Origin of the sequence: Micromonospora sp. NPDC057141 (assembly GCF_042670805.1) — a bacterium.
Lineage (GTDB): Bacteria > Actinomycetota > Actinomycetes > Mycobacteriales > Micromonosporaceae > Micromonospora.
In genome coordinates, this window is the sequence record NZ_JBHUVA010000008.1 from 1 (window position 1) to 55,994 (window position 55,994).

51 protein-coding genes, 3 tRNA genes and 2 pseudogenes (1 of these 56 running past the window's edge) are annotated in these 55,994 nt (G+C 73.3%); 25 read left to right on the top strand and 31 right to left on the bottom strand.

Features of this window, described 5'->3' with window-relative positions; all coding sequences use genetic code 11:
* Positions 1-63 precede the first annotated feature (63 nt).
* The gene (locus tag ACFT41_RS07670) at positions 64-2,223 is read right to left on the bottom strand and encodes a chromosome partitioning protein (protein ID WP_377613762.1); all 2,160 of its coding nucleotides are present in this window, start codon (positions 2,221-2,223) and stop codon (positions 64-66) included.
* A 120-nt stretch (positions 2,224-2,343) separates the two neighbouring features.
* Positions 2,344-3,363, bottom strand: coding sequence for a hypothetical protein (locus ACFT41_RS07675; RefSeq protein ID WP_377583234.1), 1,020 nt, complete (start codon positions 3,361-3,363; stop codon positions 2,344-2,346).
* A gap of 121 nt (positions 3,364-3,484) precedes the next feature.
* Between ACFT41_RS07675 and ACFT41_RS07680 the strand changes: the two genes are divergently transcribed.
* The 3 genes from ACFT41_RS07680 (at position 3,485) to purD (ending at position 7,376) form a co-directional block, all read left to right on the top strand.
* On the top strand, positions 3,485-4,774 hold the full coding sequence (locus ACFT41_RS07680; protein WP_377583236.1) for an adenylosuccinate synthase: 1,290 nt from the start codon (positions 3,485-3,487) through the stop codon (positions 4,772-4,774).
* Positions 4,775-4,981: 207 nt separating this feature from the next.
* Positions 4,982-5,920 (top strand): type IV toxin-antitoxin system AbiEi family antitoxin domain-containing protein, encoded by a 939-nt coding sequence (locus tag ACFT41_RS07685; RefSeq protein ID WP_377583238.1) that lies wholly within the window; start codon positions 4,982-4,984, stop codon positions 5,918-5,920.
* A 196-nt stretch (positions 5,921-6,116) separates the two neighbouring features.
* Complete coding sequence (gene purD, locus ACFT41_RS07690) at positions 6,117-7,376, top strand: phosphoribosylamine--glycine ligase (protein WP_377583240.1); 1,260 nt, start codon at positions 6,117-6,119, stop codon at positions 7,374-7,376.
* Here purD and ACFT41_RS07695 read toward each other — a convergent pair.
* From ACFT41_RS07695 to ACFT41_RS07705, 3 genes are all read right to left on the bottom strand, one after another.
* Positions 7,364-8,926: an AMP-binding protein gene (locus ACFT41_RS07695; protein WP_377583242.1), complete on the bottom strand. Its 1,563-nt coding sequence runs from the start codon at positions 8,924-8,926 to the stop codon at positions 7,364-7,366. The two genes, purD and ACFT41_RS07695, sit on opposite strands and share 13 nt — an antisense overlap.
* Positions 8,927-8,990: 64 nt before the next feature.
* Positions 8,991-10,205 (bottom strand): acyl-CoA dehydrogenase family protein, encoded by a 1,215-nt coding sequence (locus tag ACFT41_RS07700; protein WP_377583244.1) that lies wholly within the window; start codon positions 10,203-10,205, stop codon positions 8,991-8,993.
* 2 nt (positions 10,206-10,207) lie between these two features.
* Positions 10,208-10,660 carry an SCP2 sterol-binding domain-containing protein gene (locus ACFT41_RS07705; protein WP_377583246.1) on the bottom strand — a complete coding sequence of 151 codons (453 nt, stop codon included), beginning with the start codon at positions 10,658-10,660 and terminating at the stop codon, positions 10,208-10,210.
* Between the two features lie 74 nt (positions 10,661-10,734).
* Between ACFT41_RS07705 and ACFT41_RS07710 the strand changes: the two genes are divergently transcribed.
* Positions 10,735-11,370, top strand: a complete 636-nt coding sequence (locus tag ACFT41_RS07710) for a TetR/AcrR family transcriptional regulator (protein WP_377583248.1) — start codon at positions 10,735-10,737, stop codon at positions 11,368-11,370.
* A 352-nt stretch (positions 11,371-11,722) separates the two neighbouring features.
* Here ACFT41_RS07710 and ACFT41_RS07715 read toward each other — a convergent pair whose 3' ends face one another.
* The 8 genes from ACFT41_RS07715 to ACFT41_RS07750 all read right to left on the bottom strand — a co-directional run bounded on the left by ACFT41_RS07715 (position 11,723) and on the right by ACFT41_RS07750 (position 21,336).
* Positions 11,723-12,340 carry a DedA family protein gene (locus ACFT41_RS07715; protein WP_377583250.1) on the bottom strand — a complete coding sequence of 206 codons (618 nt, stop codon included), beginning with the start codon at positions 12,338-12,340 and terminating at the stop codon, positions 11,723-11,725.
* A 42-nt stretch (positions 12,341-12,382) separates the two neighbouring features.
* A complete protein-coding gene (locus tag ACFT41_RS07720; protein ID WP_377583252.1) occupies positions 12,383-13,666 on the bottom strand; it encodes an adenylosuccinate synthetase in 1,284 nt (427 codons plus the stop codon).
* Entirely contained in the window at positions 13,663-14,676 is a 1,014-nt protein-coding gene (locus tag ACFT41_RS07725) for a hypothetical protein (RefSeq protein WP_377583254.1), read from the bottom strand. The genes ACFT41_RS07720 and ACFT41_RS07725 overlap by 4 nt, the downstream gene beginning before the upstream one ends.
* A 10-nt stretch (positions 14,677-14,686) precedes the next feature.
* Positions 14,687-15,688 carry a serine/threonine protein kinase gene (locus ACFT41_RS07730; protein ID WP_377583256.1) on the bottom strand — a complete coding sequence of 334 codons (1,002 nt, stop codon included), beginning with the start codon at positions 15,686-15,688 and terminating at the stop codon, positions 14,687-14,689.
* Positions 15,685-16,437 (bottom strand): NUDIX domain-containing protein, encoded by a 753-nt coding sequence (locus tag ACFT41_RS07735; RefSeq protein WP_377583258.1) that lies wholly within the window; start codon positions 16,435-16,437, stop codon positions 15,685-15,687. Before ACFT41_RS07735 ends, ACFT41_RS07730 begins: the two co-directional genes overlap by 4 nt.
* Positions 16,438-16,540: 103 nt before the next feature.
* Positions 16,541-18,865 carry a beta-L-arabinofuranosidase domain-containing protein gene (locus tag ACFT41_RS07740; RefSeq protein ID WP_377583260.1) on the bottom strand — a complete coding sequence of 775 codons (2,325 nt, stop codon included), beginning with the start codon at positions 18,863-18,865 and terminating at the stop codon, positions 16,541-16,543.
* 198 nt (positions 18,866-19,063) lie between these two features.
* A complete protein-coding gene (locus ACFT41_RS07745) occupies positions 19,064-19,981 on the bottom strand; it encodes a MaoC/PaaZ C-terminal domain-containing protein (RefSeq protein WP_377583262.1) in 918 nt (305 codons plus the stop codon).
* Positions 19,981-21,336 (bottom strand): 3-oxoacyl-ACP reductase, encoded by a 1,356-nt coding sequence (locus ACFT41_RS07750; protein ID WP_377583264.1) that lies wholly within the window; start codon positions 21,334-21,336, stop codon positions 19,981-19,983. The genes ACFT41_RS07745 and ACFT41_RS07750 overlap by 1 nt, the downstream gene beginning before the upstream one ends.
* Before the next feature lie 56 nt (positions 21,337-21,392).
* Between ACFT41_RS07750 and ACFT41_RS07755 the strand changes: the two genes are divergently transcribed.
* The 5 genes from ACFT41_RS07755 (at position 21,393) to purB (ending at position 28,954) form a co-directional block, all read left to right on the top strand.
* Positions 21,393-22,685, top strand: coding sequence for an acetyl-CoA C-acetyltransferase (locus ACFT41_RS07755; protein WP_377583266.1), 1,293 nt, complete (start codon positions 21,393-21,395; stop codon positions 22,683-22,685).
* Positions 22,686-22,794: 109 nt separating this feature from the next.
* Positions 22,795-23,832 (top strand): glycosyltransferase family 2 protein, encoded by a 1,038-nt coding sequence (locus ACFT41_RS07760; protein ID WP_377583268.1) that lies wholly within the window; start codon positions 22,795-22,797, stop codon positions 23,830-23,832.
* The gene (locus tag ACFT41_RS07765; protein WP_377583270.1) at positions 23,825-26,257 is read left to right on the top strand and encodes a hypothetical protein; all 2,433 of its coding nucleotides are present in this window, start codon (positions 23,825-23,827) and stop codon (positions 26,255-26,257) included. Before ACFT41_RS07760 ends, ACFT41_RS07765 begins: the two co-directional genes overlap by 8 nt.
* Positions 26,258-26,356: 99 nt before the next feature.
* On the top strand, positions 26,357-27,205 hold the full coding sequence (locus ACFT41_RS07770; protein WP_377583272.1) for a TNT domain-containing protein: 849 nt from the start codon (positions 26,357-26,359) through the stop codon (positions 27,203-27,205).
* A gap of 324 nt (positions 27,206-27,529) precedes the next feature.
* Entirely contained in the window at positions 27,530-28,954 is a 1,425-nt protein-coding gene (gene purB, locus ACFT41_RS07775; protein WP_377583384.1) for an adenylosuccinate lyase, read from the top strand.
* A gap of 4 nt (positions 28,955-28,958) precedes the next feature.
* Here purB and ACFT41_RS07780 read toward each other — a convergent pair.
* Positions 28,959-29,524: pseudogene (locus ACFT41_RS07780) on the bottom strand (YbjQ family protein).
* 24 nt (positions 29,525-29,548) lie between these two features.
* Positions 29,549-30,232: a S1 family peptidase gene (locus ACFT41_RS07785; protein WP_377583274.1), complete on the bottom strand. Its 684-nt coding sequence runs from the start codon at positions 30,230-30,232 to the stop codon at positions 29,549-29,551.
* Positions 30,233-30,598: 366 nt separating this feature from the next.
* Here ACFT41_RS07785 and purS point away from each other — a divergent pair, with 366 nt between their 5' ends.
* From purS to ACFT41_RS07805, 4 genes are all read left to right on the top strand, one after another.
* Complete coding sequence (gene purS, locus ACFT41_RS07790; RefSeq protein WP_043961200.1) at positions 30,599-30,862, top strand: phosphoribosylformylglycinamidine synthase subunit PurS; 264 nt, start codon at positions 30,599-30,601, stop codon at positions 30,860-30,862.
* On the top strand, positions 30,859-31,542 hold the full coding sequence (purQ, locus tag ACFT41_RS07795) for a phosphoribosylformylglycinamidine synthase subunit PurQ (protein ID WP_377583276.1): 684 nt from the start codon (positions 30,859-30,861) through the stop codon (positions 31,540-31,542). Before purS ends, purQ begins: the two co-directional genes overlap by 4 nt.
* Positions 31,543-31,606: 64 nt before the next feature.
* Positions 31,607-34,519 carry a phosphoribosylformylglycinamidine synthase subunit PurL gene (gene purL / locus ACFT41_RS07800; protein WP_377583278.1) on the top strand — a complete coding sequence of 971 codons (2,913 nt, stop codon included), beginning with the start codon at positions 31,607-31,609 and terminating at the stop codon, positions 34,517-34,519.
* A gap of 4 nt (positions 34,520-34,523) precedes the next feature.
* The gene (locus ACFT41_RS07805) at positions 34,524-35,285 is read left to right on the top strand and encodes a 2-phosphosulfolactate phosphatase (RefSeq protein WP_377583280.1); all 762 of its coding nucleotides are present in this window, start codon (positions 34,524-34,526) and stop codon (positions 35,283-35,285) included.
* A gap of 128 nt (positions 35,286-35,413) precedes the next feature.
* Here ACFT41_RS07805 and ACFT41_RS07810 read toward each other — a convergent pair whose 3' ends face one another.
* The gene (locus ACFT41_RS07810) at positions 35,414-37,561 is read right to left on the bottom strand and encodes a carboxypeptidase-like regulatory domain-containing protein (RefSeq protein ID WP_377583282.1); all 2,148 of its coding nucleotides are present in this window, start codon (positions 37,559-37,561) and stop codon (positions 35,414-35,416) included.
* A 158-nt stretch (positions 37,562-37,719) separates the two neighbouring features.
* On the opposite strand from ACFT41_RS07810, the gene ACFT41_RS07815 reads away from it, so the two are divergent.
* The 5 genes from ACFT41_RS07815 to amcA all read left to right on the top strand — a co-directional run bounded on the left by ACFT41_RS07815 (position 37,720) and on the right by amcA (position 42,443).
* Positions 37,720-38,085, top strand: coding sequence for a sterol carrier family protein (locus ACFT41_RS07815; protein WP_377583284.1), 366 nt, complete (start codon positions 37,720-37,722; stop codon positions 38,083-38,085).
* A 158-nt stretch (positions 38,086-38,243) separates the two neighbouring features.
* Entirely contained in the window at positions 38,244-39,782 is a 1,539-nt protein-coding gene (purF, locus tag ACFT41_RS07820) for an amidophosphoribosyltransferase (RefSeq protein WP_377583286.1), read from the top strand.
* 64 nt (positions 39,783-39,846) lie between these two features.
* Positions 39,847-41,001, top strand: a complete 1,155-nt coding sequence (gene purM / locus ACFT41_RS07825) for a phosphoribosylformylglycinamidine cyclo-ligase (RefSeq protein ID WP_377583288.1) — start codon at positions 39,847-39,849, stop codon at positions 40,999-41,001.
* A gap of 130 nt (positions 41,002-41,131) precedes the next feature.
* The gene (gene amcB, locus ACFT41_RS07830) at positions 41,132-42,238 is read left to right on the top strand and encodes a cyclophane-forming radical SAM peptide maturase AmcB (RefSeq protein WP_377583290.1); all 1,107 of its coding nucleotides are present in this window, start codon (positions 41,132-41,134) and stop codon (positions 42,236-42,238) included.
* The gene (gene amcA / locus ACFT41_RS07835; RefSeq protein WP_377583292.1) at positions 42,207-42,443 is read left to right on the top strand and encodes a multiple cyclophane-containing RiPP AmcA; all 237 of its coding nucleotides are present in this window, start codon (positions 42,207-42,209) and stop codon (positions 42,441-42,443) included. The genes amcB and amcA overlap by 32 nt, the downstream gene beginning before the upstream one ends.
* 145 nt (positions 42,444-42,588) lie before the next feature.
* Here amcA and ACFT41_RS07840 read toward each other — a convergent pair whose 3' ends face one another.
* Complete coding sequence (locus tag ACFT41_RS07840; protein ID WP_036373645.1) at positions 42,589-42,804, bottom strand: DUF3073 domain-containing protein; 216 nt, start codon at positions 42,802-42,804, stop codon at positions 42,589-42,591.
* A gap of 353 nt (positions 42,805-43,157) precedes the next feature.
* A complete protein-coding gene (locus tag ACFT41_RS07845) occupies positions 43,158-44,240 on the bottom strand; it encodes a Glu/Leu/Phe/Val dehydrogenase (RefSeq protein ID WP_377583294.1) in 1,083 nt (360 codons plus the stop codon).
* A 204-nt stretch (positions 44,241-44,444) separates the two neighbouring features.
* Between ACFT41_RS07845 and ACFT41_RS07850 the strand changes: the two genes are divergently transcribed.
* Together ACFT41_RS07850 and ACFT41_RS07855 are read left to right on the top strand one after the other, a co-directional pair.
* Positions 44,445-45,284: a hypothetical protein gene (locus ACFT41_RS07850; protein ID WP_377583296.1), complete on the top strand. Its 840-nt coding sequence runs from the start codon at positions 44,445-44,447 to the stop codon at positions 45,282-45,284.
* Positions 45,285-45,569: 285 nt separating this feature from the next.
* The gene (locus ACFT41_RS07855; protein ID WP_007073996.1) at positions 45,570-45,779 is read left to right on the top strand and encodes a BldC family transcriptional regulator; all 210 of its coding nucleotides are present in this window, start codon (positions 45,570-45,572) and stop codon (positions 45,777-45,779) included.
* 180 nt (positions 45,780-45,959) lie between these two features.
* On the opposite strand, the pseudogene ACFT41_RS07860 reads toward ACFT41_RS07855, so the two are convergent.
* A pseudogene (locus tag ACFT41_RS07860) lies at positions 45,960-46,337 on the bottom strand (PPOX class F420-dependent oxidoreductase); the annotation flags it as partial.
* Between the two features lie 53 nt (positions 46,338-46,390).
* Between ACFT41_RS07860 and ACFT41_RS07865 the strand changes: the two are divergent.
* Positions 46,391-47,179, top strand: coding sequence for a class I SAM-dependent methyltransferase (locus ACFT41_RS07865; RefSeq protein WP_377583300.1), 789 nt, complete (start codon positions 46,391-46,393; stop codon positions 47,177-47,179).
* Between the two features lie 52 nt (positions 47,180-47,231).
* On the opposite strand, the gene ACFT41_RS07870 is transcribed toward ACFT41_RS07865, so the two are convergent.
* On the bottom strand, positions 47,232-47,519 hold the full coding sequence (locus ACFT41_RS07870; RefSeq protein ID WP_377583302.1) for a hypothetical protein: 288 nt from the start codon (positions 47,517-47,519) through the stop codon (positions 47,232-47,234).
* Between the two features lie 160 nt (positions 47,520-47,679).
* On the opposite strand from ACFT41_RS07870, the gene ACFT41_RS07875 reads away from it, so the two are divergent.
* The gene (locus ACFT41_RS07875; RefSeq protein ID WP_377583304.1) at positions 47,680-48,537 is read left to right on the top strand and encodes a 3-hydroxyacyl-CoA dehydrogenase family protein; all 858 of its coding nucleotides are present in this window, start codon (positions 47,680-47,682) and stop codon (positions 48,535-48,537) included.
* Positions 48,534-49,277 (top strand): enoyl-CoA hydratase/isomerase family protein, encoded by a 744-nt coding sequence (locus ACFT41_RS07880; protein WP_377583306.1) that lies wholly within the window; start codon positions 48,534-48,536, stop codon positions 49,275-49,277. The genes ACFT41_RS07875 and ACFT41_RS07880 overlap by 4 nt, the downstream gene beginning before the upstream one ends.
* Before the next feature lie 80 nt (positions 49,278-49,357).
* On the opposite strand, the gene ACFT41_RS07885 is transcribed toward ACFT41_RS07880, so the two are convergent.
* Positions 49,358-50,701: an ABC transporter substrate-binding protein gene (locus ACFT41_RS07885; RefSeq protein WP_377583308.1), complete on the bottom strand. Its 1,344-nt coding sequence runs from the start codon at positions 50,699-50,701 to the stop codon at positions 49,358-49,360.
* 169 nt (positions 50,702-50,870) lie between these two features.
* Between ACFT41_RS07885 and ACFT41_RS07890 the strand changes: the two genes are divergently transcribed.
* Positions 50,871-51,260 carry a hypothetical protein gene (locus ACFT41_RS07890; RefSeq protein WP_043961233.1) on the top strand — a complete coding sequence of 130 codons (390 nt, stop codon included), beginning with the start codon at positions 50,871-50,873 and terminating at the stop codon, positions 51,258-51,260.
* Between the two features lie 43 nt (positions 51,261-51,303).
* Here ACFT41_RS07890 and ACFT41_RS07895 read toward each other — a convergent pair whose 3' ends face one another.
* Positions 51,304-51,738, bottom strand: coding sequence for a hypothetical protein (locus ACFT41_RS07895; RefSeq protein ID WP_377583310.1), 435 nt, complete (start codon positions 51,736-51,738; stop codon positions 51,304-51,306).
* A gap of 125 nt (positions 51,739-51,863) precedes the next feature.
* Here ACFT41_RS07895 and ACFT41_RS07900 point away from each other — a divergent pair, with 125 nt between their 5' ends.
* Entirely contained in the window at positions 51,864-52,571 is a 708-nt protein-coding gene (locus ACFT41_RS07900; RefSeq protein WP_377583312.1) for a DUF2786 domain-containing protein, read from the top strand.
* Positions 52,572-52,574: 3 nt separating this feature from the next.
* On the opposite strand, the gene ACFT41_RS07905 is transcribed toward ACFT41_RS07900, so the two are convergent.
* From ACFT41_RS07905 to ACFT41_RS07945, 9 genes are all read right to left on the bottom strand, one after another.
* On the bottom strand, positions 52,575-53,093 hold the full coding sequence (locus ACFT41_RS07905) for an SRPBCC family protein (RefSeq protein WP_377583314.1): 519 nt from the start codon (positions 53,091-53,093) through the stop codon (positions 52,575-52,577).
* Positions 53,094-53,229: 136 nt separating this feature from the next.
* A complete protein-coding gene (locus ACFT41_RS07910) occupies positions 53,230-53,424 on the bottom strand; it encodes a hypothetical protein (RefSeq protein WP_377583316.1) in 195 nt (64 codons plus the stop codon).
* Positions 53,425-53,466: 42 nt separating this feature from the next.
* Positions 53,467-53,925, bottom strand: coding sequence for a hypothetical protein (locus ACFT41_RS07915; RefSeq protein WP_377583318.1), 459 nt, complete (start codon positions 53,923-53,925; stop codon positions 53,467-53,469).
* A gap of 6 nt (positions 53,926-53,931) precedes the next feature.
* Positions 53,932-54,537: a hypothetical protein gene (locus tag ACFT41_RS07920; protein WP_377583320.1), complete on the bottom strand. Its 606-nt coding sequence runs from the start codon at positions 54,535-54,537 to the stop codon at positions 53,932-53,934.
* A gap of 111 nt (positions 54,538-54,648) precedes the next feature.
* Positions 54,649-54,885, bottom strand: coding sequence for a hypothetical protein (locus ACFT41_RS07925; protein WP_377583322.1), 237 nt, complete (start codon positions 54,883-54,885; stop codon positions 54,649-54,651).
* Positions 54,886-55,185: 300 nt separating this feature from the next.
* Positions 55,186-55,259 (bottom strand) — tRNA-Phe (locus tag ACFT41_RS07930).
* Positions 55,260-55,362: 103 nt separating this feature from the next.
* A tRNA-Asp gene (locus ACFT41_RS07935) sits at positions 55,363-55,436 on the bottom strand.
* Positions 55,437-55,478: 42 nt separating this feature from the next.
* A tRNA-Glu gene (locus tag ACFT41_RS07940) sits at positions 55,479-55,551 on the bottom strand.
* 154 nt (positions 55,552-55,705) lie between these two features.
* Positions 55,706-55,994, bottom strand: partial view of a polysaccharide deacetylase family protein gene (locus ACFT41_RS07945; protein ID WP_377583324.1) — the 3' portion only. The gene runs 509 nt beyond the window's last position; only the last 289 of its 798 coding nucleotides appear in the window; its start codon lies beyond the right edge, outside the window — the gene reads right to left on this strand; it ends in the stop codon at positions 55,706-55,708.

A 55,994-nucleotide genomic window follows, 5' to 3' on the forward strand; every position in this document is an offset into this window, starting at 1 on the left:
GGACATCCGTCGGACCGGCCGCCGCGCTCATCAGGGCCCCGCGCGGTCAGAGCCGGGCGCCGGTCAGAGCCCCTCGGCCACCGATGCGGCGATCTTCAGCCAGGCGTCGCGGGTGGCCGAGGAGAGCTGCCCGTACCGGATCGGCTCGCCGGTGTCGATCAACCGCTCGTACGGGGCGAGCAGCACCGCCCGCGTCCGGGCCGCGAAGTGCTCCTGGATGGCCGGCAGGTCGATCTCCTTGCGCGACGGCGGCATGGACACCACCGTCACCGCCTGCCGGACGAGCCGGTGCCGCCCGCTCTGCTCCAGGTGGTCGAGCATCCGGGCGGCCGTCTCCGCCGAGTCGTTACGGGCCGACATGGTCACCACGAGTTGGTCGGTGGCGTCCATCGCGGCCTGCCAGTTCTGCGCCCGGACGTTGTTGCCGGTGTCCACGAAGATCAACTTGTAGAACCGGCTGACCACCTCCCGGATCTCGGCGAACGCCGAAGCGGTGAGCATCTCACCGCCGGTGGCCGACTCGTCCGAGGCGAGCACGTCGAACATCCCCTCGCCCTGCGAGCGGACGTACTGCGACAGGTCGCCGACCCGCCCGTGCGCGCCCTGGAACTGGCCGAGGTCGCGCAGCATGTCGCGCACCGTACGGGAGTGGAAGTCCTGCTGGGCGCGCATCCCGAGGGTGCCCTGGGTCTCGTTGTTGTCCCAGGCCAGCACGTACCCGCCGCGCTTCTGGCCGAAGGTCATGGCGAGCAGCAGGATGGCCACGGTCTTGCCCGCGCCACCCTTGGGGTTGACCACGGTCACCTGGCGTAGCCCGCCGAAGTTGCGACGCACCATCTCGATGTCGTGGCGCAGCTCCTGCTCGTGCCGCCCCGGCGGGAGCTTGATCAGCCCCGTCTTGTTCACCACGGCCCGTACGCCCATCGTGGCCACCGGGTCGGCCGGGCGCACCTGCCGGCGGCGGGCGAAGTCCTCGGCGGTCGGCGCGACCCCGGTGTCCGGCGTCCACGCGGGTTCCGGGTATCCCGGCACCCGGGTCACCCCGTCGGCCTCCCGGTAGGGCGGCTGCGGGACCGGTGCCACCGGCTGCTGCTGTGCCACCGGCTGCGGGGGCTGCGGCGGCCAGCCCGGGGGGTACCACCCCGGCGTGGCCGGCTGCTGCGGTGCGGGCGGCTGCTGCGGTCCGGGCGGCTGCTGCGGTCCGGGACCCCACCCCACCGGGGACCCGCCCGTCGTTGCCGGATAGCTCCCCGCGTGCGGGTCGACCGCCCCGGGGGCGTGCCCGGTGACGGCCGGCGGGTACGGGGTGGGGGCCAGCGGCCCGGGCGGGTTCATCACCGGCGGGAACGGCCCGGGCGGCTGTGGCGGCGCGGCGTCGACCGGGCGCGGCGCGGCGTCGACCGGCTGCGGCGGCACGGGTCGTGGCACCCGGTCGGCGGGTTCCGGCGCCGCCTCGGCCGGCTGCGGCGGTGCGGGTCGTGCCGCCTCGGCCGGCCGAGGCGGCGCGGGTCGCTGCGGCGGCAGCGCCCACGGCGACTCGGCCGCCCGCCCCTCGCCGTTCGACGCGTTCGACGCGCCGTTCGACGCCGTGACGGCCGTCCCGCCTGCGGCACCCGCCCCGTCGGTCGCGCCCGGCACCTCCGTGCCGCCAGCCGTACCGTTGCCGCTCGTGCCGGTGTTCCCGACCGTCGTCACGCCCGGTGCCACCGGGACCGGCCCGGCGGCCGTCGTCTCCTCGGTGGCCCGAAGCGGCCCGGCAGCCGTCGCTGCCCCGTTCGTGCGGGCAGCTCCACAGGCATCGTCCTGGTCGACCGGGAGCGGGTCGGGTGACGCCTGCGGGTCCAGGGTGAAGGGCAGGTCCAGGTCGACCGGACCGGGCACCGGCTGCCCAGCTCGGGGAGCCGGCACCCCGCTCACCGCGGGCGGCGCCCAGGCGGTCTCCGACGGCACCGGGGCGGGCCCGCCGTCCTGCGGCCCGGCCACCTGGTACGGGGCGTAGGTGCTCGGCGTGGCCCCCAGCGACGGGTAGGTGTCGGAGGCGACGAACGGCGGCGCGGGATCCTCCAGGTACGGCGCGGAACCCGCCGCAGCTGTCGCGGCCCACGCCGGAGCCGAGCCGCCCCGCCCTGGATCGGTCGGTTCCGGCGGCCAGAGCGGCTCGATGTCCCGCTCCGGCGCCGGCTGCTGGCCGGGCACGTGGATCCGGTCGGCGTTGTCGTCCACGCGGTTCCTCCCAATTCCTCCTGCCGAGGATAGGCCCCGGAGCCGAGCCGCCGGGATCGACGCCGGTCTCCGCCGGCGCTCCCGCCGTGCTGCCGACGGCCGACCCGGAGGTGCGCCGGGTCAGGCCGCGTAGACCGCCCAGGCCGCAGGCTCGATCCACCAGGACCGCTTCCGGGTCAGCTCGCCCTCGACCCCGTCGTCGAGGTACGGCACCCGCTCGTCGCGCGGCACGACGGCCACCGCGCGCCCCCGCGCGCGGCGTACCTCGAACCGCACCCGTTTCCTACCCAACGTCGCGCGGGTCACCACGGGAACGGCCACCGCCACCTCGACCAGCCCGTCCGTCGGGTCGCCGGCGGTGAGCAGCGGCAGCCCGTCGAGCCGGGCGTAGCCGGCCGCGTTGCCGATCGCGCAGGCCAGCAGCGGGTCGTCGCCGGCCGAGAGCACGGCGTCGTCCACCTCGATCCGCCCCCGCCAGTGCAGCGGCCGGCCGGCGTCGTCGGCGGCGCCGATCAGCGCGCCGTCCAGGGTCACCGACCCGCCGTCGTTGCGCAGCAGGTCCAGCCGCCGGACAGCGCCGTCCAGCACCGCGGCGGCCACTGCCACCGGGTCGCGCGGCAGGCCGAGCTGCGCGGCCAGGTCGCGCTGCCCGCCGGCACGGGCCGGATCGAGCGGGAGTACGCCCAGCGGCGGCAGATCCGGCACCGTACGGTCGCCGGGCAGGTCGGCCGGGCGGCGGCTGGGCGGCGGAGCGTACCGCCGGACGAGCCGGCGCACGACGGCGCGCAGCTGACCGTCGCTGGCCGTGGCGACGACCAGCCGGGTCTTCGAATCCGGGTCGGGCCAGGCGAGCCCGTCGGGGCGGGGCGGGGCGTCGAACCGGGCCAGCACCTCGTCGATCTCCGCGTCCGAGCGGGCGGTGACCGTCTCCACCCGGGCGCCCCGGGCGGTCAGCGCGTCCGCGCAGGCCAGTACCGGCACCCGGGGAGTCTCGCACCGCTGTTCGGCCGGGGCGTGACCGTCGTCACCGGTCGCGCCGCCGCCGGCCGCACCGTCGCCGCAGCAGGCGCCGCCGCTGCCGCAGCCCCCGCCGGGGGCGTCCCGTCCCGAGCCGAGGGTGAGCAGCACCACGTCGTACACGAAGGAGCCTCCTGACTTCGACGAACCCCTGCCGGTCCCACCGTGACCTCTTGTTAGCCTGACACCCCGGGCTCGCTTACCGGTCGCCACCTGGCACCCGAGCCTTCTGGAGGCGGAGAAGATGCCAGCGATCGTGCTCATCGGCGCTCAGTGGGGCGACGAGGGCAAGGGCAAGGTTACCGACCTGCTGGGTGAGCGGGTCGACTACGTCGTGCGCTACTCCGGCGGCAACAACGCCGGCCACACGGTGATCACCCCGGACGGGCAGAAGTACGCGCTGCACCTGATGCCGTCGGGCGCGCTCTCGCCGAGCGCGATGATCATCATCGGCAACGGTGTGGTGGTCGACCCGAAGGTGCTGCTGACCGAGATCGACGGCCTCGCCGAGCGCGGCGTGGACGTCTCCCGGCTGCGCATCTCCGGCGACGCGCACCTGATCATGCCGCACCACCGGGCCCTGGACCGGGTCGTCGAGCGCTACCTGGGCAGCGCCCGGATCGGCACCACCGGCCGGGGCATCGGCCCGGCGTACGGTGACAAGGTCGCCCGGATGGGCATCCGGCTCCAGGACCTGCTCGACCCGGGCATCCTGCGCAAGAAGCTGGAACTCGCCCTGCGCGAGAAGAACCAGATCCTGTTCAAGGTCTACAACCGCAAGGCGATGGACGTCGACGCGACCGTCGAGGAATACCTGGCCTACGCCGAGCGGCTCAAGCCGTACATCGCCGAGACCCGGGTGATGCTCTGGGACGCCCTGGACCGGGGCGAGACGGTGCTGCTGGAGGGTGCCCAGGCCACCATGCTCGACATGGACCACGGCACGTACCCCTTCGTGACCTCGTCGAACCCGACGGCGGGCGGGGCGTGCGTGGGCGCGGGCATCCCGCCGACCGCGATCAACAAGGTCATCGCGGTGAGCAAGGCGTACACCACGCGGGTCGGCTCCGGCCCGTTCCCGACGGAGCTGTTCGACGACAACGGCCAGCACCTGCGCAAGGTCGGCCACGAGTACGGCACGACCACCGGCCGGGAGCGCCGCTGCGGCTGGTTCGACGCCGTCGTCGCCCGGTACGCGTGCCGCCTCAACGGCGTCACCGACCTGGTGATCACCAAGCTGGACGTGCTCACCGGCCTGCCGAAGGTCCCGCTCTGCGTCGGGTACGAGATCAACGGCGAGCGCTTCGACGACATGCCGATGACGCAGACCGACTTCCACCATGCCACGCCGATCTACGAGGAGCACGACGGCTGGTGGGAGGACATCACCAAGGCGAGGACCGAGGACGAGTTGCCGGAGAACGCGCGACGCTACATCGCACGGATCGAGGAACTCTGCGCCACCCGTGTCAGCATCGTGGGGGTAGGCCCAGGCCGCGAGGAGAACGTGACCCGCCACCCCCTCCTCCCCTGACCCCCGGCCTCCCACCCCGGCCTCCCGCCCCCGCTCCCGCTCCCCCCTCCCCGCCCCCGCCGGTTGCCGTCGGTGATCAAGAGGTTTGCGTCGCGAGAGTGCTCGCCGCTGACGCAAACCTCTTGATCACCTATCGTCCTGCCTCGATATCCACAGGGTTATCCACAGGGGTCGAGGTCTGTGGGGTGGGCGGGGCAGGGTGGGGTGGTGACGCCGTTGGAACTCGTCCACCAGATCGCCGCCGGGCAGGACGGAATGGTCACCATCGCCCAGGCGCAGGCGGCCGGGCTGAGCCGCGACCAGATCCGGCACCTCTGGCGTTCAGGCCGGTGGGTGCGGCTGGCGCGCGGCTGCTTCGCCCCCGCCAGCGAGCTGGGCGGCCCGGCGACCGTCCGGGCCCGGGTCCGTGCTGCGGTGGCCAGTCTCGGGCCGGGGGCCTTCGCGGTGCTCGACACGGCACTGGAGCTGCACGGCATCGCCGGCCTGCGTCGCAGCTCGACCATCCACGTCTCCGTGCCGGTGAGCCGTCCCCGGCCGCAGCGGAACAGCGACCCCGCGCTTACGGTCCACCAGCTCACCACCGTGGCCGGGGACATCGTCCGGGTGGCCGGCATTCCCGTGACGTCTCCGCTGCGCACCATCACCGATGTGATCCTCCGGCAGGAGAGATACCCGGCGGTGTCCGTGCTCGACTCGGCGCTGAGCGGCGGATTCGTCACCCCGGACGACCTGGCCACGGCGGGGGCGCTCATCCGGGGACGGAGGGGTGCCGTTGCCGCTCGGGGATATCTGGGAGAGGCGGACGGCCGGGCGCAGTCACCGTTGGAAACCCGGTCCCGGCTGAGATGCGTCGACGGCGGTGTCCCCCCGGACACGCTGCAACTTCAGGTACGTGACGAGGACGGGCACCTCCTCGGCGTCGGTGACCTGGGCTGGCGTGCGGCTCGACTGATCGCCGAAGCCGACGGGGCCGGCCCGCACAGCTCACCGGAGGCACTCCTGGCCGACCGGCGGCGGCAGAACCGCCTGGTCAACGCGGGCTGGCGAGTGCTCCGATTCACCTGGTCCGACACGCTGAACCCGGACTACATCCCCTGGACGATCCGCCAGGCCCTATCCACCCCCCACCCCCCACTGACCCACTGACCCCCACCCCCACCCCCACCCCACCTCTTCCCTCCCTCACCTCGCCCACCCCGCCCCGGTGATCAAGAGGATTCGGTCAGATTGAAGATCGAACTTGACGCAAATCTCTTGATCACCGGGGTGGGGGTGGGGCAGGGGGCGGGGCTGGGCGGGGGTTGGGCGGGGCGGGCAGCGGGGGTGGGTAGAGTTCGTGGGCGTGCGCGTACTTCTTCTGGGTGGTGGCGGGCGGGAGCATGCGCTCGCCCTGGGGCTCGCAACCGATCCGGCCGTCGAGGGGCTGATCGCGGCGCCCGGTAATCCGGGGATCGCCGAGGTGGCCGAGCTGCGGGCGGTGGACGCCGTCGACCCCGCAGCCGTCGCCGCGCTGGCCGTGGAGACCGTCGCCGACCTGGTGGTGATCGGCCCCGAGGCGCCGCTGGTGGCCGGGGTCGCCGACGCCGTACGCGCCAAGGGCATCGCCGCGTTCGGGCCGTCCGCCGAGGCCGCCCGGCTGGAGGGTTCGAAGACGTTCGCCAAGGACGTGATGACCGCCGCCGGGGTGCCCACCGCGCGGGCGTACACCTGCACGGATCCCGAGAGCACGGCCCAGGCGCTGGACGAGTTCGGCCCGCCGTACGTGGTGAAGAACGACGGGCTGGCCGCCGGCAAGGGCGTCGTCGTCACCGACGACCGGGCCGCTGCGCTGGCGCACGCCGCCGAGTGCGGCCGGGTCGTCGTGGAGGAATACCTGGCCGGTCCCGAGGTCTCCCTCTTCGTGGTCACCGACGGCGAGGCGGCGCTGCCGCTGCTGCCCGCGCAGGACTTCAAGCGGGTCGGCGACGGCGACGCCGGCCCGAACACCGGCGGCATGGGGGCGTACGCGCCGCTGCCCTGGGCCCCGCCCGGCCTCGTTGACGAGGTCATGGCCGACGTCGTGCACCCGACGCTGGCCGAGATGCGCCGCCGGGGCACCCCGTTCGCCGGCCTGCTCTACGTCGGCCTGGCGATGACCGCCGCCGGCCCCCGGGTGATCGAGTTCAACGCCCGCTTCGGCGACCCGGAGACCCAGGTCGTGCTGGCGCTGCTGGAGACGCCGCTCGGCGGCCTGCTGCACGCCGCCGCCACCGGCACCCTCGCCGACCACCCGCCGCTGCGCTGGCGCGACGGCGCGGCGGTGACCGTGGTCGTGGCCGCCGGCAACTACCCGGGCACCCCGCGCACCGGCGACGTGATCACCGGCGCCGACCGTCCGGGCGTCATCCACGCGGGCACCGCCCGCCGGGCCGCCGACGGCGCGTTGCTCTCCGCCGGGGGCCGGGTCCTCTGCGGTACGGCCACCGGCCCCACCCTCGCCGCCGCGCGCGACGCCGCGTACGAGCTGGTGGCTGGCATCGGGCTGGCGGGCTCGCACCACCGTACCGACATCGCCGCCGCAGCGGCCGACGGCCGGATCACCATCCCCGGTCAGCCGACGTAGCGGCGCAGCTCGCGGGTGAGCACCTTGCCGGTGGCGTTGCGCGGCAGGTACTTCACGAAGACCACGTCGCGGGGGACGCTGAACCGGGCCAGGTAGTGCCGGACGTACTCGCGGACCGCCTCCGGGTCCAGGGTCTCGCCGGGGTGCAGGGCGAGGAACGCGGCGAGCCGCTGGCCGTACTCCTCGTCGGGCATGCCGATCACGGCGACCTCCCGGACCTGGGGCAGCCGGGCGACCAGGTTCTCCACCTCGGACGGGAAGACGTTCTCCCCGCCGGAGACGATCATGTCGTCGGCCCGCCCGTCGACGAAGAGCAGCCCGTCGGCGTTGACCCGGCCGAGGTCGCCGGTGTCCAGCAGCCCGTCCCGGCTCTCCCGGGCGGCGCCCGAGGTGTAGCCCTCGAAGAGCATCTCGTTGCCGACGAAGATCCGCCCGACCCGGCCGGTGGGGACCGGCTGGCCCTCGTCGTCGAGGATGCGCAGCCGGGTGCCGTGCGGCGGGCGGCCGGCGGTGGTCGGGGCGGCCCGCAGCTCGGCGGGGCCGGCGATGGACGCCCAGGACACCTCGGTCGAGCCGTACAGGTTGTAGAGGACGTCGCCGTAGGCGTCCATGAAGCGCAGCGCCAGCCCGCCGGGCAGCGCCGACCCGCTGAGCGCGACCACCTTCAGGGCCGGCTTCGGTTCGGGCGGTGGCACCTCCATCAGCCGCTGCACCATCACCGGCACGGCGAACATGGCGTCGCAGCGCCGCGCCACGAGCGCGTCCAGCGTGGCGGACGGGTCGAAGCGGCGGTGCAGCACGATGGTCGCCCGCAGGGCGAAGCAGACCTGGAGGGCCGCGTACCCCCAGGTGTGGAACAGCGGCGCGGCGATCAGCACGGTGTCCCGGACGCGCAGCGGGATGCGGTCGATGATGGACACGAGCGGGCCGAAGCCGTGCGGGGTGGGGCGGCGTGCGCCCTTGGGCGCGCCGGTGGTGCCGGAGGTCAGCACGATGGTGCGGCCCTCGCGCGGCGGCGGCTGGAGGTCGCCGGGCAGCGCCCCCGCGATCAGCTCCTCCAACCGGGCCTCGTCGACCCGCGGCAGTTCGGCGGGGAGGCCGAGGGCCCGCTCGGCGAACTCGGCGTCGTGCACGAGGACCTTCAGCCCCTGCTCCTCGGCGACGGTGGCGAGCTGCGCGGCGGAGAGCCCCGTGTTGACCAGCACCGCGTCCGCGCCGAGCAGGGTGGTCGCGACCATCGCCTCGACCAGCCCGTGGTGGTTTCGGCAGAGCAGCCCGATGCGGTCCCCGCTGTGCACGCCGAGCCCGCCGCGCAGCGACTTCGCCAGCCGTTCGGCGCGGTCGAGCAGGGCGCCGTACGTCAGCTCGGCGCCCTGCTCGTCGACGACGGCGATGCGGCCCGGGTCCCGGGCGGCGGCCTGGCGCAGCTCGCCGGCGAGGCTCCAGCCCCACCGGCGCAGCGCGTTGAGTTGTGCGGCGACCCGGATCGGCTGGCCCGGGGTGAGCAGCCCGCGCCGGGTCAGCGTGGCGACGGTGAACGGCAGATCCATCCGCGGGCCTCCTTCGGTGGCGTGCGCGCCGGCCCCACCTGGGGTCGTGCGGCGCGGGTCGGGGTCAGCGGACGTGGACGCCGGAGATGGCCCGGGAGATCACCAGCCGCTGGATCTCCGACGTGCCCTCGAAGATGGTGTAGATCTTGGCGTCCCGGTACCAGCGTTCGACGGGATGGTCCCGCAGGAAGCCGGCCCCGCCGAGCAGCTGCACGGCCTTCTCGGTGACCGACACGGCCACCTCGCCGGCCTTGAGCTTGGACATCGAGCCCTCGCCGGCGGTGAACGGGCGGTTGTTGCGCCCCATCCAGGAGGCCCGCCAAACCAGCAGCCGGGCGGCGTCGATCTCCATCTTCATGTCGGCCAGCGCGAACGCGACCGCCTGGTTCTCGATGATCGGCCGGCCGAACTGGACCCGGTCCTTCGCGTAGTCCAGCGCGTACTCGTAGGCGGCACGGGCCACGCCGAGCGCCTGCGCGCCGACGGTGGGCCGGGACAGCTCGAACGTGCGCATGGCGGCCTGGCCAGTGGCCTTCTGGCCGGAATGGGCGCGGGCCAGCCGCTCGTCCAGGGCCTCCTTGCCGCCGAGCAGGCAGCGGCCGGGGACCCGGACGTCGTCGAGGAACACGTCCGCCGTGTGCGAGGCGCGTAGCCCCAGCTTGCGCAGCTTCCGGGTCGCGCTCAACCCGGCGGTGCCCGGGGGTACGACGAACGCGGCCTGGCCGCGCGAGCCGAGCGTCGGGTCGACCGAGGCGGTGACCACGTGCACCCCGGCGATCCCGCCGTTGGTGGCGTACGCCTTCTGCCCGCGCAGCACCCACTCGTCGCTGGCCTCGTCGTAGACGGCCCGGGTACGCATCGCGCCGACGTCGGAGCCGGCCTCCGGCTCGGTGGTGCAGAACGCGGCGACGGCGGGGGAGTCGGCGTCGCCGAAGCACTGGGGCACCCATTCGACGAGCTGGTCGGGGGTGCCCGCGCCGTAGATGGCGGCCACGGCGAGGGAGGTGCCGAAGATGCCCAGGCCGATGCCGGCGTCGCCCCAGAAGAGCTCCTCGCTGGCGATGGGCAGGGACAGGCCGGTGGGGTCGGCCCAGCAGGTGGCGAGGAACTCGAAGCCGTACAGCCCGACCTTCGCCGCCTCCTGGATGACGGGCCAGGGGGTTTCCTCCCGCTCGTCCCACTCGGCGGCGGCCGGGCGCACGACCTCGGCGGCGAAGCCGTGCACCCAGTCCCGCAGGTCCCGCTGCTCTTCGTTCAGGTCGAGCGAGAATTCGGCCATCGTCAGGCCTTGGGGATGTTGAACAGGTTGGCGATGTTGGCCGCGAGGCCCAGGTCGCCCTTGGCCTTCAGCTTGCCGGTCATGAACATCATCACCGGGTTCGCGCCGCCGGAGACGATCTTCAGGAACTCCAGCGGGCCCATGGTGAGGCTCAGCTTGGGGTCGTGCTGCGGGGTCTCGTTGACCGTGCACGCGCCGTCGGCGACGACGATCTCGTAGGTGTCCGTCCCGCCGTCGGGGCGGCCGGTGATGCCCCAGTGGATCACCGCGTTGGTGGAGCCGGCCCGGTCGGCGCGGAACAGCGTCGGCATCCGGCCGAAGACCTCGCTCAGGACCTTGCCGCGCAGGTCGCCGGACATCACCTCGGCGATCTTGTCGTCGGGGGTGGACTTGACCAGCTGGGCGAACTCCTTCGGGCCGTAGTTGGCGAAGTTGGCCGGGTCGAAGTCAGTCATGGAAGGTGCACCTCTCGGGCGGCAACTGTGGTTACTCCGGCGTAACCTTACGCACGAGTAGGTATGCTTGCAAGGTGTCCAGCACCCCCACCTTCAAGCGCCTCCCCCGGGCCGTACGCGAGCAGCAGATGCTCGACGCGGCCGTCCGGGTCTTCTCCCGACGCGGCTTCCACGCGGCCAGCATGGACGAGATAGCCGAGGTCGCGGGCATCTCCAAACCCATGGTGTACGCGTACCTGGGCAGCAAGGAGGAGCTCTTCGTCGCCTGCCTGCACCGCGAGGGCACCCGCATGACCGAGGCGATCGCCGGGGCCGCCGCCCCCGACCTCGACGCCGACGAGCGGCTCTGGCGCGGCCTGCGCGCCTTCTTCGGCTTCGTCGGCGCGCACCGCGACGGCTGGGCGGTGCTCTACCGGCAGGCCCGGGGCTCCCAGCCGTTCGCCGGGGAACTCGCCGCCATGCGGGCCCGGCTCGTCGAAGTGGTCGCCGGGATGCTCGACCACGCGCTGCGCGCCCGGGGCCGCGAGGTGAGCGCCACCGACCTGGAGGTCGTCGCGTACGCCCTGGTCGGCGCGAGCGAGTCGCTGGCCGACTGGCTCGCCGACCACCCGGAGGCCGACCCGGAGAAGACGGCCACCCGGATGATGAACGTCGCCTGGCTCGGCGCCGACCAACTCCTCCGCGGCTACACCTGGCACCCTGGGGGGTAAGGAAGGGCCCCCTGTTAGCGCTTTCTGTATAGGAAGGGCCCCCTGTTGACACCCGACGCGGAGGCTCGACGCCGAGGCCGGTCGGGCCTGCAGTCGTTACGGAACGCCTCCCGCCGTCCTTGCCCCACGGCAGCGGCGGCTCGTCGAGGTGCTGGCCCGATCGCCGGAGCCCTGGCTGCTCGACGGCCGGACGTCCGGCGGCTTCGCCTGGCTCGTCGCGGGCTACGGCCTGCCGCGCACCCGGGAGGCGATGTCGACGTACCTGACGGGAGGCCCTGCCCCCGCTGTCGGCGTGAGGGCGGCACGGGCCTGGCCCTCGCCTGGCCAGAGGCCGTTACGGGCGCGGCGCGACTCAGCGGCGGGTGGCGGCGTGGCGGCGGGCGCGGAGCCGAAGCCAGCGGGCGGCCTCCAGCAGGCCGGTGATCGCGACCGACAGCCCGACCCCGGCCAGGATGCCCTTGACCGGCTCCCGTTCGAAGGCCAGCCCGCCGAAGTAGCCGAGGAGCCCGCAGTACGCCGCCCAGGTGGTGGTGGCCAGCGCGTCGAAGAGCACGAACGACCGCAGCGGGTAGCGGACCGCGCCCATCGTCAGGGTCACCGCCGTGCGTCCGCCGGGGACATAGCGGGCGGTGGTGAGGATCATGCCGCCGCGCCGGTCGACCGCCCGACGGGCCCACTCCGACCCGGCGCGCCGCCGGCTGTCCGCCGGCAGCCGGGCGAGCCGGTGCGCGCCGCCGCCCCGACCGATGGCGTACGACAGGTGGTCGCCGGCCAGCGCGCCGAGGGCGGCCAGCACGATCACCATGGTCAGGTCCGGCTGCCCGCCGACCGCGAACACCCCGGCGGTCACCACGACCGTCTCGCCGGGTACGGCCGGGAAGACGGCGTCGACCGCGGTGACCACGAAGATCACCAGGTAGACCCACGGCGAGGTGACCGTGTCGTGGAGCAGGTCGAGCACCGACTGCATGCCCTCATGCTCTGCCGTGGCAGTGTTAGGAAGGGGCCCTTCCTATACAAAAGGCGTTAATAAGGTGCCCTTCCTTACAGCCTTGCCCTCGGCGGTGGGTGAGTGGGACGTGAGCGTCACCGGGGTGGCCAGCGCCTCCTCGACCGCCGCCGGCCAGTCGGCGGGCGGGACGGCGTCGTAGACCGGGCGGGCCGCGAGCAGGCGGGTCGTGAGGGCGGCCTGGCGGGCCAGGTCGCCGGCTGGGCCGGGCTCCAGCCGGTCGGTGCTGTCGTAGCGGCGGCAGATCCGCAGCCCTCGGCCGGCCAGCCCCCGGCCGGAGAGCGGCTGGTCGGCCAGGTCGAGATGGGTGAGGGCGAGTCCGTCGACGCCGCCGGTCACGTCGAGGGCGTACCGGTGGGCGACCGCGTCGAAGTGGCCGAACCGGAACCGCCCCTGCCAGGGGTTGGTGGCGTTGTGCGGGTCGGTCAGCGGCAGCGCCGGATCCTCGGTGACCAGGGGGCCGGGGCCGTGCCGGGTGGTGGCGATGCGCAGCACGCCCAGCCGCTCGGCGGTGCCGGCCAGCCCCGCCTCGGCGAGCAGCCCCTCCGCGTTGGCGAACGTGGTGGTGCTCCACGTCGTGTACGGGTGGAAGCCGTGCCACTCGTCGAGCAGCACCCCCTGCGCCCCCTCGAAGACGCAGGTGCCGGCGCGCAGCACCCCGGCCAGGTGGGCCCGGTCGACGATCGCCACCTGCTCGGCGAACGCGGTGAACGCGGGCAGGCAGTCGTCGACGGGCGGGGCGTCCAGCGGGCCGAGTTCAGCGGTGAGCCGGTCGCGCAGCGCGGCGAGCCGGCGGCGCAGCACCGCCGGGGTGCGGCAGTCCGCCACCCGGGGCGCCTCGTCGGCGTGGGCGAGCCCGTACGCGACGGCCTCGCCCACCCCCAGCCCGCAGGAGCCGTGCCGGTCGGCTCCCCGGGCCAGCTCGCGGGCCCGGTTTGCGGCCCGGTGGTACGGGGTGGCCAGCAGCGCCTCCCCGTCGACGGTGAGCCGGTCGAGCGCGTCGGGCACGCCCACCGTGGTGAGGTGGTCGGCCTCGGCGGCCAGGGCGAGCGGGTCCACCACCACGTGCCGGGACAGGTGGGTCCGCACGCCGGGGCGGAAGGTGCCCGCCCCGAACTGCGCGAACGTGTGGTGCCGCCCGTCGTGCAGGACGACGTTGTGCGCCGCCTGCGCGCCCCCGTTGAAGCGGATCACCGTGTGGACGGGCCGGGTGGCGCAGAGCCAGTCCACGACGGTGCCCTTGCCGGCGTCGCCGTAGCCGAGGTCGACCACCAGCACGTGGTTCACAGCCGGGTCACTCCCCGGGGAGCGACCGGCGTCGACGAACCCGGCACGACCGGCGTCGACGAACCCGGCGCGGGCGGCGTCGACGGCGCGGGCAGCGTGTCCACCTGGTCGCGGGGGCCCCGGCCGAGGCGGGCCAGCGCCTTCGACACGGTGCCGGTGGCCGTCGAGCCGGCCTTCTTGAGGTCGGCCAGGCCCTGGTCCAGGTCGACGGCCTGCTCGCCGAGCCCGACGGTGAGCGCGATGGTCTCGCAGACCGCGTCGAGGTCGTCGAGCACGACGGCGTTCTGCCCGAGCAGGTCGCGCCAGAAGTCCAGCACCTTCGCGTTGCCGGCGTAGTGGCTGCCGGCGGGGAGCAGGTAGTAGGTGTCCCAGCGCCGGGTCACCTCGTCGACGATCTGCCGCAGCGGCACGTCCTCGCCGAGGTCGTCGCCGATGAGCGGGCTCACCTGCCGCCGGTCCACCCGGGGGTAGGCCAGCTCGTCGCCGATGATGAACAGGTAGCCGCGCCGGCCCCGCTTCTCCCAGGAGTCGGTGGCGGTGCGCCGGGCCATGAAGTACATGGCCAGCTCGTACGACTCGGTCATCTGTCCGCCGCCGCCGCCCTCCAGCACGATCCGGCCGAGGTCGTCGTCCATCCGGTTGTCCGACTCGAACTGGCCGACCTGCAACGGCACCCGGTCGCAGGTGGCGTCGCCGATCGCGCCGAACATGATCTGCGGGTCGCGGGCGTACCCCTGGCGGAGCAGGAGCCCGAGCAACTGCGGCAGCTTGGTCTGGAGGGTGCGGGGCACGTGCCCCATGGAGCCGGTGACGTCGAACAGCACCGAGATCGCGGTCGACTGGGGGTGCTCGGCCGAGTCGCGGCTCTCCCGGGTCGCGCCGAGCGGGTCGAGCGCGGGGTGCACCTTGCGCGCCCCGCTGTCGCTGTACGCGAACGCGCTCTTGCCGGTGGTCCGGCGGTACCGGTCGGCGGCGTCGTACACGTCGGTTGACCACATTCCACTGCCCATGGCAGCCTCCCTAGGGGTTGCGGGTGAAGGGGTTGAGGGTGAAGGGCCGGAAGGTGCGCGGCCCGTACAGCCGCTCCAGCACCTCGTCCAGTTCGCGCAGCAGTCGCCACGCGTCGTCGGGCCGGGACCGCAGCGCCGGGCGGCGGCAGCCGTGGGCGAAGGCGCGCAGCTCGCGCGGGGACCGGTCGCCCATCAGCCACGCCATGCACGCGGCGGCCATCGCCAGGTCGGTGCCCGGCCCGGCGGGCCGCCGCGCGGCGACCTCGGGCGGGTACCAGTCCTCGTGGCCGGGCACCAGCGCCGGGATCGCGCCGCCGGCGGTCACGGAAAAGCACCAGTCGACGAGCACCACGCCGTGCCCGTCCGGCTCGATCAGCACGTGCCGGGGCAGCACCGCGCCGTGCACCACGCCGGCCCGGTGGGCCAGGCCCAGGGCGACCAGCAGCCGCCGCCACATCCAGGCCGTGTCCCGGCCGTCCAGCCCGTCGGGGTACGCGCGGCGCGCCTCGTCGAGGCTGTGCAGGCCCGGCGCGGTGGCCAGCACGCTGATCCGCCGTTCCGCCCCGGTCGCCGGGTCCCGGTGCCGGAGGGTGTCGACGAGCCGGGGCACGTACGGCAGGTAGCGGGGGTCGCCCCGCTCCTCGATGGTGCGCAGGGCGTCCTGCTCGCGGGCCATGAGGTCGTTGTCGGCGGGGTCGCGGGGCAGCTTGAGCAGCCGGTTCGCCCCGACGTCGTACAGGTCGGCGAGGTCTCCGGTGTGCGCGAGTGGGCCGAGCCGGTGCCCGCCGAGGACGATCGGGTCGGCGCTGGCCCGCCCGGCCCGCCACCGGGTGGTGACGTGGACGAACGCGTCGGTGGCGGCGGCGCGTACCGCCGGGTCGAGCGCGCCCAGCCGGTCGGGGTGCAGGGCCGCGACCAGCTCGCGGTAACGGTGGGCCGACGCGTCGGCGCCGAACAGGTCGGCGTCGGTGCGGGCGGCGGCGACCAGCCGGATCGCCTCGTCGGTGTTCACCGCACCGTCTCCTCCCGGGCGGGGCGCAGCAGCGCCGGGTGCAGCAGCCGGGCGTCCCCGGCCCGGTAGAGCTTGGCCCGGGGGCCGCCGCGCGTGCCGCCGCGTTCGGTGCTCGCGCCGGTGCTCTCCACGAGGCCGGGCACGGAGAGCACCTTGCGGTGGAAGTTGCCGGGGTGCAGCGGGTGCCCCCAGACCGTCTCGTAGACGGCGCGCAGCTCCGTGATGGTGAACTCGGTGTCGAGGAAGCGGGTGGCCAGCGGGGTGTATTCCAGCTTGGACCGGGCCCGCTCCAGCCCGTCGTCGATGATCCGGGTGTGGTCGAAGGCGAGCTGCCGGCTGCTCAGCGCGGTCACCGGCAGCCAGATCGCGTCGTCGGCGTCGCTGCCGGCGGCCGGGTCGGGCAGGTCGGGGGCGAACGCGAGGTACGCCACCGAGACGATCCGCATCCTCGGGTCCCGGTCGGGGTCGCCGTAGCTGCCGAGCTGTTCCAGGTGGACGCGGCGCAGCCGCTCGCCGCCGAGGCCGGTCTCCTCGGCCAGCTCCCGGCGGGCACCGGTCGCCAGGTCCTCGTCGGGGCGGACGAATCCGCCGGGCAGTGCCCAGTGCCCCTCGAACGGCGGCGCGCCCCGACGGACGAGCAGCAGGTGCAGCGCGTCGGACCGGACGGTCAGGGCGACCACGTCGACGGTGACGGCGACCGCCGGGTAGGCCCGGGGGTCGTAGGCGGCGAGGAACTCCTGCTCGTTCACGGCGTCTCTCTCACTCTGAGAACATCTCAATGTGAGAACAACCTAGCGCACGAAAGAGTGAATGCCAACCCCTCGCGCCGAAGCCGACCGGCGCCTCCTCCGCTCAGAGGCTGACGATGGTCCACTGGTTGTTGGTGTTGGCATTGGCGGTCCACATGCCCACGGTGGAGCCGGCGGCGGTCCGTCCCATGCCGTCGAGGGCGGTGCCGGTGCCCCGGTTGACGATCTGGAATCGGCCGTTGCCCAGGCTGCTCAGGTGCCACTGCTGGTTGTTGCCGCCGTTCCACGGCGCCTGCCGGGCGTCGGCGCCGTTGGTGGTGTTGCCCCAACTGTCGACGACCATGCCGTTGGTGCGGTTGACGATCCGGTGGTAGCCGCCGCCGAGGTCGACCAGCTGCCAGTGCAGGTTGGTGGAGCCGTCCCAGTTCCACTGCTTCAGCACCGATCCGGAGCTGACGTTCCCGCCGCTGTCGAGGACGAGGCCGGTGGTGACGTTGGCGATCCGCACGAAGCCGGTGGGGGTGCCGCCGCCGGTGTTCCAGTAGACGTTGTAGTTGATGCCGTGTGCGTCGTAGAACGGGATCAGGTTGACGGTGGACCCGTTGGCGGTCGCGGTGAACGCCAACGAGTTGGTGCTGGTCCGGGTGATCGACGAGGTGGTCAGCGACGGCGGCGCGGAAAGGGTGGCGTTGCCGTAGTTGCCGGCCAGGACGACCGGGCCGTACGTGATGGCGCCGATGCCCGGGTTGTCCACGGTGGCCCGGACGACGGCCTGCATCGGCAGGCGGACGGTGACGGTGTCGCCGGAGGTCCACCCCCGGGTGACGGTGGCGTAGCTACCGGGGGTGGTGGCGACGTCCTGGGCGACGCCGTTGACGCTGATCGTGGCGGCGGTGGCCCAGCCGGGAATGCGGACGCGCATCGACCACGAGCCGCTGACCTTGCCGCTGACCTGGAGAGTGGTGGTGTCACTGGCCGGGTAGGAGGTGGTCTGGGTGACCGTGATGCCGCGCTGGGTCCAGTTGAGCACCGAGGGCGCGAACAGGTTCACGATCAGCGTGGTGTCGGCGTGGAAGTAGATGGAGTCGGCCAGCTTGGTCTGCATCTCCAGGCCGGTGCCCTGGCAGCACCAGAACGAGTTGTAGTCGGTGCTGTAACCGGGGTTGAGGGGCACGACGCCACGGCGGGCTCCGGGATTGAGCGGCGTGAAGTAGCAGACGTGCCCGTGGCTGTCGGCCGGGTTCTGTTCGCCGATCATCTGGTTGGACAACGCCCGTTCGAAGTAGTCGAACAGGTCGGCGCGCTCGGGCTGGAGCGTGAACAGCTCCCGGGTGAGCTTGAGCATGTTGTACGTGTTGCAGTTCTCGCAGGTGTCGTCCGTCAGGAACGCCGCGATCGCGTTGGGCGCCTTGAAGTGCTCCCGCACGCTGTTGCCGCCGATCACGTAACTGTGCCCGTCGACGGTGAGGCTCCACGCGTTGGTGGCGATGTCGCGGTACCGGGCCGTGCCGGTGGCCTTGTACTCCCGGGCCGCGCCGATCCACTTCGGGACCTGGGTGTTGGCATGCAGGCCATCGAGCCGGTCGGAGTTGGCGGCCAACGGGTCCAACACGACGGCGTGGTCGAACCGCTGTGCCGCCGTCAACCAGCGGATGTCACCGGTCTGCTGGTAGAGGTCGGTCAGCACGGCGCCCATGCCGCCGAACTCGTTGTTCAACACCGACTGCATCTGCGAGTAGCCCAGTCGGCCGGTGCGCCAGTCCACCCAGCCGGCCTTGCTGGTGAGCACGGTCAGCGCCTGGCTGTTGCCGGTGAGCTGGTATTGGTCGAGCAGGCCCGCCATGATCTTGTGCAGGGTGTACCAGGGTGCCCAGACCCCCTGGCCGCTCTCCAGCCGGTCGAAGAAGTTCTCGGGGAAGGCGGAGAGGTAGCCGGCCCGGTATCCCCGGCCCGGTGACGCCGCCTGGCAGGCGGCCAGCGCGTTGACCAGGTAGTCGCCTTTGGCCTTGTAGGTGGCGTCGTCCGTGATCGCGTACGCCTGCGCCAGCCCCGAGAGCAGGTGTCCCATGCTGTGCCCGCGCAGCTCCATGCTCGGTGCCTCCCAGCCCCCGACCGGCTGGGCGGAGCTGGCGATCCCGACGTTGGTGCGGAACGTGTGCAGCAGGCGATCCGCGTCGATGAACCGCAGGTAGGCGAGTGTCCGGTTCTGATTGTCGAGCCATCGGCCGGCGGTGAGCCGTGCCTGACCGGGCGCGAAGGGAAATGCCGAGACGCCGAGGTCCGGGCGGGCGGGGGCCGCTGCGGCACTCTCCGGCGCTGCCGCCACTGCCGCGGCTCCCCCGACCAGAGCAGCCGGGATGGCGCTGGCTGCCCGCAGCAGGGTGCGGCGATCGACGGCCGGTCCGGGCAGTGGCGGATTCCGCTTCATCTTGATCCTCACTGTGCTGGCGACGACCGGCTACGCGACACAACACAGATTACATCAATAAACGTCTATTGATTCGGGTTGTCTCTGGACACGTCAGGGGACAGCCGGCAGTGCGTCGGGGGTGCCCACCGCGCCGCCGGCCCCCGCACCCGCAAGCGGCTGGAGGCCCTCGCCGCCGAGGAGCGGACCGTGCGCCGCTCAGGGCGTCGCCTGGCGCACGGAGCCCGCCAGGTGCGGCCGGCCGGTCCGCGCGTCGTGCAGGGCGAACTCCCAGGCCGGGCCGTCGGCGACACCGGTGGCAGCACCGTCGGCGGTGGCGGCGAAGGCCACCGTGGACGGCAGCGGCACCGGCAGCTTGAACGCCACCTCGACCGTGTACGCCTCCGGCAGCCGGCTCTCCAGGGCGGCCAGGCAGCGGGCCTTGCTCCACATGCCGTGCGCGATGGGGCGGGGGAAGCCGAACAGCCGCGCCCCCAGCCGGGACGTGTGGATCGGGTTGTGGTCGCCGGAGACCCGGGCGTAGTCGGTGCCCACCTGCGGCGTCACCCGCCAGTGGGCGGTGGCGGCCGGCGGGACGGGCCGCTCACCCCGGTCGCGCCGCTCGCCGCCGCCGGCCGTGCGCTCCCTGCCGAGGTACGTCGACACGCCGCGCCACACCTCCGCCCCGCCGACCGCCCCGACCAGCACCACGTCGACCTGCCGCCCCCGGTCGTGCGGGCGCAGGTGCTCCGCGTACGCGCGGAGGTCCAGCGCCTCGCCGGCCTCGACCGGCCGGCGCACGGTGATCCGGTTGGCCACGTGCACCAGCCCGACCAGCGGCAGCGGGAACTCCGGCGCGGTCATCAGCCGCAGCGCCAGCGGAAACCCCAGCACGTGCGGGTACGTCCCCGGCAGCCGGTCGGCCAGCCGGAACCCGCAGACCCGGTCGTAGTCGGCCAGGTGCGCCCGGTCGACGGCGACCCCCGCGACGGCCAGCTCGACCTGCGGCAGCGCGTCGCCCCGGCGGCGACCCGCCCCGGGCAGCGCCCCGAGCAGGGCCCGCCGGTAGAGCGGGCCGGCCTGCGGCAGCCGGGGCAGCTCCAGCAGGGCCCGACCCTGCGTGTCCGCGCCGGTCATCACGCCCCCAGCAGGCTCTGGCCGCAGACCCGGACGACGTTGCCGCTGACCGCGCCGCTGGCCGGCCAGGCCAGCCAGCCGATGGTCTCGGCGACGTCCACGGGCAGGCCGCCCTGGGCCATGCTGTTCATCCGGCGGCCCGCCTCCCGGACGACGAGGGGGATGCGGGCGGTCAGCCGGGTCTCGATGAACCCGGGGGCGACCGCGTTGACGCTGATCCCGCGCCCGCGCAGCGCCGGGGCGAGCGACTGCACCAGGCCGATCACCCCCGCCTTGGAGGTGGCGTAGTTGGTCTGGCCCCGGTTGCCGGCGATCCCGGCGATCGAGGAGACCGACACGATCCGGCCGCCGGCCGGGATCAGCCCGCGCTCCAGCAGCACGTCGTTGATCCGCTCCTGGCTGGACAGGTTCACGTCGATGACGCTGTCCCACCGGTCGGCGTCCATCCGGCCCAGCGTCCGGTCCCGGGTGATGCCGGCGTTGTGCACCACCACGTCGACCCGGCCGTGCCGGGACGCGAGGTGGTCGGCGAGCCGGGTGGGGGCGTCGGGGGCGGTCAGGTCGAGCTGCACGGCGGTCGCGCCGATCTCGTTGGCGACCCCGGCCAGCTCGTCCCCGGCGGCCGGGATGTCGAGCGCGACGACCTGCGCGCCGTCGCGGGCCAGCACCCGGGCCAGGGCCGCACCGATGCCCCGGGCCGCCCCGGTGACCAGGACGACCTGGCCGTCGAGCGGTCGGTCCCAGTCGGCCGGCGGCCCGGCCGCGCCGGCACCGACCCGGACCACCTGCCCCGAGACGTACGCCGAGCGGCCGGAGAGCAGGAACCGCAGGGTGGCCTCCAGGCCGGTGGCCGTGCCGGCGTCGCCATGCGCCGTGACGTGCACGAGTTGGGCGGTGACGCCCCGGCCGAACTCCTTGCCGATGCTGCGGGTCAGCCCTTCGATTGCCCGCTGGGCGGTCGCCTCGCGCGGCGTGCCGCACTCGTCGGGCGGGGTGCCGAGCACGACCACCCGGCCGCTGGGCAGCACCGCGCGGGCGCGCGGGTGGAAGAAGTCGTAGAGCTGGCGCAGGCCGGTGGAGTCGGTGACGCCGGTGGCGTCGTACACCAGGGCCCCGAAGCGCTCCTGTGCCTCGGCGGTGGCGGGATCGCGCAGCTCGACCCCGGCGGCGGTCAGGATCTTGCCGACCGGCCCGGCGAGCCGGCCGCCGGTGGCCGAGCCGAGCAGGGCCGGCCCGGGGAGCAGCGGGTCCCCCGGGGTGTGCCGGCGCAGTCGTGGCGGGTCGGGCAGCCCCAGGCGCTTGACCAGCGCGCGGCCGGCCCCCGATCGGACGAAGCTCGCGTACCTGTCGGTCATAGGCGTAGCCTACTGGCCAGTAGGTTGTGGGCAAGCCCTGAACTGGAGGCGGGATCGTGCAGAGCATCCGGCGGGTCGCGGTCATCGGCGGCAACCGCATCCCCTTCGCCCGGTCCAACTCCCGGTACGCCAGCGCGTCCAACGCCGACATGCTCGGCGCGGCCCTCGACGGGCTCGTCGCGCGGTTCGGGCTGGCCGGGCAGCGGGTCGGCGAGGTCGTCGCCGGGGCGGTGCTCAAGCACTCCCGGGACTTCAACCTCACCCGCGAGGTGGTGCTCGGCTCGAAGCTCGACCCGCGTACCCCGGCGTACGACATCCAGCAGGCCTGCGGCACCGGCCTGGAGGCGGCGATCCTGGTCGCCAACAAGATCGCCCTCGGGCAGCTCGACGTCGGCATCGCCGGCGGGGTCGACACCACCTCCGACGCCCCGCTCGCCGTCAACGAGGAGCTGCGGCGCACCCTGATCCGGCTCAACTCCGCCCGCACCCTCGGCGAGCGGCTGAAGATCGCGGCGAAGCTGCGCCCGCTCCAGCCGTTCCAGCCGGAGATCCCGCGCAACGCGGAGCCGCGCACCGGGCTGTCGATGGGCGAGCACGCCGCCCGCACCGCCCTGCGCTGGAACGTCGACCGGCAGGCCCAGGACGAGCTGGCGCTGCGCTCCCACCAGCGGCTCGCCGCCGCGTACGAGCGGGGGTTCTTCGACGACCTGGTGACCCCCTACCTGGGGCTGACCCGGGACCAGAACCTGCGCCCCGACACCACGCTGGAGAAGCTCGGCTCGCTCAGGCCGGTCTTCGGCCACCGGGGCCCGGACGCCGAGCAGGCGACCATGACCGCCGGCAACTCCTCCCCGCTCACCGACGGCGCGTCCACCGTGCTGCTCGCCTCGGAAGAGTGGGCGGCCGAGCGCAACCTGCCCGTGCTCGCCTGGTTCTCCTGGTCGGAGACGGCCGCCGTCGACTTCGTGCACGGCGACGAGGGCCTGCTGATGGCCCCCGCGTACGCCGTGCCCCGGATGCTGGCCCGGGCCGGGCTGACGTTGCAGGACTTCGACTACTACGAGATCCACGAGGCGTTCGCCTCCCAGGTGCTGGCCACCCTCGCCGCCTGGGAGTCGCCGGAGTTCTGCAAGGACCGGCTCGGCCTGGACGCCCCGCTCGGGTCGATCGACCGGGACCGGCTCAACGTGAACGGCTCGTCCCTGGCCGCCGGCCACCCGTTCGCCGCGACCGGCGGGCGGATCGTCGCCACGCTGGCCAAGCTGCTCGCGCAAGCCGGCTCCGGACGGGGGCTCATCTCGATCTGCGCGGCCGGCGGCCAGGGGGTCACGGCGATCCTGGAGCGCTGACGCGCTGACCCGTCGCCGCCCGCCCGCCAGCTGCCGAGCGAGCGACGTTCACCGAGCGTTCAGCTCGGCGTGTGGCTGTGGTGACCTCGGGCCGGAATGGTGACCGGCGATGGACATCAGCGCAGCCGGGGCACCGGACCTGTCCGTGGTCGTCCCCATGTACAACGAGCAGGACGTCGTCGCGGTGTTCGTCGAACGGCTGCGGCCGGTGCTCGACGGCACCGGCACCACGTACGAGGTGGTCGCCGTCGACGACGGCAGCCGGGACGCCACGGCCCGGCTGCTGCTCGACCACGCCCGCTCCTGGCCCCAGCTGCGGGTGGTCCGGCTGCGCCGCAACAGCGGCCACCAGGCCGCCCTCACCGCAGGGCTGCACCGGTCCCGGGGGCGCTGGGTGGTCAGCATCGACGCCGACCTCCAGGACCCGCCCGAGGTCATCCCCGAGATGCTGGCCACGGCCCGCGAGCGGGGCGTCGACGTCGTGTACGGGGTGCGCGCCGACCGGAGCACCGACACGCCGTTCAAGCGGGGCACCGCCGGCCTGTACTACCGGCTGATGCGCCGCATCGTCGGCGCGGACCTGCCCGCGCAGGCGGGCGACTTCCGGCTGGTCAGCCGGGACGTGGTGGAGGTGCTGCGCCGGCTGCCCGAGCGCACCCCGGTCTACCGGCTGCTGGTGCCCTCGCTGGGCTTCGCCGCCGCCGAGGTGCGCTACTCCCGGGCGGCGCGGGCCGCCGGGGAGACGAAGTACCCGCTGCGCCGGATGATCGCGCTCGCCTGGGACAGCACGGCGAACTTCACCGCCGCGCCGCTGCGGATCGCCACCTGGCTCGGCGTGGTCAGCTTCGCGGCCTGCCTGGTGCTGGCCGTCCTCGGCCTGGTCGCGTACGCCGACGGCGCGACCATCCCGGGCTGGACCTCGCTGTTCGTGGCGGTGCTGCTGTTCAGCGCCGTCCAGCTCATCTGCCTGGGCCTGCTCGGCGAGTACGTCGGCCGCATCTACCGCACCGTGCAGGACCGCCCCACCCACCTCGTCGGCTTCGACTCCGCCGAGATCCCCGACCCGCCGGACGCGCCCGGCTTCGAGTCGACCGGCGTAGGCGCCGCGCCGGCCGTGGCGGTCGCGGGTGGCCAGGCCGGTGACTGAACCGGCGGTGCTGACGCGGGGCGCGGTGGCCCGGGAAGCGCCCGCGACGCGGGGCGTAGCGGCGGGTCGGGGTGGGGCGGCGGCCCGCCGGGTCGCGGCGGCCCTCGCCTGGTCGGCGGTGCTCGCGGCGCTGGTCGCCGGCTTGTGGTGGACGGGCACCCCGGGCGGCGACATCGCCCGGTACGTCGCCTACTGGGCGCTCGCCCTGGTGCTGCCCGGCACGCTCGTGCACCGGGCGCTGCGGGGCGGCCGGGGCAACCTGCCCGAGGACCTGGGCTACGGCGCGGCGGTCGGCCTGCTGCTGGAACTCGCCGCCTGGGCGCTCGCCACCGCCACCGGCACGCAGCCGGCGCTGCGCTGGTGGCCGGTCCCGGTGCTGGTGATCTTCGTCGTGGTGCCCCGGCTGCGCCGGCACTGGCGGATCGCCCGGCCCCGGCCGCTGCCGCTGCGCTGGACGCTGGCGGTCGCCGGGGTGCTGGTCCTGTTGGTGGCGTGGCTGGCGGTGGGCTGGCGGGCGAACCCGCTGCCGCCGGTGGACCACGTCTACTACCAGGACCTGCTCTACCACCTCGGGCTGGTGCACGAGCTGACCCGGGACATGCCCTTCGAGCTGCCGCAACTGGCCGGGGAACCGCTGCGCTACCACTACCTGGTCGACGCGCACCTGGCCAGCGCCAGCATGATCACCGGTACGGAACCGGCGACGATCCTGCTCCGGCTGTGGCTGGCGCCGGTCGCCGCGACGGCAGTCGTCGTCACCGCCGGGCTGGCCCGAGACCTCAGCGGACGCTGGTGGGCCGGCCCGGTCGCCGCCGCGACGGCGTACCTTGGGGTGTCGCTCTCCCTCGGCTCCGCCGCGACGGCCAGCGGCATGCTCCCGCTGTCCGTCGAGAGCCCCTCGCAGACGTACCTGCTGCCCCTGCTCCTGCTGCTCACCGGCGTGTGCGCGGACGTGGTGCGCGGCCGGCGGCCCGGCCCGGGCTGGGCGCTCGTGCCGGCGGCGGGCCTGGCCGTCGCCGGGGCCAAGTCCAGCGGCCTGCCCCCGCTCATCGCCGGCGTGGCGCTGGCCGGGGTGGTCGTCGGCTGGCGGGCCCGCCGGGTCCCGTGGGCGGTCGGGGCGCTCCTCGCGGTGCTGGTCGCGGCCATGGCCGTCGGATACCGGCTCTTCGCCGGAGGCGGCGCGGGCGTGCTCTCCCCGCAGGTGTTCGGGGTGCTGCGGTTCACCACGCCGTGGCGGGAGACCGTCGGCGCGGGCGGGGGCATCGCGGCCGGCGGCCTGCTGCCGCCGGGACTCGCGGCGGCCGGCGGCGCCGGTTGGCTCTTCGCGCTCGCCGTGCTGGGCTGGTGGCTGGTGCTCCAGGCGCCCCGGTTCGTCGGCGTGCTGCTCCTGGCCCGCCGGGGCACCCGGGTCGACCCGGCGGCGTGGCTGCTGGCCGGGGCGCTGCTGGCCGGGGCCGGTGGCGCCTGGTCCTTCTTCCATCCGTCGGTCAGCCAGCTCTACTTTTTCATGGCGGTGGTCCCGTTCGGGGCGCTGCTGACCGCATGGCTGTTGGCCGAGGTGCGCCCGTGGTGGCCGGTCGTGGCGGTCGCCGCGACGGTGGGAGCGGCGGCCCAGTGGCTGCTCGACCCGCTGGCCCCGCCCGAGCGGACCCGGCGGGCCTGGCTGTGGGCGATGGCCGTGCCGGCGGGCCGGGTGCTGCTCCTGGCCGGCGTCGCCGCGCTGCTGGCCGTCCTGCTCAGTAGGCTGCGCCCCCGACGCGACCGGGGCCCGGTGTTGGCCGGGGCCCGGCTCCCGGCGGTCCCGCGGCCTCGGGCCGCGACGGGGCCCGGGGATGAGCAGACGGCGGGGGCGTCGTGGCGGGCCCGGGCGGCGGTGGCCGGGGCGGTCGCCGCGCTCTGCGGGGCGAGCGTGGCCAGCGGCCTGGAGTGGACCGCGCGCCGGGTCGGGGACCCGCCCCGGCCGCTCACCGCCGCTGAACGGCCCTGGGCGATCACCCGGGACGAGGCGCGGGCCGCCCTCTGGCTGGACACCCACGCCGGCCCGGAGGACGTGGTGGCCACCAACGTGCACTGCCGGCCGGTGTCGACCGTCGCGCACTGCGACGCGCGGGCCTTCTGGGTGAGCGGGCTGGGCGGCCGGCGGGCGCTCGTGGAGAGCTGGGGCTACACGGACGAGGCCCTGGCCGGGCACGCGCGCGACGGCTTCTCGTACCCCCGGCAGCCCGCACCCGACCCGGAGCTGTTCGCCCGCAACGAGCGGCTGTTCACCGCGCCGACCGCCGAGGAACTGGACCGGGTGCGCCGCGAGGACGGCGTCCGGTGGCTGCTCGCCGACTCGGCCGCCGGCCCGGTGTCGCCGGAGCTGGCCCGGCTCGCCGAGGTGGGATTCGTCGCCGGCCCGGTGACCGTGTACCGGCTCCGCTGACCGATCCCTTCCGGTAGAAAGCGCACGAAACCTGACGTTCGGCGTTCGACCTCCCGAAGATGAGGGCAGCTCTCCCTGTCCTTTTTCTGGAGGTTTGACGTGAAACTGCCTCGTTGGGCCGTGGCGGCTCTCTCCGGCGTGGCCCTGGCCCTGCTTCCCGCCGCGGCGGCCCAGGCCGCCCCGACCGTTGCCGACCGCTCCTCCACCGCCGCCGGTCTCCGGGGCTTCGGGGGCACCGGGGCCGGCGCCGGCTTCTGGGGCTCCGGCGACGTCGCCCCCACCGGCCCCGCCCAGCCGCAGCCGCCCGTGGGCGACAGCCTGTGCCACCCCGGCGTCCCGCCGAACGCGCCGCAGACCACCCAGTTCTACGACAACAACCCGCTCCTCGGCCCCGCCACGCTGCCCACCGAGTCGCCGGTCGGCCCGCTGCTCGCCGGCTACCAGCGCTTCGGCGGGCTCACCCAGGCCGAGTTCCTCCAGCAGTACGGCAACGCCACCCAGACCGCGTACGTCTACCCGCCCGCGAACGGCTTCGTCCTCGGGCCCGACGGCCGGCCGATCAAGGCGAAGCAGACGCTGCTGCCCGGGTACCGGCTCGACCGCTTCGGCTTCCCCGGCGGCGTGTTCCTCGCCCCACTCGGCACCCCGTTCAGCGCCCGGTCGTTGCCGCCGTCCAATCTGAACACGCCGGCCGACGCGCCACTGGCCAACTACCACGTCTACTGCGTGGTCGAGCCCTTCCCGGTGGACGCCGGGCCGATCGCCCCGTGGTTCGCCCAGCCGGGGATGGGCACCCAGTTCCAGCTCGACCCGGCGTACCTGCCGGCGGCCGGGGGCAACCTGAACATCACCTGGTTGCTCGCGCACGGTTTCCTGGTGGAGGAGAACCTGACCGTGGTGCCGTGCGCCGTCCCGCTCCAGCGCGGCGGCGTCCCGGCCGGCTGCTGACGAGGGGTTTCCCCGCTGACGACGGACCGAGTGGAACGGAGGCCGGGCGTGGACCGGCACCAGGTACGCGCCGCACTGCTGGCGGCCGGGTTGTCCCCGGACGCCTTCGCGATCGAGGGCGTGCACGAGCACGTGCCGGTCCCGCCCGACTTCTGGTTCCTGCGGCGCGCGCCCGACGGACGCTGGGAGATCGGCCTGTATGAACGCGGGACGCACGACGTCCGCCAGGCGTACGACTCCGAACAGGCCGCCGCCGCCGGCCTATACACGGCGCTGACGGGTCGGCCCGCTCCGGCCGACCCGGCGTACGGGAGAATGAGGCACGTGACGACGATCCCGAACGTGCTCGCCCACCGGTACGCCTCGCCCGAACTGGTCGCCCTCTGGTCGCCGGAGGAGAAGGTACGGATGGAACGGCGGCTCTGGCTCGCCGTACTCCGCGCCCAGCGGGACCTCGGCGTGGCCGTCCCCGACGGCGTGGTCGAGGCGTACGAGCGGGTGCTCGACGACGTCGACCTGGCCTCGATCGCCGAGCGTGAGCGGGTCACCCGGCACGACGTGAAGGCCCGGATCGAGGAGTTCGGCGCGCTCGCCGGGCACGAGCACGTGCACAAGGGGATGACCTCCCGGGACCTCACCGAGAACGTCGAGCAGCTCCAGGTCCGGGCGTCGCTGGAGCTGGTCCGGGACCGGGTGGTGGCCACCCTCGCCCGGCTCGCCCGGCTCGCCAACGAGCACTCCGGCCTGGTCCTGACCGGCCGGTCGCACAACGTCGCCGCGCAGGCCACCACGCTGGGCAAGCGCTTCGCGTCGGCTGCCGAGGAGCTGCTGATCGCGTACGAGCGGCTGGACGACCTGATCAACTGGTATCCGCTGCGCGGGATCAAGGGTCCGGTCGGCACCGCCGCCGACCAGCTCGACCTGTTCGACGGCGACGCCGACAAGGTGGCCGAGCTGGAGCGCCGGGTCGCCGAGCACCTCGGCTTCGCCCGGGTGCTGGACAGCGTCGGCCAGGTCTACCCGCGGTCGATCGACCTGGCGGTGCTCGCCGCGCTGGCCCAGGTCGCCGCCGCGCCGTCGTCGCTGGCCACCACGATCCGGCTGATGGTCGGCCAGGAGCTGGTCACCGAGGGCTTCAAGCCCGGCCAGGTGGGCTCCAGCGCGATGCCGCACAAGATGAACACCCGGTCCAGCGAGCGGGTGAACGGCTTCGCGGTGATCATCCGGGGTTACCTGTCGATGGTCGGCGAGCTGGCCGGCGACCAGTGGAACGAGGGGGACGTCTCCTGCTCGGTGGTCCGCCGGGTGGCGCTGCCGGACGCGTTCTTCGCCGCCGACGGGCTGTTCCAGACGTTCCTCACCGTGCTGGACGAGTTCGGGGCGTACCCGGCGGTGGTCAACCGGGAGCTGGAGCGCTTCCTGCCCTTCCTGGCCACGACGAAGATCCTGGTCGCGGCGGTGCGGCGGGGCGTCGGCCGGGAAGCGGCGCACGAGGCGATCAAGGAGCACGCGGTCGGCGTGGCGCTGGCCATGCGGGAGCGGGGCGCCACCGAGAACGACCTTTTCGACCGCCTCGCCGCCGACGCCCGCCTGGGCCTGTCCCGCGCCGACATCGACGCCCTGGTCGCCGACCGCACCGCCTTCGTGGGCGCCGCCGGGGCCCAGGTCGACCGGGTGACCACCCGCATCGCCAAGATCGTCCTGACCCACCCCAGGGCGGCCACCTACACCCCACCCCCCATCCTCTGACCCCTCACGGGTTGCGGGTGGGGGTTTCGGCGGCCGAGGAGAGGTCGGGGGCGCTGGCCGGCTCGGCGATGCCCCCCGGGGCCTCGGCGATTGCCGGGTCGTGGGCCGTTTCGGCGGCGATCATCGGCTGGTCCGGGGGCATGACGTCCGGGGTCTTGGCGGCCACGATGACGGCGGTGCCGTACGCGCAGATCTCCATCCACATCTCGCCGCAGTCCCGGCTGTCGAAGCGCATGCCGATCACGGCGTTCGCGCCGAGGCGGCGGGCCTCCTCGCCGAGGCGGGCCACCGAGTCCGTACGCCAGCGGGTCAGGTTGTCCGGCGCCATGGGGTCGTACGCGCCGCCGCGGAGGTTCTTCACCCCCTCGCGGTACGGGTTGCGCGTCCTGGCCGTCGAGGACACCACTTCGCCGAGGATCTGGCGGATCTCGTAGCCGGGCAGTTGATCCGTCGTCACGACCAGCACGTTCTGATGCTGTCGCACCGGCGGGCGGCCGTTCGTCGGCCGTGGTCACCTGATCGGATGCTGCAAAAGGGGTCGGCGCGGACGGGCGGCGCTCCGCCGACCATCCGCGCCGACGGGGGCGCTAACCGTCAGACACCGGCCACGGAGGTGATCCAGGCCCGGTTGTACGCGACGCTGCCGTAGTTCTGGATGCTCACGCCGTCGGCGGTGGAGGCGACGCCGACCTGCTGGCCGTTGTAGAACTGCGGGCCGCCCGAGTCGCCCCGCCACGCGTTGCCGCTGATCTCGGTGCTCCGGATCGCCTGGCCGCCGTACGCGTCGGTGACGCTGGTGCTGGTCACCCGCACGCTGGCGGTCTTGAGCTGACTGGAGGCGCCGCAGCCGCTGTAGCAGGTCATGCCCCAGCCGTAGATCGTGTTGGTGGAGCTGATCGGCGGGTTGCTGCTGGCCAGCGAGACGGTGGAGGTGCTGACCGCGCTGGAGAGCCGCAGCAGCGCCAGGTCGTAGCGGGTGTAGGAGGCGCTCACGGTGCGGGTGGTGCCGCCCGAGGCGTAGTAGACGCTGCCGATCCGGACGGACATGGTGCCGCTGACGCAGTGCCGGGCGGTGAGCACCCAGGTGGAGGCGATCACGCTGCCGGAGCAGGTGAACGAGCCGTTGCTGAACACGGCGGCGGCCCACGGGGCGGAGGAGACGGTGCCGCCGCCGATGATGGGCTGGGGGCCGGCCGGGGCGGCGGTGGCACCGCTGGTGACGCCGAGGACGCCGGCCAGGGCGGCGCCGGCCACGGCGAGCAGGGAACGGATACGCATCGGGACGTACTCCTTGCCTAGGACCCGGTGTCGCCGGGTCGGTCGTTCCGGCGGGCGCGGGGGTCACCCGCCAGGGCCTCTATTGACCTGTGCCGATGGATACTAGGGGTGGCCACTTCTGGCGGCAAGGGTTTGATCGAGACTGGCCGATGTAACAATTTGGCGACCGTAGGCGTGGTGAACCGCCTGCTCCGGGACGTTTCGCGTGGGATCGGACGCGGTGCGGCCCCGCGTCCCGCCGGTTATGTTGATCACTGCCTGAACTGCGCCCGGCCGGTGCGGCTGAGGCGGTATCTGCCAGGTAGGCTGGCTGCGCTCGCCCGTTGTGGGTCGGCACCCAACTGCGTACACAGTCAGGAGTGCCCAGTGCCTCGCGTCGTCGTCGACGTCATGCTCAAGCCCGAGATCCTCGATCCTCAGGGCCAGGCCGTCGCAAACGCGCTGCCCCGGCTCGGCGTCAGCGACGTCGCCTCTGTCCGGATCGGCAGGCGGATCGAGATCGACTTCACCGGTGAACCGGACCTGGACCGGGCCCGGGAGATCGCCGACAAGCTGCTCGCCAACCCGGTCATCGAGGACTTCACCGTCCGCCTGGTCGAGACCGACGAGACCGCAGGCGCGCACCCGTGACCGCCCGGGTCGGTGTGGTCACCTTCCCCGGCTCGCTCGACGACGGGGACGCGGCCCGGGCCGTCCAGATCGCCGGCGCGGAGCCGGTCCGGCTCTGGCACGGCGACCCGGACCTGCGCGGGGTGGACGCCGTCGTCCTCCCCGGCGGCTTCTCCTACGGCGACTACCTGCGCTGCGGCGCCATCGCCAGGTTCGCGCCGGTGATGGAGACCCTGGTGGACGCCGCCCGGGGCGGCCTGCCGGTGCTCGGCATCTGCAACGGCTTCCAGATCCTCTGCGAGGCCCACCTGCTGCCCGGCGCGCTGACCCGCAACCAGCACCTGCACTTCCGCAACCGCGACCAGGTCCTGCGGATCGAGGCGGCCGGCACGGCGTGGACGAACGCCTTCCAGCCCGGCCAGGAGATCCTGGTCCCGGTCAAGAACGGCGAGGGCTGCTACGTCGCCGACGCCGCCACGCTGGACCAGCTGGAGGCCGAGGGCCGGGTCGTCGCCCGCTATGTCGGCGGCAACCCCAACGGGTCACAGCGCGACATCGCCGCCATCACCAACCCCGCCGGCAACGTGGTCGGCATCATGCCGCACCCCGAGCACGCCGTGGAGGCGCTCACCGGCCCCTCCCTGGACGGCCTCGGCTTCTTCACCTCGGTGCTCAAGCACCTGGTGGGGGCGCCGGCGTGACCGTGCGCGGCACCAACGGTCGGCTCCACCGCCCCCGGGGCGGCGAGCGCAGCGAGGAGAGGTCATGACCACCCATCCGGACCCGGCGGTACGGGAGACCCCGGGCGGCTTCCCGGCCGCCCCGGCGGAGCCCTTCGCGGCCACCGTGGCGCCGCAGGCCGGCCCGGTCGACCCGGCCGCCCGTCCCGGCGAGCCGGTCCACCCCGAGTCGTCCCGGCCCGTCCCGGCCGCCGACTGGGCGCACGGCCTGGACACCGTGCCGCGCGCCGCCGAAACCCCCGAGGAGCTCCAGCCGTACGCCGAGCTGGGCCTCCGCGACGACGAGTACGACCGGATCCGGCAGATCCTCGGCCGGCGTCCCACCCAGGCCGAGCTGGCCATGTACTCGATCATGTGGAGCGAGCACTGCTCCTACAAGTCGAGCAAGGTGCACCTGCGCCAGTTCGGCGAGAAGGCCCCGCCGAGCGACCGGCTGCTGGCCGGCATCGGCGAGAACGCCGGCGTGGTCCAGGTCTCCGACGAGCTGGCGGTGACCTTCAAGGTCGAGTCGCACAACCACCCGAGCTTCGTCGAGCCGTACCAGGGCGCGGCGACCGGCGTCGGCGGCATCGTGCGGGACATCCTCGCCATGGGCGCCCGCCCGGTCGCCGTGATGGACCCGCTGCGCTTCGGCGCGGCCGACCACCCCGACACCGCCCGGGTGCTGCCCGGCGTGGTGGCCGGCGTCGGCGGCTACGGCAACTGCCTCGGCCTGCCCAACATCGGCGGCGAGGTCGTCTTCGACCCCTGCTACCAGGGCAACCCGCTGGTCAACGCGCTCTGCCTCGGCGTGCTGCGGGTCGACCGGCTGCAGAAGAAGGAGGCCACCGGCCCCGGCAACGTCGTGGTGCTGATGGGCGCCCGGACGGGCCGTGACGGCATCGGCGGCGTGTCGGTGCTGGCCAGCGCCACCTTCGACGAGGGCAGCGAGCAGCGCCGACCGTCCGTGCAGGTCGGCGACCCGTTCATGGAGAAGCTGCTGATCGAGGCGTGCCTGGAGCTGTACGACGCCGAGCTGGTCGTCGGCATCCAGGACCTCGGCGGCGCGGGCCTGACCTGCGCGCTCACCGAGACCGCCGCGTCCGCCGGCACCGGCATGCGGGTCTGGCTGGAGCGGGTCCCGCTGCGCGAGGCGTCGATGGAGCCGCAGGAGATCCTGGCCAGCGAGTCCCAGGAGCGGATGCTGCTGGTCGTCGCCCCGGACAAGCTGGAGGCGGTGCTCAAGACCGCCGAGAAGTGGGGCGTCTGGGCCACCGCGATCGGCGAGGTCACCGCGCCGTCGCCGGAGGGCCGTCCCGGCCGCCTGGTGATCACCTGGCGCGACCAGCTCGTCGTGGACGTCCCGCCGGGGTCGCTGGTCGACGACGGTCCGGTCTACGCCCGCCCGATGCGCGAGCCGGCCGACCTGATCCTGCTCCAGGCCGACCGGGCCGAGACGCTGCCCCGGCCGTCGACGCCGGAGGCCCTGCGCGAGACCGTGCTGCGCATGATCGCGTCGCCGAACCTCGCCGACAAGACCTGGGTCACCGAGCAGTACGACCGGTACGTGCTGGGCAACACCGTGCTCGCCCAGCCGGAAGACTCGGGCGTCATCCGCATCGACGAGCGCACCGGCCTCGGCGTGGCCCTGTCGCTGGACGGCAACGGCCGGTACGCCCGCCTCGACCCGTACCACGGCACCAGGCTGGCGCTGGCCGAGGCGTACCGGAACGTGGCCGTGACCGGCGCGAAGCCGATCGCCGTGACCAACTGCCTCAACTTCGGCTCGCCGGAGGACCCGGGCGTGATGTGGCAGTTCGCCGAGGCCGTGCGCGGCCTGGCGGACGGCTGCCTGGAGCTTGGCATCCCGGTGACCGGCGGCAACGTCAGCTTCTACAACCAGACCGGCGCGGCGGCGATCCACCCCACCCCGGTGGTCGGCGTGCTCGGTGTGCTGGACGACGTCGCCAGCCGGGTGCCGATGGGCTTCGTGTCCCGCCCCAGCGGCGACCACGACCAGCTCTTCCTGCTCGGTGAGACGCACGTGGAGCTCTCCGGTTCCGAATGGGCCTGGGTCACCCACGAGCACCTCGGCGGCATCCCGCCGCAGGTCGACCTGGGCCGCGAGCGGCAGCTGGCCGACCTGCTGGCCGAGGCGGCCCGCGTCGGGCACCTCAGCTCCGCGCACGACCTCTCCGACGGCGGCCTCGCGCAGAGCCTGGTCGAGTCCTGCCTGCGGAGTGGGGTCGGTGCGGTGATCGCGGTGCCGGATCAGTTCGCCGGCGGCTCGATGCCGTTCGTCTTCCTGTTCAGCGAGTCGGCCGGGCGGGTCCTGGTGTCGGTGCCGCGCGGCCACGAGAAGGCGTTCACCGCGCTGTGCGCCGAGCGCGGGGTGCCGTGGGAGCTCATCGGGGTCACCGATACGGCAGGTGGCGCCCTGGAGGTGCGCGACCAGTTCCGGATCGGCCTGGACGAGCTGTCCGCCGCGCACACCGCCACGCTGCCCCGGCTCTTCGGCGGCTCCGAGCCGGCCGCCCCGGCCGCACGGCCCGCCGCTGCGGCATCGGCACAGCCCGCCGCAGCGACGCCGGTGGAGCCTGCCGTGGCGACGCCGACACCGCCCGCCGCAGCGCCGGCACCGCCCGCCGACGAGGCAGCGTCGCCCGTTCCGGCCGCCGGGCCGCCCGCCCCGCAGACCACCGGGTCACCGGCCGCGCAGGCGGACGCGGGGACCGGCGCGGAGTCGGCGGTGCCCGGCGAGCCGGTGACCGCCGCCGCGGCTGCTCAGGCCGCCGTCGAAGCCGCCACCGGCCCGTCACCGGACACCGGTGCGGCGCAGCCGACCGACGGTGAGCCGCAGCCGGCCGGGGCCGAGCCGCAGCGGGCCGACGGCGCGGAGGCGACCGACGACTCCGACACCGGTGAGGCTGGTCGGCCTGCCGCGCCCGACCAGCGTTGAGGCGTTGACCGCGACCGTCTTCGCCCAGCCCGGCTCGGGTGCCCGGTTCGACTGGGGGCTGGCCGGCGCGGCGGAACTCGGCCGGGTCTGCGCCGTCCTGGTGGTGGTGGACGTGCTCTCGTTCACCACCGCCGTGGAGGTGGCGGTCGCCCGGGGCATGCGGGTACACCCGTTCCCCTGGGGCGAGCAGGCGGCCGAGTATGCCCGCCGGGTCGGCGCGGTCGCCGCCGTGGGCCGCCGGCAGACGACCCCGGACCAGCCGTGGTCGCTCTCCCCGGCGGCCCTGCGCACCGCGCCGGCCGTCGCCGACCTGGTGCTGCCCTCGCCGAACGGTTCGGCGATCAGCGCCGCCGCCAGCGCCACGGGCCTGCCGGTGGTCGCGGCCTGCCTGCGTAACGCCCGCGCCGTCGGGCGCTGGCTGACCGACCAGGGGTACGGCTCGATCGACGCCCCGGTCGGCGTGGTGGCCTCCGGGGAACGCTGGCCGGACGGTTCCCTCCGCCCGTCCGTGGAGGACCAGCTCGGGGCGGCGTGCGTGCTCGACGCGCTCTCCGGTGTCCCGGGCGGGCTGTCGGTGGAGGCGGCGATGGCGCTGGCCGCGCTCGCCGCCACGCCGGACGTCCCGGCCGCCGTGCGCGGCTGCGTCTCCGGCCGGGAACTCGTCGAGGGCGGCTTCGGCGGGGACGTGGAGGTCGCCGTCCAGGTCGGCGTCTCGGGAGTGGTACCGGTGCTGCGGCAGGGCGTCTTCTCCGCCGCCCGGCTCTGACTGACGTCCAGCTCTGATCGGGCGGCCCACCACCCGCACGTGCTCACAAGGAAGAGCGGATGCCTGCTTCCCGGGCAGCCGCTCTTCCTCGTCGTCTCGGTGGTGCGGGCGGCAACGGCCCGCACCGGTCAGTCGTCCAGCCAGTCCAGCCGGCGGCCGCCCCGGTCCTGCTGCTGCGGCGGCGGGTTGTCGGGCCGGGCCCGGCCCTGCGGCTGGGCCTGGTCGCCGTAGTAGCCGCCGCCCTGCTGCTGGTCGTAGGTGGTCGGCTGCTCGTAACCACGGTCGTCGTAGCCGCCGCCGCGCTGCTGCGGGGGCTCCTGACCGTAGCCACCCTGCTGGCCGTACCCGCCGTGCTGGCCGTAGCCCTCGGCGCCGTACCCACCGCGCTGGTCGTAGCCGGCCTGCTGCTGGCCGGCGTCGTAGCCGCCGCCCGGCTGGCCGTGCTGGCCGTACCCGCCGCCGTAGCCGCCGGTGGGTTCGGCCGCGCCGTAGCCGCCGGTGGGCTCGCCGCCCCGGCCGCCGTACTGCGGGGGCTCCGGCTGGCCGTAGCCGCCGTGGCCCTGCTCCGGCTGGTAGGTGCTGGTCGGGTACGGGTCCGCGGCGGGCGGCGGGTAGGCGGAGGTGCCGTCGCCGGTGTAGCGCCCGGTCGGCTCGTCGTAGCGCTCGCCACCGTAGCCGCCACCGCCCTGGCCCGGGTACCCGCCGGCCGGCGCACCCGCGGGCGCGCCGTAGTCGCGGTTGCCGTAGCCGCCGCCGGAAGAGGTCGGAGCCTCGGCACCGTACCCGCCGCCGGCGTTGTCGTACCCGCCGCCGGAGGCCGGTGCGCTGCCATACCCGGCTCCTGAGGCCGGTGCGCCGCCGTAGCCGCCGCCCGAGGCCGGGGCACCGCCGTAGCCTCCACCGGAGGCCGGGGCACCGCCGTAGCCGCCGCCCGAGGCGGGGGCCTCGGTCCCGTACCCGCCGCCGGGGTTGCCGTAGCTACCGCCGGAGGCCGGGGCGGTGCCGTAGCCGCCGGCCGCGCCGTACCCGCCGGTCTGAGGCTCGTCGCCGTAGCCACCGCCGGACCAGCCGCCCTGCTGCGGGCCGCCCGCGCCGTACGGGGCCGGCGGAGCGGCGTAGGGGTCCGGCGGGACGTCGTCGACGACCGGCCGGTGCATCATCGTCGGAGCGTCGCTGAGCGAGGTGCCGCCGACCATCGTCGGGTCGGGCCCGGCGCCGACCCGGTTCACCACCCGCGTCTGGTCGTCCGCCCCGCCGTACGCCCCCCGGGCGGCCGGGATCGCGCCCGCCGCCGCGGCGCCCTTCGGGGCGTCGTCGACGTCGTCGCCGTTCTCCCGGCGCTTCATCCAGAGCAGCACGATGGTGCCGACGCCGACCGCCACGAACAGGCCGCCGAGCAGGATGAGCAGCCAGGACATGCCACTGTCGTCCTCGGTGGCGGCGGCGTTGTTCGCGCCACCGGGGGCGGCCACCGTCGGCTCCTCAGTGGTGTCCTCGGTCGCCTCGTCCGTCGGCAGCGGCTCTTCGCTGGCCGACGGGCTGGGGCTCGGGCTCACCTCGACCTTGATCGCGAGGCTGAGCCGCTGCCCGGTCACGCTCTGCCCGGCGCTCGCGGTGAAGGACTTGGTCACGTTCACCGTGCCCTGGATCGCGCCGATGCTGAGCCGCCCAGGGACGATCGGCCTGTCGGTGCTGCCGGTGAAGCTGAAGTTTCCACTGCCGTTGCTGGTGGTCTCGAAGCGCTTTCCGGCACCGTCCTGGAGCATGACGACGGCGTTCGGCACCGCCTCGCCGTTGGCCGTCGCGACCACCTTGCCGGAGACCGACTTCACGGTCTGCACCTGGGCGGGGGTCGTCGGCGTGGTCTTCGCCTTCACGGTGAGCTGGAAGCTGCCGGTGGTGGAGTCCGACTGGTCGGGCTCGACCTGGACCGTGACGTTGATCCCGCCGGCGTCCGGCGCGCTGTCGCTGGCCTTGATCGTCAGGAGCTGGGTCCTCGCGGCCTGACCGTTGAAGTTGATCTGGCCACAGCCGCTCGTGCAGCTCACGCCGGCCGGCAGCCCGGTGAGGCTGATCCGGGCGCTCCCGTCGCCGTCGCTGGGCGTCACCTTGACGCTCACCGTGGCGTCGCTGCCGGCGTTCAGGTTGAGCGAGCCGGGCGTGACGCTGACCTCGGCGGCCAGGGCGGGTGTGGCGGGGGCGGCGAGCAGGGCGCCGACTACCAGCGCCACGACCACACCCGCCCGCTGCTGCCAGGCACGTCGGTGTGTTGACACGTCCACCGCCTTCCGGTCTGACTTCCCTGGCCGGCGGGGCGCCGGGCCGGGGATCATCACGGTACGAATACGCCGTCGGCAACTATGCCTTGTCTGACCGGATCGGCGCGACCCAGGGCCATTGTCGAAGCGCCGGAGCCGGGTCGTATCGTCCCGTCGTGTCCTCTCCGCACATTAAGTCCGCAGCGGTCGCCGAGGCGCTCGCCGCGCTCGACGAGGGTCGTGCCCCCGAACGGCCGGTGTTCCGGGAGGCGGTCCGTGCCTTGTTGACCGTCCTGACGGAGCGTGCCCCCGGCCGATCGGTGGAGGTGCGTGTCCCACCTTACGGTGCAGTTCAGTGCATTCCTGGTCCCCGACACACCCGGGGCACCCCGCCGAACGTCGTCGAGCTGGATCCGACCACCTGGCTGGAGCTCGCGACGGGCCGGCGGAGCTGGGCGGACGCGGTCACCGAGGGTCGCGTGCGGGTCAGCGGGGTTCGCGCCGACCTCTCCGCGCACCTTCCGCTCCACCTGGGCGAATAATCCACCCGTGCGATCACTTACCGGAGGTGAGTCGTGACTTTCTGTATTGACAGCGATTCGCGTACACTGTCAGGCGACGACAGTGGTCCCGGCCGGGCAACGCGGACCAGCGCTTCGGTCCCGCCCGGCCAGTCCCGACCAGCATGAGGGAGCGGCAGGTGCCCCGAGGCGACGGCCGGCTGAGCCACGACCTTGATCCCCAGCGACCCGGCCCCCAGGACGCCTGCGGCGTCTTCGGCGTCTGGGCGCCCGGGGAAGAGGTCGCCAACCTGACCTACTTCGGGCTCTACGCCCTCCAGCACCGCGGTCAGGAGGCCGCCGGGATCGCCGTCAGTGACGGCTCCGGGGTGGTGGTCTACAAGGATCTCGGCCTGGTGGCCCAGGTCTTCGACGAGCCCACCCTGGCGAGCCTGCGTGGTCACCTGGCGATCGGGCACGCGCGATACTCGACGACCGGTGGGTCGACCTGGGAAAACGCCCAGCCGACGATCCGGTCCACCAGCGCGGGCACCACCATCGCGTTGGCCCACAACGGCAACCTGGTCAACACCGCCGAGTTGCAGCGCGAGGTGGCCGAGCGGGGTCTGGCCGCCGACGGCTCGACCAGCGACACCTCACTGGTGACGATGTTGCTGGCCAGCCGTCCGGATCTCTCGGTCGAGGCAGCCGCGCTGGAGGTGCTGCCCCAGCTGCGCGGGGCGTTCAGCTTCGTCTTCATGGACGAGTCGACGCTCTACGCGGCCCGCGACCCGCACGGCGTGCGCCCGCTGGTCCTCGGCCGGCTGGAGCGCGGCTGGGTGGTGGCGAGCGAGACCGCCGCGCTCGACATCGTGGGCGCGAGCGTGGTCCGCGAGGTGGAGCCGGGCGAGCTGATCGCCATCGACGAGAACGGCCTGCGCTCGGCCCGGTTCGCCTCGCCCGAGCCGAAGGGCTGCCTCTTCGAGTACGTCTACATCGCCCGTCCGGACGCCACCATCGCCGGGCGCAACGTGCACGCCGCCCGGGTGCAGATCGGCCGCCAGCTCGCCAAGGAGCACCCGGTCGAGGCCGACCTGGTCATCCCGGTGCCGGAGTCCGGCACGCCGGCCGCCATCGGTTACGCCGAGGAGTCCGGCATCACCTACGGCGCCGGCCTGATGAAGAACCCGTACGTCGGCCGGACGTTCATCCAGCCGTCGCAGACCCTGCGCCAGCTCGGCATCCGGCTGAAGCTCAACCCGCTGCGGGAGAACGTGCGGGGCAAGCGGCTGGTGGTGGTCGACGACTCGATCGTGCGCGGCAACACCCAGCGGGCGATCGTGCGGATGCTGCGCGAGGCGGGCGCGCTGGAGGTCCACGTGCGGATCTCCTCCCCGCCGGTCAACTGGCCGTGCTTCTACGGCATCGACTTCGCCACCCGGGCCGAGCTGTTGGCCAACGGGCTGGACAACGAGGGCGTCCGGCGGTCCATCGGCGCCGACACGCTGGGCTATGTTTCGCTGTCCGGCCTCATCGCCGCGACCGAGCAGCCGAGGACCCGGCTCTGCCGGGCCTGCTTCGATGGGGAATACCCGATCGAGCTGCCGGCCGGGAACCTGATCGGCAAGCACGTGCTCGAAGGGGTGGGACGCCGGGTCGTCGATGCCCCGGATACCCCCGGGCACGCCGTCCCACCGCTCGTCGCCACTTCGGGCGGCGCGACCGTACACCGCCCATAGCACCGCCCGACGCGGGCCGACCGGCCACCGCCGGCCCCCGCGAGAACCACAAAAGGGGAGAACCGTGACGCACGTTTCCGAGCGCAGCGGCACAGGAAGCAGCCCGACCGGCGCCGGCGGCGACCGCCAGCCCTGGACGGCCGGCAACGGCCGCTCGGCGCGCAAACGCTCGGTCTCGTACGCGGACGCCGGCGTCTCGATCGAGGCGGGCGATCGGGCGGTCGAGCTGCTCAAGTCCAAGGTCAAGCAGACCCGTCGCCCGGAGGTCATGGGCGATCTCGGCGGCTTCGCCGGCCTGTTCCGGCTGGACACGAAGAAATACAAGAACCCGATCCTGGCGTCCTCCACCGACGGTGTGGGCACCAAGCTGGTGATCGCCCAGCAGCTCGACATCCACGACACGATCGGCATCGACCTGGTCGCGATGGTCGTCGACGACCTGGTGGCGTGCGGGGCCGAGCCGCTGTTCCTGCTCGACTACATCGCCTGCGGTGAGGTCGTCCCCGACAAGGTGGCCGAGATCGGCGCCGGGATCGCCGACGGCTGCCGGTACGCCGGCTGCGCGCTGCTCGGCGGCGAGACGGCCGAGCACCCCGGCGTGCTGCGCCCGGACGAGTACGACGTCTCCGCCACGGGCGTCGGGGTGGTGGAGGAGAGCGAGATCCTCAGCCCGGAGCGGGTGGAGACCGGCGACGTGGTCATCGCCATGCGCTCCTCGGGCCTGCACTCCAACGGCTACTCCCTGGTGCGGCACGTGCTGCTGGGCGCGGGCCGGATGCGGCTGGACGTGGTGATCGAGGACTTCGGCCGGCAGCGCACCCTCGGCGAGGAGCTGCTCACCCCGACCAAGATCTACGCCCAGGACTGCCTCAAGCTGATCGCCGAGGCCGAGGTGCGGTCGATCGCGCACGTCACCGGCGGCGGCATCCCGGGCAACCTGGTGCGCATCCTGCCGGAGCACGTCGACGCGGTGGTCAGCCGCTCCACGTGGAAGCCGCAGCCCATCTTCGACCTGATCCAGTCCAAGGGCCGGATCGAGGACCATGAGATGGAGTCGACGTTCAACATGGGCGTCGGGATGTTCGCCATCGTCTCCGCCGAGGACGCGGACCGCGCGCTGGCCACGCTGACCGGGCGGGGCGTGGACGCCTGGCAGGCCGGCGAGATCATCGAGGGCACCGGCAAGGTGCAGATGGTCGGCCAGCACACCCGGGGCTAATATCGAGAGGCATTGATTCATTCGCATCTGGTCGGGGGTTCACCCGAGTGGCCGTCGCCGCCTAGCCTGAAGGGCACCCTTCGGGTCGGGAAGGAGGGCGATGGCTGCTCGGGGACGGCCGTTCAGCGGGATGCGGGGGATATCTCCGGTCCCGACGTACGTCGTGATGCAGCCGACGACCCTCTGCAACCTCGACTGCGCATACTGCTACCTCCCGATGCGGGCGGCCGACCGGCGGATGCCGGTCGCGGTCGCCGAGGCGGTCGCGGCCTCGGTGAACCGCTGGGCGGTGGCCGGCCGCTTCTCGGTGGTGTGGCACGGCGGCGAGCCCCTGGCGGCCGGCCGGGAGCACCTGGCCGCGCTGATCGCCCCGTTCGGCCCGGAGGTCGAGCACCACGTGCAGACCAACGCGACCCTCATCGACGACGCCTGGTGCGAGTTCCTCGCCGCGCATCGGGTGCGGGTCAGCGTGAGCGTGGACGGGCCACGCGGGCGCAACGGCGACCGGGTCACCCGGGCCGGCCGGCCGGCGTACGACCGGATCGTGCGGGGGGTGGCGGCGCTGCGCCGGCACGGGCTGCCCTTTTCGGCCCTGGCCGTGGTCAACGACCCGGAGCCGGGGCGGGCCGCCGAGCTGTACGACTACTTTCTCGGCCTGGGCTGCGAGGTGCTGGGCGTCAACATCGAGGAGACGGAGGGGGTGAACACCCGCAGCAACGCCCACGAGGCGGCGCGGGTGCGGGCGTTCTGGGCGGAGCTGGTGGCCGCCTGGCGCCGGGACCCCCGCATCCACCTGCGCGAGGTGGAGTGGTCGCTGCGGTACGCGGCGGCGGTCCTCGACGGCAGTGCCGACGGGCTGCTGCCCCGGCGGCTGGACCCGATCCCCACGGTCGGCCACGACGGGTCGGTGGTCGTGCTCTCCCCGGAGCTGGCCGGCTTCTCCGACCCCCGGTACGGCGACTTCAGCAGCGGCAACGTGCTGACGGCCCCGCTGGCCGAGATCGTGGCCGACGCGGAGCGGGCGACACCCTGGGTGGGCGAGTTCCTGGCCGGGGTGGAGGCGTGCCGGGCGTCCTGCCCATACTTCGGGTTCTGCGGGGGCGGGCACGCCGCCAACCGTTACTTCGAGCTGGGGCGTTTCGACGGTACGGAGACCGAGCACTGCCGCAACAGCAAGATCCGCTTACTGGAGGGAGTGTTGGACCATGCCCGAGAACACCGGACACCGGCAGCCTGAGCGCGTCGGAGGGGCCACGGAGGGCCCGGTCGCCGACCGGGTGCGGGACACCGCAGACGGGCTCGTCGCGCTGCTCCAGGAGGCGGAGGACGCGCGCCGGCTGCGGTCGGAGGCGGCGGGAGGAGATGGCGCGAGCGCGGTGTGCGCCTGGAACCACTTCGAGAACATCCCGACGTTCTACAACTGGAACAACCGGCCCCGCTGAGGGTACGGCTCCGAGATCAAGGACCTGCCGATCGCCCGGAATGAGATCCGGTGGACAGATCCTTGATCATCGGTTGGCACGCCGGCCCCGGGACGGGCGCATACGCAAGCACGCGGACTACCGCGTGCTCAGCTGCTCCCGGGGGTCAACGGGTCGGGCGGACCCATGGGTCCGGGTCCTCGTCCGCATGATCCTCGTCGTCGTCGTCGACATACTCTTTGTAGTCGTCGTCGAAGTCGTGGTTCGACTTACCAGCACCCGCCAGTTCGCGCTGCAAGGCGGTGAGGTCGGTGTTCGGGGAGTGGTACTTCAACTCCCGGGCCACCTTCGTCTGCTTGGCCTTAGCACGGCCGCGCCCCATGGCTCGACCCCCTCGCACAGAATTCGGGGCAGCCCGAAGGCGGGCCCCGATGACGTCAGGCATCTCTCGTGGCTCTTACGGTACATGGGGATGCCGCCCTTCGGCACCTCGGGTTACCGCAGGCCGGCTCTGCGCGTCGCAGTCATCCGGCCGTCACCGATTGTACCGAGGTAAGGGGCGGTTGCCGAACCACCCATGACATCGGTCAGTTGGGCAGTAATCACCCCGATTTCCAGCTTAACGCCGTCCGCCGCCGGGCCCTGCCCGGTCGCTCGACCCGGGGGCCGCGCCCACCCCCGGGTCGAGCTGTGACCTTCACCGCAGCGCGTGGTCTCCCCACTGCGCGATGGTCCTCACCGCAGGTGGATCGTGCGCAGCCGGCCGACCTCGGCCATCCGGCGCTCGGCGAGTCGGTCCGCCGCCACCGCCGGGGGCACCCCCTCGTCGTCGGCGAGCCGCAGGATCTGCCGGGTGGTGTCGTAGATGCGGGTGGCCCGGAGCTTGGCCCGCTCGAAGTTGAAGCCCTCGATCTCGTCGGCCACCTGGATCACCCCGCCGGCGTTCACCACGTAGTCGGGTGCGTAGAGGATGCCCCGGTCGGCGAGCAGCTTCTCGATGCCCGGGTGGGCGAGCTGGTTGTTCGCCGCTCCGGCGACCACCTTCGCCCGCAGCGCCGGCACCGTGTCGTCGTCCAGGGCGCCGCCCAGCGCGCACGGGGCGTACACGTCGATGTCGGCGGCGACGAGCGCGGCGGCGTCGTCGACCAGCTCGACCTGCGGGTGGTTGGCGCGCACCCACTCGCGCGCCCGGGGGGCGACGTCGGTCGCCACCACCTCGGCGTGGTCGTCGAGCAGGTGCCGGGTCAGGTGCTTGCCGACCTTGCCCAGCCCGGCCACGCCGACCCGCCTGCCGTTGAGGGTGGGCGCGCCCCAGACGTGCTCGGCGGCGGCCCGCATGCCCTGGAAGACGCCCCAGGCGGTCAGCACCGACGAGTCCCCGGCGCCGCCGTGCTCGACGCTGCGGCCGGTGACGTAGCGGGTCTCCCGGGCGATCACGTCCATGTCCGCGACGTACGTGCCGACGTCGCAGGCGGTGTGGTAGCGGCCGTTCAGCGACTCCACGAAGCGGCCGTACGCGCGCAGCAGCGGCTCGCTCTTGAGCTGCTCCGGGTCGCCCCAGATGACCGCCTTGCCGCCGCCCAGGTCCAGCCCGGCGAGCGCGTTCTTGTACGCCATGCCGCGCGACAGGTCGAGCACGTCGGCCAGCGCGGCCTCCTCGCTGGCGTACGGGTAGAAGCGCGTGCCGCCGAGCGCGGGGCCCAGCGCGGTGGAGTAGATGCCGATGATCGCGCGGAGGCCGGTCTGCGTGTCCTGGCAGAACACGACCTGCTCGTGGCCGGTGGATGACGGGTCGTCGGTGCTGGTGAAAACGCCCATGGCTGACTCCTGTGACGGTGTGCGTCCTTGTGGGACGCGGACCTGGTGGCGCGCCCGGCGGGGTGGTGCCGGTGCTGTCGAGCCTAGTATCGGCCGACGCCGTGCCGTCGGCGCAGCGCGCCCGGTTCGCGGCGTCCGAGGCCCAACGTGCCTGACCGGGGGCGCTGCGGGCGTCCGGGTTCCGTCTCGTGGGAGGATCGCGCCGTGCCGTCGCTCTTCGCTTCGTACCTGCGGGTGTACGAGCCGCTGACCGCCTTCGACCGGGATCGCCAGTCCTTCTGGCGGCGCTACGTGCAACAGGGGCGGGCGGTGGCCCCGTCGGAGGGGCCCCTGCGGCAGCGGACGGCGGTCATCGAGGCGCTCGGCGCGGGCTGGACCCGCCTGCCCGACCTGCCCGAGGAGGCGTACGTCCTGGAGGTCGACGACGCCCTGCTGGTCTGCCCGTGGAACCTGCGGATCCGGGTGGCCGAGGCGGCGCTGAGTGCCCGCGACGGTGTGCCGTCGGTGTTGGCCGACGCGTTCGTGCCGCCGGTCCTGGCCGGGCAGGCCAAGGCGGTCGTGGAGGACTGGCGCAGCGGGGCCCGGGTGCTGGAGCACGGCGTACCGCGGGTGCACGAGCAGATCGCCACGTGGGGCGTGCCACTGCGCTGGTTCGTCCTGTTCGACTTCGAGGAGCGGGACCTGGTGACCCGGCCCGGGCGGCGCGCGCTGCGGTACCGGACGGAGATCTCCAAGGCCCGCCGCCGGTCGTCCCGGGCGCTGTCGGTGCTGCGCAAGACCGTCGGCGAGGCACCGATCACCGAAGCGGTCGAGGAGGCCGCGCGTTGGTTGGAGGAGTTCCATCCGCGCTCCGTGGTGGAGCTGGACTACGGCGGCCTGGTCCAGTTGCTCTCCGACGAGACCCTCGTCGAGGACGACTCCCCGGCGCTCGTCGCAGGCGGCCTCGCGGGGCTGTCCAAAGGTGAGGCCGAGGAGGCGTCGGCAGCGTACGACCGGCTGGTCGCGCGGTGGCGGGCGGTCCAGTTGCTGGAGCGGTGCAACTAGCCCTGACCTGGGCAAAGACCCGTCCAAGGGGGCGCAAAACACCCATGGAAACGCTCCCAAGGCGAGATGCTCTCGTAATTGGAGCATCACGACCAGTGATTATGAGTCCGAATATGACGGTTTCTGGCGTGTATTAGTTGTATAAATCGGGCATGGTTCATCCGTCCGTCTAGGGACCTTCGGCCGTTCGGCCCATGTCGGACATCGGGGACTAGCCGGACCATGGGAGACGCGTCGGCCGGCGGGACCCCGGCCGATGTCTATACCTGTGGAGGAGTGACCGATATGGCATCGCGAACGCACGAACCGGAGCCGCTGCTCACACCGGCCGAGGTGGCGTCGATGTTCCGTGTCGACCCGAAGACGGTGACCCGGTGGGCCAAGGCTGGCAAGCTCAGCGCCATCCGTACCCTGGGCGGCCACCGCCGTTACCGCGAGTCGGAGGTTCGCGCCCTGCTGCAGGGGCAGATCCCCCAGCAACGCCAGGGAGACTGAGCACGTTCCTTCAGACGTTCGGATCAGGGGTGGCAGAGCGCATCTGCCACCCCTGATCCGTGTCCAGCCCTCTCGCCGGGCCCCTCACCCGGCCGCGTCGCCTCCTGGCCCGGCTGCGTCGCCTCCTGGCCCGGCTGCGTCGCCTCCTGGCCCGGCTGCGTCGCCTCCTGGCCCGGCCGCGTCGGCGAGGGTCACCTGGATGCCCACCGTGCCGCCCTCGCCCCGGCGCAGCCGGCTTCCCAGCAGGCTGAGGCGGCCCACCAGCCGATACTTCTGCTTCAGCAACTCACGGATCCGGCGGGTCTGCGCCGGATCGCAGATCGTCGCCCGGCCGGGCACCGCCGCCCCGTGCGGCCGGCCCCGCACGTCGCACGGGGCGACCGTGACCTCACCGCTGCGCCGGATCCGCTTCACCTTGCCGGAGTCGGAGACGGTCCACGCGGCGAGCGCGTCACCGTCGCGGACCACCCACACCGGTGTGGGCACCGCCCGCCCGTCCCTGCGGAACGTGGTCAACAGCACGTACTTCTCGGCACCCAGCCGGTCCAAGGTGGTCACGCCGCCAGGATACGGCCGAGCGGACCGGGGGTAGCGGGGATAGCGTGAACCCCGTGACCGGGGAGCCCAGGATCGGCGACGTCTTCGGTGAGCTGCTGCGGGACGCGCTCGCCGTGCACAGCGGTATCGGTGCCCGGCCGCTGGCCGGGGGGCGGCTGCCCCGGCCGGTCATCGAGGTCATCGAGCGGGACGACGGCCTGATCAACGGCGCCCCCGCCGCCCACTACCTGGCCGGGCCCGAGGACTGGCAGCCGTACGACCATCGGGCCGTGGACCGGGTGCGCGGCGAGACGCTGGACGTCGGTGTCGGCGCCGGCCGCATCGCGTTGCTGCTCCAGGAGCGCGGCGCGCCGGTGACCGGGCTGGACACCTCACTCGGGGCGCTGAAGGTGTGCCGGCGGCGCGGCGTACGCGACCTGGTGCACAGCACGGTCGAGGAGCACGTCGCCGACGGCCGGCGGTACGACACCTTCCTGCTGCTCGGCAACAACCTCGGGCTGATCGAGGGGCGGGAGCGGGCACCGGCGTTCCTCGCCGCCCTGGCCGCACTCGCCCGGCCCGGAGCGCAGGTCATCGCGCACGGCACCGACCCGTACGGCACCAGCGACCCCGTGCACACCGGCTACCACGAGCGCAACCGGCGGCGTGGCCGGCTCGGCGGTCAGCTGCGGCTGAGGCTGCGCTACCGCGAGCTGGGCACCGAGTGGTTCGACTACCTGGTCTGCTCCGTTGCCGAGCTGGCCGACCTCGTACGCGGCACCCCGTGGCGGCTGGCCGACGTGGACGACCGGGACGCCCCGTACTACCTGGCGACGCTGACCCTGACGGGCCGCAGGTGTTAACAGGGGCCCCCTGCCATACAGAATGTGTTAACAGGGGGCCCCTCCTTGCACCTCAGGCCTGGACGGTCGGGGGGAGTGGCTCGGGCGGGAGGCCGCCGTCGCCGTCGACGACCTCGTCGGGGGTGCCGTCCTCGTCGAGGTCGACCATCGTGATGTCCACCTTGCCGTCGCCGTCGGTGTCGAACTGGAACAGGTCGGCCCGGCCGTCGCCGTCGGTGTCGACCACCCAGACGTCGGTCTTCCCGTCGTTGTTGGTGTCCGCGCGGAGCAGGTCGACCCGCTCGTCGCCCCGGGTCTCCACTGCCTCGTTGGTCTCCACGCTCTCCGATGCCTGGTTCATGTCGGTCCTTCCCTCGGTTGACGGCCGTCCTTACCCGGATCGACGCGCCCCCACGCATCCGCCGGGTGGCGGTGCTGCATAGGGTCGCACCCATGAGCCAGTGCAGCGAGCGCCCCGGCACGGCGGAGAACCCGCGCGCCGGCCGGAGCGAGGAGACGTCATGAGCGGTCGGTTTGTCGTGGTCGGGGCCGGCACGATGGGCCTCGGCATCGCCTACGTGGCGGCCGGCGCGGGATACCGCGTCGAGCTGGTGGAGGTCGACCCGGGCCGGGCCACCGCCGCCGGGGCGAGGCTCGGCGAGCTGTGGGAGCGGGCGGTGCAGCGCGGGAAGCTCACCGCCGATGCGGCGGCGGCCAACCGGGAGCGGTTGACGCTGCGCGGGTCGGTCGGCGAGGTCGTGCCCGGGCCGGACGTGCTGGTGGAGGCCGTCCCCGAGCGGCTCGACCTCAAGCGGGCGGTGCTGCACGATGCCGCCGCCCTGCGCCCCGCACTGCTCGGCAGCAACACGTCCAGCATCGCCATCGCTGAGCTGGCCGCTGGGCTGGACCGGCCCGAGCGCTTCCTCGGCCTGCACTTCTTCAACCCGGTCTGGGCCATGGCGCTGCTGGAGGTCGTGGTGGGCCCGGCCACCGCCGACGAGACCACCGCAGCGGCCGTCGCGCTCGCCGGCCGGCTCGGCAAGGACCCCGTCGTCGTACGCGACCTGCCCGGCTTCGCCACCTCCCGGCTCGGGGTGACCCTGGGCCTGGAGGCGATCCGGATGGTCGCCGACGGGGTGGCCAGCCCCGCCGACATCGACAAGGCCATGGTGCTGGGCTACCGGCACCCCGTCGGCCCGCTGGAGCTGACCGACCTGGTCGGGCTGGACGTCCGGCTCGACATCGCCCGCACCCTCCAGGCCGCGTACGGGGACCGGTTCGCGCCGCCGCCGCTGCTGGCGGAGATGGTCGCCGAGGGGAAGCTGGGCCGGAAGTCCGGGCAGGGCTTCTACCGCTGGGACGAGGGCGGGAAGCGGTGAGCGGGCTGCGCATCGAGGAGCGCCCCGACCGACTCGTGGTGACGCTGGACCGGCCGGAGAAGCGCAACGCGATCGACGCCGAGCTGATCGCCGAGCTGCACGCCGTCTGCGCCGACCTGGAGGCCCGCCCCCGGCTGCTGCTGCTCACCGGCGGCAGCGAGGGGATCTTCGCGGGCGGGGCGGACATCGGCCAGCTCCGCGAGCGCGGCCGGCTCGACGCGCTCGCCGCGATCAACTCCGCCGCGTTCGCCCGGGTCCGGGCCCTGCCGATGCCGACCGTCGCCGCCGTGGACGGGCCGGCGCTGGGCGGCGGTGCCGAGCTGGCGTACGCGTGCGACCTGCGGGTGTGCACGGCCCGCGCGGCCTTCGGGCAGCCCGAGGTGCGGCTGGGCATCCTGGCCGGCGCGGGCGCGACCCACCGGCTGCCGGCGCTCGTCGGCGAGGCCCGGGCCAAGGAGTTGCTCTTCACCGGCCGCCGGGTGGACGCGGCCGAGGCACTGCGGATCGGCCTGGTCAACCGGGTGGTCGACGAGCCCGCCGAGCTGCTGCCCGCCGCGCACGGGCTGCTCGACGAGATGGCGAAGGGGTCGGCGCTGGCGCTGCGGCTGACCAAGCTGGCGGTGGATGCGCCTCCGGCCGCCCACCCGCACCTCGACCTGGTCAGCCAGGCGGTGCTGTTCGAGGACGAGGAGAAGCGGCGGCGGATGACCGAGTTCCTGGAGCGCCGCCGGAGCCGCTGACCGCGAGTCGCCGGCCGTCACCGAAACCGCGTCGGCCGCCCCTGTGATCCTGGGGGCGGCCGACGGTGGATCGGGTGCCGTCAGTGCCGGATCTGCACCCCGGAGTCGGCCAGCGCCCGGATCACCTGCGCGGATTCGCCGAAGCCGATGACCAGCACGGCGTCCGCGCCGTACTCCTTGATCTCGCGGGCCCCGGCGGTGAAGTCCAGCGGCGGGGCCTTGGCGTCGGCCGGCGGCTCGTACGTCAGCAGCTTCACCCGGTCGCCGTCGATGCCGGCCCGCTCCAGCTCGGCGCGGACGTTCTCCTGGAGGCCCTCGCCGTAGGAGTCCTTCCGGGCGACCAGGGCGATCCGGTGCGGCCCGTCGCGCAGGATCACGTCGGCCAGCGCGCGCCCCTGGAGGCCGTCCGGCGGGGCCGTGCGGAAGTAGAGCCCCTTGTCCTCGATCGAGGTCAGGCCCGCGTCGGTGTTGGACGGCGAGAAGAGCACCCGGCCGGCGGCCACCACGTCCGGCAGGACGGCCCGGGAGATGCCCGATGCACCGGCGCCGATGATGACGTGCACGCCCTCCTCGATGTGCTCGGCCACGGTGGCCTTGGCCACGGCCGGGTTCGTGCCGTCGTCGCCGTCGACCCAGACCACGTCCTCGCCGAGCACCCCGCCCGCGGCGTTGATCTCCTTGATGGCGAGCGCGGCCCCGGCGGCCATCGGCGCGTACGCGATGGCCAGGTCGCCGGTGCGCGGCAGCAGGCCACCGAGGACCAGGGGCGCCGAGGCAGCCTTCGTGCCGCGCTGCCGGTGCGGCCGGGGCGGGTTCTTGGTGCTCGCGGCCGACTCGTCCCCGGCGCCGACGAACTCGGTCTTGCCGTCGTCGATCTTCTCCGGGCCGAAGGTCAGGGTGGCGTAGCTGGCCGTGGCCGGCTCCCCGGCGTCGGTGAAACCGGCCCGGTTGAGCGACAAGCCCCGGTACTCGATGTCCCGGCCCTCCCGCGCCAGCCGCAGGCAGTCCGCCGCCTCCTCGCACCGCTCGCCGTTGTTGGTGACGCCGACGATCTGCTTGGCGATCGCGGCCGGCTCGGTGCCGCCGGCCAGCTGCGCGGCCAACGCGCTGATCACGACCGCGTCGTACGTCTCGGCGGAGTAGAGGAAGTCGGGCAGCTTCGAGTTGATGGTGCTGAGCCGGTTCTTGAACGATTCTGGCAACGGCGTGAGCGGGGTCGTGCCCTTCATGCCGTCGAGCAGATCGGCGCGCTCCTTCAGCTCCGCGGTGAACCCGTTGGTCATGTTGCCGTCGCTGCCGTAGAGGCGGACCTGTGGGGTGGTGGTCGCCTCCTCGGGCTTGTCGGTGCCGCAGCCGGCACCGGCGAGGAGCAGCGCCCCGCAGGCCGCCAGGGTGGCGGCGCGCGAGCCGGGTGATACGAGCATGGTCGTCCTTCCTCCGGGAAAGGTCCGCTGCGCACATTAGCGTGCCTGGCTGATCGGCGGGACCGTGGAGGCGGGTCAAACCCCAGCTAGTCCCAGGGATGCACGGACGGTCACGGGGTCCGCGCTCTCGGGTGGTCACCGCTTGACCACCCGACGTACAGTTCGGCGGGTGACGGACGTACCGCAGCAGACGCTGGACGACGCGACCGCCGTGCTCCACTCCGCCCTCGCCGGCGACGGCGACGCGGTGGTGGGCACCTTCGACAAGGTGGTCGACCGGGCCGGCCTCGCCGGAGCGTACGGGGTCGCCTGGTGCCTCGCGGCCACCATGGTCGGGGACGTGCCCGCCCCCGGCGGCGCGGCGCTCGACTTCCCCGGCATCGACGAGGCCGGCTACGACACCCGCTGGGTGGCGCGCTTCGTCAGCGCGTACGCCAACGCCGACGCCGACACGGGGGAGGCGCTCTTCGGCGCGGCGGTCGCCGACGGCCTGCTGCCGGACTGCCTGCTCACCCTGGCCGGCTCGACGGTGGCGACCCTGCGCAGCCGGGCCGGCTGACGCCCGACACCCGACCCGGGGGCCGGGCGCCGGGCGTCGCCGGTCAGAACGCGTGGTACGCGACCAGCGGCTCGTACTCGTAGCGCAGGTTCTGGAAGCGGACCCGGAAGTTCACCCCGTCGCGGACGTTGGTGGCCACCGTCGTCCACCCCGACTTCGCGGGGAGGTAGGTCCAGTAGTTGCAGTTGTTGGTCTTGTCGACGAAGACCACGCACGCCTGGGTGCCGAAGCTGCTGTCGTTTCGGACGTTGACGTCCGCGCAGCGGCTGGTGGTCCGGTAGGTGCCGGCCTCGCCGCCCCAACTTCCGGTCTGGAAGTACGAGCGCACCGCGCCGCCGTAGCAGGTGGCGTACGTGCCGGCGAGGTTGCCGGCGAGCAACGGCTGGGCGGGGGCGGCGACGGCGGGGGCGGCGAGGGCGAGCGCCGACACGGCCGCGGCCGTCGAGGTGGACAGCAGGCGGACGACCGGGGACGACATGGGTGCCTCCAACGGGTTTGTTGACCGTCCGGGTGGGACGGCCGACCGACCGGGAAGATGATACTGGTCGATCTTCCCGGCGTCGGACCGGCCGTGGCGAGGGCCGGTGTGATAGCTCTGGTGGCATGTCGCAGGCCATGCTCGCCAAGGTGCGCAAGCTGCTGGCGAAGGCGGAGGACCCGGCCTGCACGCCGCAGGAGTCGGCCGCCTTCACCGCCAAGGCGACCGAGCTGATCGCCCGCTACGGCGTGGACCGGGCCCTGCTGGCGGCCCGCGACCCGACCACCGACCCGGTCGGCGACCGGGTGGTCGAGATCGTCGCCCCGTACGCCCGGGACAAGTCCGGCCTGCTCGCCGCCGTCGCCGACCCGCTGCGCTGCCGCTGCGTGCGCCGCCGGCACGGCGACGGCTTCGCGATGCACCTCTTCGGCTTCGCCAGCGACCTGGAACGGGTCGACCTGCTCTTCACCTCGCTGCTGGTGCAGGCCGCGCACGGGCTGGCCGCCGCCGGCGTCCCGGCGGGTGAGCACCCGGCCGCGTTCCGGCGGTCCTGGATCGCCGGGTTCGCCCAGGTGGTCGGCGCGCGGCTGGCGACGGCGGAGGCCGACGCGGTCGCCGACTCGGGCGGGCCCTCTGTCGCGCTGGTGCTCGCCGACCGCTCGGACCGGGTCCAGCGTCGGGTCACCGAGGTCTATCCCCGGCTGCGCACGGCCGCGTCGAGGCGGCTCGCCGGCACCGGCTTCGGCTCGGGCGCGGCGGCGGGCCGCCGTGCGGACCTGGGCGGTCGAGGGGTGACCCCCGCAGTCCGGCCAGCCCGGGGCCTCACCCGCTGACTGTCAGCTGTCGTGGGGGTGCAGGACGCAGGACAGGTAGCGGGAGAGCAACTCGTGCCAGCCGGCCGTGAGCGCCTCCCGGTATCCCTCGGCGGCCGTGCCGTGCCGGTCGAAGTGCCGGTGCTCGACCTCCACCCGGGTCCGCTTCGGGCCCTCGGGGAGGAACAGCACCTCCACCTCGCTGGCCAGCGCCGGGTCGGGGACCGGGACCCGGTCCGGCCCGATCTGCCAGACGAAAACCAGGCGGTGGGGTGGATCCCAGGTGAGCACCCGACCCCAATCGGCGCGGAATCCGTGCGGGCCGACCTCGTAGAGCATGCCGCCGACGTGCGGCTCGATGCCCAGCTCGGCCAACGCGGCCGGCCCGGACCAGGTGTATTCCGGCACCCACCAGTCGGTGAGGGCCCCGGTGAAGACGGCGAAGGCCCGTGCGGCGGAGGCGGGAACGAGGAGGCTGCTGCGGAGCGAGTATTGTGCGACGTCCTGCCGGACGGCTGTCGGACCGTCGATCTCCTGTCCCATAGGCCCGGACCATACCGGCTGGTGCTCTGGAGTGCAGCTTGCAAAGCGCCGGCTTGCGGACCCGTTGCGCCCGGATGTCGGACAGTCGCGCCGAGTGGTCGTGCGGCAACGCCCCGCTGCCATGCGCCGCAGCCGCTCACGCTGCCTGCGCGGACTCCCAGGGGTAGGGCATCGCCCGGAGTCGCTCGACGTGGGCGAGGTGACGGCGCTGGCGCTCGTGGTCACCGGCGGCGGCGGCTTCGTCCGCCCAGCGCTGGACCTCTGCGATCCATCCCTCGTGCTCGCTGCGCAGCGCGTCGTGGAGTGCCTGAACGTGCGGGTCCAAAGTCATCGGCCCTCCCATCCCGAACCACTCCACGTTGAATCCGCGAAGCTATCCCACGGCTTTGAACAGGCCCAGGGTTGCGCCCGAAACCCCCAACCGGGCAAGCATGCTCTGTACCAGCTCTCGGAGGTAGGGGTACATGACTCGGTGGCTGTGGGTCTGTCCCAAGGCCAGCGCCCGCTCATGGTCGGGCACGAGAGGGGATTCGGCCTTGAACTGAACAACTATGGAAGCCTCTACGATTGCGGCCGCATCATCCGCGCCCTCGTCGCTGCCACCAATGGCAACCTTGGCGTCGTGCTTGAAGGTGAGACCTTCTTCGTCGAAGCGATGCGCCAACATCAGGGTTATGTGCGTAGGTACGTCCTGGCCGTTCGGAATGTCAAGCGCCGACCGGTTTCTGATCTCACCAGCGGCTCGGTCGAAGGTGACGCTGACCAGCTTTAGCTGCCGAATCAGCGCGTCAGCCTGTTCGAGCAGTTCTTCGTCGGACCGAGTTTCGCTCATCGTTGCCTATGCCCTGGTGAAGAATGACGAGGAAGACGTGTACGTGACACTGGGGGACGCGACCTTGGTCCTGCTTACGGTCAGCGTCGCGGATCGCGAGACCAGCCGGTCCGAGCGGAAGGCGCTGTCACGCAACCCAGAAAAGCGTCGAACCAGCATCACGTTCAACTCGTCGATCTCCTCGCGTGAGAGGAGGTGTTCCTCGTCGTGCCCCGCTATTCCCTCGCGCTTGAGCCATTGGTTCACGCTGGGCCAGTCCCAGACTCGCACGCCGTCGCCGATGACGGTCAACGGCGTAGGAAAGTCCTTCGGTCCACGCGAGCCCACTACCCAGGCACGCACCGACTCGCGGGGCCGACCCAAGCGGCCAGCTATGTCGCTGACGGAGACGAGGTCCACCTCTACCCGACACACCCTCACCCGGGGGAGCAGCGAATGCGCATGTGTCACGGCGTCGATCACGGCGTCGTAGCTGCTCTCGGCGGACAGCCGGTATGTCAAGGTCGCCTTTCCGGCTACGACGGCCGGATATACCTCGATCTCGCCGGAGACAAGTGCCTCCACGACGTCCTCGTCTGCGAGGTCAACCCCGTCTACGGCTAGCGTGAACATGTATGTCCGGTCGCGGGATGTCCGAATCATCGTTACCACCGCTTCCTTCGCATGGGCCTACGGTACCGGACTGCACTCAGCTGAGTACACACACCAAGCTAGACGCGTTTTTCACTCTTGGTTGTCGTTGTGCGGACAGCGCGCCATGTTGCGTCGAAGGATCTTGCCCTGCGAGTCGCCCCGGGGCGTGCTGAGTACCCAGACCGGCTGACAGAGGCCACCCGGGCACAGGAGCTTGCCGAAGATGTGCGCTCGCCCACCCGTGGCGGGCTCGAAGCGCCAGCCGAGTTGCTCCGCGTCCTTCAGGACGGCACGCACCGCTGAGTCGGGGTGACGCTTCGGGGTCATGGGGGCACGATAGATGGTGGTATGCCCTGGTTCCAAGCTGTCTGGCCGGCTCCTGCCGGATCTTGCTAGTCGGATCTCCCAGGGCTCGCCGATCTGTTGAACGAGGCAGCCGCCAAGGGGGTTACTGGTTCCTGCTCGTCATGACTCCGCTGGTCGGCACCGTCGGGGAGGAGCGGTGGCCGGCGAACTCGGCCTCGAACCGGTGCGGCCAACGGCGATCCGTGCGGCGAAGCGCCAAAAGCAAGATCCCCACCTGCGTTTCCGCTGGTGGGGACCTCTGTAGCCCGGCGAAAGGCTATGTGGCCAGGGGCGGGGTCGAACCGCCGACCTTCCGATTTTCAGTCGGACGCTCGTACCAACTGAGCTACCTGGCCGTGCTGCTCGGCACATCGTACCCAAGGGGCGGGATCGCCGCCGACAGGGCACCTGCTCCGATACGCAGAACGCCGCGCATCTTACGCGCGGCGTCAGCGCTTGCGGTCCTGACGGGACTTGAACCCGCGACCTCCGCCTTGACAGGGCGGCGAGCACTCCAACTGCTCCACAGGACCTGGCTGGTGTTACTGGTGTTGCTCTCCGGCTTGCGCCGGTCGTGCCCCCAACGGGATTCGAACCCGTGCTACCGCCTTGAAAGGGCGGCGTCCTGGGCCGCTAGACGATGAGGGCGGCCCCGCCATCATTGCACACTCGCAACTTCTAGCGGACTTGCTCCCATCCGGCCCCGCCGGAGGCTTGGAAAGCATACGTGACGCCCGGCCCACGAAACAAATCGGTATGGCCGGGGGCGCATCCAGCAGCAAACCCGCAGGTCACGGGCGGTCTAGCCCAGCCGGGTGAGCCCGTAGCGCCGCTTCAGGTCGCCGATGAGGTGGGCGCAGGCGGCGACCGTGGCGGCCCGGTTCCCGCCCCCGTCGTGCATCAGCACGATCGAGCCCGGTTTCGTCGCGCCCGTGACCCGCTTCCTGATCGTCGGGGCGGTGGGCTTCGCCCAGTCCTGCGGGTCGACGGTCCAGTGCAGCGACCGCATGCCGAGCTGCTTCGCCACCGTCACCACCTCGGGGGTCCACCGCCCGCCGGGCTGGCGGTAGAGGGTCACCTTGGCGTCGGGT

What these genes read in the sequence shown, in the direction of transcription:
- ACFT41_RS07695 (WP_377583242.1), bottom strand. Translation starts at nt 8,926, where the DNA reads ATGGATCTGCCGTTCACCGTCGCCACGCTGACCCGGCGCGGGCTGCTC.
- ACFT41_RS07845 (WP_377583294.1), bottom strand. Translation starts at nt 44,240, where the DNA reads ATGGGCGTTTTCACCAGCACCGACGACCCGTCATCCACCGGCCACGAG.
- ACFT41_RS07700 (WP_377583244.1), bottom strand. Translation starts at nt 10,205, where the DNA reads ATGGCCGAATTCTCGCTCGACCTGAACGAAGAGCAGCGGGACCTGCGG.
- ACFT41_RS07875 (WP_377583304.1), top strand. Translation starts at nt 47,680, where the DNA reads ATGAGCGGTCGGTTTGTCGTGGTCGGGGCCGGCACGATGGGCCTCGGC.
- ACFT41_RS07905 (WP_377583314.1), bottom strand. Translation starts at nt 53,093, where the DNA reads ATGGGACAGGAGATCGACGGTCCGACAGCCGTCCGGCAGGACGTCGCA.
- ACFT41_RS07705 (WP_377583246.1), bottom strand. Translation starts at nt 10,660, where the DNA reads ATGACTGACTTCGACCCGGCCAACTTCGCCAACTACGGCCCGAAGGAG.
- ACFT41_RS07745 (WP_377583262.1), bottom strand. Translation starts at nt 19,981, where the DNA reads ATGACCGGCGCGGACACGCAGGGTCGGGCCCTGCTGGAGCTGCCCCGG.
- ACFT41_RS07840 (WP_036373645.1), bottom strand. Translation starts at nt 42,804, where the DNA reads ATGGGGCGCGGCCGTGCTAAGGCCAAGCAGACGAAGGTGGCCCGGGAG.
- ACFT41_RS07915 (WP_377583318.1), bottom strand. Translation starts at nt 53,925, where the DNA reads ATGAGCGAAACTCGGTCCGACGAAGAACTGCTCGAACAGGCTGACGCG.
- amcB (WP_377583290.1), top strand. Translation starts at nt 41,132, where the DNA reads ATGCGGGGGATATCTCCGGTCCCGACGTACGTCGTGATGCAGCCGACG.
- ACFT41_RS07925 (WP_377583322.1), bottom strand. Translation starts at nt 54,885, where the DNA reads ATGACCCCGAAGCGTCACCCCGACTCAGCGGTGCGTGCCGTCCTGAAG.
- ACFT41_RS07760 (WP_377583268.1), top strand. Translation starts at nt 22,795, where the DNA reads ATGGACATCAGCGCAGCCGGGGCACCGGACCTGTCCGTGGTCGTCCCC.
- ACFT41_RS07885 (WP_377583308.1), bottom strand. Translation starts at nt 50,701, where the DNA reads ATGCTCGTATCACCCGGCTCGCGCGCCGCCACCCTGGCGGCCTGCGGG.
- ACFT41_RS07725 (WP_377583254.1), bottom strand. Translation starts at nt 14,676, where the DNA reads ATGGGCAGTGGAATGTGGTCAACCGACGTGTACGACGCCGCCGACCGG.
- ACFT41_RS07750 (WP_377583264.1), bottom strand. Translation starts at nt 21,336, where the DNA reads ATGACCGACAGGTACGCGAGCTTCGTCCGATCGGGGGCCGGCCGCGCG.
- ACFT41_RS07715 (WP_377583250.1), bottom strand. Translation starts at nt 12,340, where the DNA reads ATGCAGTCGGTGCTCGACCTGCTCCACGACACGGTCACCTCGCCGTGG.
- ACFT41_RS07900 (WP_377583312.1), top strand. Translation starts at nt 51,864, where the DNA reads ATGTCGCAGGCCATGCTCGCCAAGGTGCGCAAGCTGCTGGCGAAGGCG.
- ACFT41_RS07895 (WP_377583310.1), bottom strand. Translation starts at nt 51,738, where the DNA reads ATGTCGTCCCCGGTCGTCCGCCTGCTGTCCACCTCGACGGCCGCGGCC.
- purL (WP_377583278.1), top strand. Translation starts at nt 31,607, where the DNA reads ATGACCACCCATCCGGACCCGGCGGTACGGGAGACCCCGGGCGGCTTC.
- ACFT41_RS07870 (WP_377583302.1), bottom strand. Translation starts at nt 47,519, where the DNA reads ATGAACCAGGCATCGGAGAGCGTGGAGACCAACGAGGCAGTGGAGACC.
- ACFT41_RS07740 (WP_377583260.1), bottom strand. Translation starts at nt 18,865, where the DNA reads ATGAAGCGGAATCCGCCACTGCCCGGACCGGCCGTCGATCGCCGCACC.
- ACFT41_RS07855 (WP_007073996.1), top strand. Translation starts at nt 45,570, where the DNA reads ATGGCATCGCGAACGCACGAACCGGAGCCGCTGCTCACACCGGCCGAG.
- ACFT41_RS07680 (WP_377583236.1), top strand. Translation starts at nt 3,485, where the DNA reads ATGCCAGCGATCGTGCTCATCGGCGCTCAGTGGGGCGACGAGGGCAAG.
- ACFT41_RS07910 (WP_377583316.1), bottom strand. Translation starts at nt 53,424, where the DNA reads ATGACTTTGGACCCGCACGTTCAGGCACTCCACGACGCGCTGCGCAGC.
- ACFT41_RS07920 (WP_377583320.1), bottom strand. Translation starts at nt 54,537, where the DNA reads ATGTTCACGCTAGCCGTAGACGGGGTTGACCTCGCAGACGAGGACGTC.
- amcA (WP_377583292.1), top strand. Translation starts at nt 42,207, where the DNA reads ATGCCCGAGAACACCGGACACCGGCAGCCTGAGCGCGTCGGAGGGGCC.
- ACFT41_RS07785 (WP_377583274.1), bottom strand. Translation starts at nt 30,232, where the DNA reads ATGCGTATCCGTTCCCTGCTCGCCGTGGCCGGCGCCGCCCTGGCCGGC.